Annotated in this window: 54 protein-coding genes and 1 tRNA gene (1 of these 55 cut by a window edge); 30 read left to right on the top strand and 25 right to left on the bottom strand. The window is 65.3% G+C overall.

Annotation, left to right across the window (positions count from 1 at the left end; translation table 11 throughout):
• The first annotated feature begins 132 nt into the window (after positions 1–132).
• From ACFQU0_RS17250 to ACFQU0_RS17270, 5 genes are read left to right on the top strand one after another with little or no spacing between them, the layout of a single operon-like run.
• Positions 133–1,098 (top strand): Bug family tripartite tricarboxylate transporter substrate binding protein, encoded by a 966-nt coding sequence (locus tag ACFQU0_RS17250; protein WP_382202954.1) that lies wholly within the window; start codon positions 133–135, stop codon positions 1,096–1,098.
• A gap of 6 nt (positions 1,099–1,104) precedes the next feature.
• A complete protein-coding gene (locus tag ACFQU0_RS17255) occupies positions 1,105–2,130 on the top strand; it encodes a 4-hydroxythreonine-4-phosphate dehydrogenase PdxA (RefSeq protein ID WP_382202956.1) in 1,026 nt (341 codons plus the stop codon).
• Positions 2,131–2,159: 29 nt separating this feature from the next.
• Entirely contained in the window at positions 2,160–3,332 is a 1,173-nt protein-coding gene (locus tag ACFQU0_RS17260) for an L-rhamnonate dehydratase (RefSeq protein ID WP_382202958.1), read from the top strand.
• An 8-nt stretch (positions 3,333–3,340) separates the two neighbouring features.
• On the top strand, positions 3,341–4,258 hold the full coding sequence (locus tag ACFQU0_RS17265) for a dihydrodipicolinate synthase family protein (protein WP_382202959.1): 918 nt from the start codon (positions 3,341–3,343) through the stop codon (positions 4,256–4,258).
• Positions 4,259–4,260: 2 nt separating this feature from the next.
• Positions 4,261–5,694: an aldehyde dehydrogenase family protein gene (locus ACFQU0_RS17270; RefSeq protein WP_382202961.1), complete on the top strand. Its 1,434-nt coding sequence runs from the start codon at positions 4,261–4,263 to the stop codon at positions 5,692–5,694.
• Between the two features lie 18 nt (positions 5,695–5,712).
• Here the strand turns inward: ACFQU0_RS17270 and ACFQU0_RS17275 are convergent, their stop codons facing one another.
• Positions 5,713–6,363: a GDSL-type esterase/lipase family protein gene (locus tag ACFQU0_RS17275; protein WP_382202963.1), complete on the bottom strand. Its 651-nt coding sequence runs from the start codon at positions 6,361–6,363 to the stop codon at positions 5,713–5,715.
• A 103-nt stretch (positions 6,364–6,466) separates the two neighbouring features.
• Between ACFQU0_RS17275 and ACFQU0_RS17280 the strand changes: the two genes are divergently transcribed.
• From ACFQU0_RS17280 to ACFQU0_RS17315, 8 genes are all read left to right on the top strand, one after another.
• Positions 6,467–7,024 (top strand): DUF3455 domain-containing protein, encoded by a 558-nt coding sequence (locus ACFQU0_RS17280; protein WP_382202965.1) that lies wholly within the window; start codon positions 6,467–6,469, stop codon positions 7,022–7,024.
• A gap of 43 nt (positions 7,025–7,067) precedes the next feature.
• Entirely contained in the window at positions 7,068–7,634 is a 567-nt protein-coding gene (locus ACFQU0_RS17285; protein WP_382202967.1) for a sigma-70 family RNA polymerase sigma factor, read from the top strand.
• Entirely contained in the window at positions 7,631–8,335 is a 705-nt protein-coding gene (locus ACFQU0_RS17290) for an anti-sigma factor (RefSeq protein ID WP_382202969.1), read from the top strand. The genes ACFQU0_RS17285 and ACFQU0_RS17290 overlap by 4 nt, the downstream gene beginning before the upstream one ends.
• A 45-nt stretch (positions 8,336–8,380) precedes the next feature.
• On the top strand, positions 8,381–9,550 hold the full coding sequence (gene dinB / locus ACFQU0_RS17295) for a DNA polymerase IV (RefSeq protein WP_382203041.1): 1,170 nt from the start codon (positions 8,381–8,383) through the stop codon (positions 9,548–9,550).
• Positions 9,551–9,593: 43 nt separating this feature from the next.
• Entirely contained in the window at positions 9,594–10,070 is a 477-nt protein-coding gene (locus ACFQU0_RS17300; RefSeq protein WP_382202971.1) for a putative metalloprotease CJM1_0395 family protein, read from the top strand.
• A 58-nt stretch (positions 10,071–10,128) separates the two neighbouring features.
• The gene (locus tag ACFQU0_RS17305) at positions 10,129–10,977 is read left to right on the top strand and encodes an enoyl-CoA hydratase-related protein (RefSeq protein WP_382202973.1); all 849 of its coding nucleotides are present in this window, start codon (positions 10,129–10,131) and stop codon (positions 10,975–10,977) included.
• A gap of 11 nt (positions 10,978–10,988) precedes the next feature.
• The gene (locus ACFQU0_RS17310; RefSeq protein ID WP_382202975.1) at positions 10,989–12,032 is read left to right on the top strand and encodes a histone deacetylase family protein; all 1,044 of its coding nucleotides are present in this window, start codon (positions 10,989–10,991) and stop codon (positions 12,030–12,032) included.
• Between the two features lie 94 nt (positions 12,033–12,126).
• On the top strand, positions 12,127–13,683 hold the full coding sequence (locus ACFQU0_RS17315; protein WP_382202976.1) for a methyl-accepting chemotaxis protein: 1,557 nt from the start codon (positions 12,127–12,129) through the stop codon (positions 13,681–13,683).
• Between the two features lie 4 nt (positions 13,684–13,687).
• On the opposite strand, the gene queF is transcribed toward ACFQU0_RS17315, so the two are convergent.
• From queF to ACFQU0_RS17345, 6 genes are all read right to left on the bottom strand, one after another.
• A complete protein-coding gene (gene queF, locus ACFQU0_RS17320; RefSeq protein WP_382202977.1) occupies positions 13,688–14,545 on the bottom strand; it encodes an NADPH-dependent 7-cyano-7-deazaguanine reductase QueF in 858 nt (285 codons plus the stop codon).
• Positions 14,542–15,399, bottom strand: coding sequence for a 2OG-Fe(II) oxygenase (locus ACFQU0_RS17325; protein ID WP_382202978.1), 858 nt, complete (start codon positions 15,397–15,399; stop codon positions 14,542–14,544). Before ACFQU0_RS17325 ends, queF begins: the two co-directional genes overlap by 4 nt.
• A gap of 36 nt (positions 15,400–15,435) precedes the next feature.
• Entirely contained in the window at positions 15,436–16,212 is a 777-nt protein-coding gene (gene yaaA, locus ACFQU0_RS17330) for a peroxide stress protein YaaA (RefSeq protein WP_382202979.1), read from the bottom strand.
• 61 nt (positions 16,213–16,273) lie between these two features.
• Positions 16,274–16,864, bottom strand: a complete 591-nt coding sequence (locus ACFQU0_RS17335) for a DUF3501 family protein (protein WP_382202980.1) — start codon at positions 16,862–16,864, stop codon at positions 16,274–16,276.
• A gap of 7 nt (positions 16,865–16,871) precedes the next feature.
• Positions 16,872–18,221, bottom strand: coding sequence for a (Fe-S)-binding protein (locus ACFQU0_RS17340; protein WP_382202981.1), 1,350 nt, complete (start codon positions 18,219–18,221; stop codon positions 16,872–16,874).
• A gap of 99 nt (positions 18,222–18,320) precedes the next feature.
• A complete protein-coding gene (locus ACFQU0_RS17345) occupies positions 18,321–18,743 on the bottom strand; it encodes a rubrerythrin family protein (RefSeq protein ID WP_382202982.1) in 423 nt (140 codons plus the stop codon).
• Positions 18,744–18,894: 151 nt separating this feature from the next.
• On the opposite strand from ACFQU0_RS17345, the gene ACFQU0_RS17350 reads away from it, so the two are divergent.
• The 3 genes from ACFQU0_RS17350 (at position 18,895) to ACFQU0_RS17360 (ending at position 23,849) form a co-directional block, all read left to right on the top strand.
• The gene (locus ACFQU0_RS17350; protein ID WP_382202983.1) at positions 18,895–20,616 is read left to right on the top strand and encodes an FAD-dependent monooxygenase; all 1,722 of its coding nucleotides are present in this window, start codon (positions 18,895–18,897) and stop codon (positions 20,614–20,616) included.
• Between the two features lie 8 nt (positions 20,617–20,624).
• Positions 20,625–20,858 carry a DUF2783 domain-containing protein gene (locus ACFQU0_RS17355; RefSeq protein WP_382202984.1) on the top strand — a complete coding sequence of 78 codons (234 nt, stop codon included), beginning with the start codon at positions 20,625–20,627 and terminating at the stop codon, positions 20,856–20,858.
• A gap of 63 nt (positions 20,859–20,921) precedes the next feature.
• Entirely contained in the window at positions 20,922–23,849 is a 2,928-nt protein-coding gene (locus tag ACFQU0_RS17360) for a valine--tRNA ligase (RefSeq protein WP_382203042.1), read from the top strand.
• Positions 23,850–23,909: 60 nt separating this feature from the next.
• Here ACFQU0_RS17360 and ACFQU0_RS17365 read toward each other — a convergent pair whose 3' ends face one another.
• From ACFQU0_RS17365 to cysM, 3 genes are read right to left on the bottom strand one after another with little or no spacing between them, the layout of a single operon-like run.
• A complete protein-coding gene (locus ACFQU0_RS17365) occupies positions 23,910–24,137 on the bottom strand; it encodes a sulfurtransferase TusA family protein (protein WP_382202985.1) in 228 nt (75 codons plus the stop codon).
• Between the two features lie 29 nt (positions 24,138–24,166).
• On the bottom strand, positions 24,167–24,718 hold the full coding sequence (locus tag ACFQU0_RS17370) for an NUDIX domain-containing protein (RefSeq protein WP_382202986.1): 552 nt from the start codon (positions 24,716–24,718) through the stop codon (positions 24,167–24,169).
• Positions 24,715–25,635, bottom strand: a complete 921-nt coding sequence (gene cysM, locus ACFQU0_RS17375) for a cysteine synthase CysM (protein ID WP_382202987.1) — start codon at positions 25,633–25,635, stop codon at positions 24,715–24,717. Before cysM ends, ACFQU0_RS17370 begins: the two co-directional genes overlap by 4 nt.
• A 79-nt stretch (positions 25,636–25,714) precedes the next feature.
• Between cysM and ACFQU0_RS17380 the strand changes: the two genes are divergently transcribed.
• Positions 25,715–25,799 (top strand) — tRNA-Leu (locus ACFQU0_RS17380).
• A gap of 114 nt (positions 25,800–25,913) precedes the next feature.
• On the opposite strand, the gene ACFQU0_RS17385 is transcribed toward ACFQU0_RS17380, so the two are convergent.
• The 5 genes from ACFQU0_RS17385 to ACFQU0_RS17405 form a co-directional block, all read right to left on the bottom strand.
• Positions 25,914–26,216, bottom strand: a complete 303-nt coding sequence (locus tag ACFQU0_RS17385; RefSeq protein WP_382202988.1) for a HigA family addiction module antitoxin — start codon at positions 26,214–26,216, stop codon at positions 25,914–25,916.
• Positions 26,217–26,226: 10 nt separating this feature from the next.
• Positions 26,227–26,505 carry a type II toxin-antitoxin system RelE/ParE family toxin gene (locus ACFQU0_RS17390; RefSeq protein WP_382202989.1) on the bottom strand — a complete coding sequence of 93 codons (279 nt, stop codon included), beginning with the start codon at positions 26,503–26,505 and terminating at the stop codon, positions 26,227–26,229.
• 224 nt (positions 26,506–26,729) lie between these two features.
• Entirely contained in the window at positions 26,730–27,044 is a 315-nt protein-coding gene (locus tag ACFQU0_RS17395) for a HigA family addiction module antitoxin (protein WP_382202990.1), read from the bottom strand.
• 39 nt (positions 27,045–27,083) lie between these two features.
• The gene (locus tag ACFQU0_RS17400) at positions 27,084–27,347 is read right to left on the bottom strand and encodes a Txe/YoeB family addiction module toxin (protein WP_382202991.1); all 264 of its coding nucleotides are present in this window, start codon (positions 27,345–27,347) and stop codon (positions 27,084–27,086) included.
• Positions 27,344–27,598, bottom strand: coding sequence for a type II toxin-antitoxin system Phd/YefM family antitoxin (locus ACFQU0_RS17405; RefSeq protein ID WP_382202992.1), 255 nt, complete (start codon positions 27,596–27,598; stop codon positions 27,344–27,346). Before ACFQU0_RS17405 ends, ACFQU0_RS17400 begins: the two co-directional genes overlap by 4 nt.
• A 104-nt stretch (positions 27,599–27,702) precedes the next feature.
• On the opposite strand from ACFQU0_RS17405, the gene ACFQU0_RS17410 reads away from it, so the two are divergent.
• Both ACFQU0_RS17410 and ACFQU0_RS17415 read left to right on the top strand, forming a co-directional pair.
• Positions 27,703–31,239: a class I SAM-dependent DNA methyltransferase gene (locus tag ACFQU0_RS17410; protein WP_382202993.1), complete on the top strand. Its 3,537-nt coding sequence runs from the start codon at positions 27,703–27,705 to the stop codon at positions 31,237–31,239.
• A gap of 16 nt (positions 31,240–31,255) precedes the next feature.
• The gene (locus ACFQU0_RS17415) at positions 31,256–31,654 is read left to right on the top strand and encodes a hypothetical protein (protein ID WP_382202994.1); all 399 of its coding nucleotides are present in this window, start codon (positions 31,256–31,258) and stop codon (positions 31,652–31,654) included.
• An 86-nt stretch (positions 31,655–31,740) separates the two neighbouring features.
• Here ACFQU0_RS17415 and ACFQU0_RS17420 read toward each other — a convergent pair whose 3' ends face one another.
• Together ACFQU0_RS17420 and ACFQU0_RS17425 are read right to left on the bottom strand one after the other, a co-directional pair.
• Complete coding sequence (locus ACFQU0_RS17420) at positions 31,741–32,934, bottom strand: C45 family autoproteolytic acyltransferase/hydolase (protein ID WP_382202995.1); 1,194 nt, start codon at positions 32,932–32,934, stop codon at positions 31,741–31,743.
• A gap of 4 nt (positions 32,935–32,938) precedes the next feature.
• Entirely contained in the window at positions 32,939–33,868 is a 930-nt protein-coding gene (locus ACFQU0_RS17425; protein ID WP_382202996.1) for an SDR family oxidoreductase, read from the bottom strand.
• A 95-nt stretch (positions 33,869–33,963) separates the two neighbouring features.
• Between ACFQU0_RS17425 and ACFQU0_RS17430 the strand changes: the two genes are divergently transcribed.
• Both ACFQU0_RS17430 and ACFQU0_RS17435 read left to right on the top strand, forming a co-directional pair.
• Positions 33,964–35,001, top strand: a complete 1,038-nt coding sequence (locus ACFQU0_RS17430) for a CDP-6-deoxy-delta-3,4-glucoseen reductase (protein WP_382202997.1) — start codon at positions 33,964–33,966, stop codon at positions 34,999–35,001.
• Positions 35,002–35,022: 21 nt separating this feature from the next.
• Entirely contained in the window at positions 35,023–35,988 is a 966-nt protein-coding gene (locus ACFQU0_RS17435) for a Bug family tripartite tricarboxylate transporter substrate binding protein (RefSeq protein ID WP_382202998.1), read from the top strand.
• Positions 35,989–36,003: 15 nt separating this feature from the next.
• Here ACFQU0_RS17435 and ACFQU0_RS17440 read toward each other — a convergent pair whose 3' ends face one another.
• From ACFQU0_RS17440 to ACFQU0_RS17460, 5 genes are all read right to left on the bottom strand, one after another.
• Positions 36,004–36,627, bottom strand: coding sequence for a YitT family protein (locus ACFQU0_RS17440; RefSeq protein ID WP_382202999.1), 624 nt, complete (start codon positions 36,625–36,627; stop codon positions 36,004–36,006).
• 45 nt (positions 36,628–36,672) lie between these two features.
• Positions 36,673–37,968: a benzoyl-CoA 2,3-epoxidase subunit BoxA gene (gene boxA, locus ACFQU0_RS17445; RefSeq protein ID WP_382203000.1), complete on the bottom strand. Its 1,296-nt coding sequence runs from the start codon at positions 37,966–37,968 to the stop codon at positions 36,673–36,675.
• 320 nt (positions 37,969–38,288) lie between these two features.
• A complete protein-coding gene (gene boxB, locus ACFQU0_RS17450) occupies positions 38,289–39,716 on the bottom strand; it encodes a benzoyl-CoA 2,3-epoxidase subunit BoxB (protein ID WP_382203001.1) in 1,428 nt (475 codons plus the stop codon).
• An 84-nt stretch (positions 39,717–39,800) separates the two neighbouring features.
• Positions 39,801–41,483 carry a 2,3-epoxybenzoyl-CoA dihydrolase gene (gene boxC, locus ACFQU0_RS17455; RefSeq protein ID WP_382203002.1) on the bottom strand — a complete coding sequence of 561 codons (1,683 nt, stop codon included), beginning with the start codon at positions 41,481–41,483 and terminating at the stop codon, positions 39,801–39,803.
• 126 nt (positions 41,484–41,609) lie between these two features.
• Positions 41,610–42,521 carry a helix-turn-helix transcriptional regulator gene (locus ACFQU0_RS17460; RefSeq protein WP_382203003.1) on the bottom strand — a complete coding sequence of 304 codons (912 nt, stop codon included), beginning with the start codon at positions 42,519–42,521 and terminating at the stop codon, positions 41,610–41,612.
• An 83-nt stretch (positions 42,522–42,604) separates the two neighbouring features.
• On the opposite strand from ACFQU0_RS17460, the gene ACFQU0_RS17465 reads away from it, so the two are divergent.
• The 9 genes from ACFQU0_RS17465 (at position 42,605) to ACFQU0_RS17505 (ending at position 52,061) form a co-directional block, all read left to right on the top strand.
• Positions 42,605–43,069: a DUF4863 family protein gene (locus ACFQU0_RS17465; protein ID WP_382203004.1), complete on the top strand. Its 465-nt coding sequence runs from the start codon at positions 42,605–42,607 to the stop codon at positions 43,067–43,069.
• Positions 43,070–43,223: 154 nt separating this feature from the next.
• Positions 43,224–44,798: a 3,4-dehydroadipyl-CoA semialdehyde dehydrogenase gene (locus ACFQU0_RS17470; protein ID WP_382203005.1), complete on the top strand. Its 1,575-nt coding sequence runs from the start codon at positions 43,224–43,226 to the stop codon at positions 44,796–44,798.
• A gap of 25 nt (positions 44,799–44,823) precedes the next feature.
• On the top strand, positions 44,824–46,407 hold the full coding sequence (locus ACFQU0_RS17475; RefSeq protein WP_382203006.1) for a benzoate-CoA ligase family protein: 1,584 nt from the start codon (positions 44,824–44,826) through the stop codon (positions 46,405–46,407).
• On the top strand, positions 46,404–47,228 hold the full coding sequence (locus ACFQU0_RS17480) for an alpha/beta fold hydrolase (protein ID WP_382203007.1): 825 nt from the start codon (positions 46,404–46,406) through the stop codon (positions 47,226–47,228). Before ACFQU0_RS17475 ends, ACFQU0_RS17480 begins: the two co-directional genes overlap by 4 nt.
• 115 nt (positions 47,229–47,343) lie before the next feature.
• Positions 47,344–48,531: an ABC transporter substrate-binding protein gene (locus ACFQU0_RS17485; RefSeq protein ID WP_382203008.1), complete on the top strand. Its 1,188-nt coding sequence runs from the start codon at positions 47,344–47,346 to the stop codon at positions 48,529–48,531.
• A gap of 153 nt (positions 48,532–48,684) precedes the next feature.
• Positions 48,685–49,548, top strand: a complete 864-nt coding sequence (locus tag ACFQU0_RS17490; protein WP_382203009.1) for a branched-chain amino acid ABC transporter permease — start codon at positions 48,685–48,687, stop codon at positions 49,546–49,548.
• Positions 49,549–49,561: 13 nt separating this feature from the next.
• Positions 49,562–50,551 (top strand): branched-chain amino acid ABC transporter permease, encoded by a 990-nt coding sequence (locus ACFQU0_RS17495; RefSeq protein WP_382203010.1) that lies wholly within the window; start codon positions 49,562–49,564, stop codon positions 50,549–50,551.
• Positions 50,548–51,339 carry an ABC transporter ATP-binding protein gene (locus tag ACFQU0_RS17500; protein WP_382203011.1) on the top strand — a complete coding sequence of 264 codons (792 nt, stop codon included), beginning with the start codon at positions 50,548–50,550 and terminating at the stop codon, positions 51,337–51,339. The genes ACFQU0_RS17495 and ACFQU0_RS17500 overlap by 4 nt, the downstream gene beginning before the upstream one ends.
• The gene (locus tag ACFQU0_RS17505) at positions 51,339–52,061 is read left to right on the top strand and encodes an ABC transporter ATP-binding protein (protein ID WP_382203012.1); all 723 of its coding nucleotides are present in this window, start codon (positions 51,339–51,341) and stop codon (positions 52,059–52,061) included. The genes ACFQU0_RS17500 and ACFQU0_RS17505 overlap by 1 nt, the downstream gene beginning before the upstream one ends.
• On the opposite strand, the gene ACFQU0_RS17510 is transcribed toward ACFQU0_RS17505, so the two are convergent.
• The 3 genes in view from ACFQU0_RS17510 to ACFQU0_RS17520 are tightly spaced (at most 5 nt apart) and all read right to left on the bottom strand, a layout consistent with a single transcriptional unit that may run on beyond the window.
• Complete coding sequence (locus ACFQU0_RS17510) at positions 52,058–52,639, bottom strand: SCO family protein (protein ID WP_382203043.1); 582 nt, start codon at positions 52,637–52,639, stop codon at positions 52,058–52,060. The genes ACFQU0_RS17505 and ACFQU0_RS17510 overlap by 4 nt on opposite strands.
• A gap of 5 nt (positions 52,640–52,644) precedes the next feature.
• Positions 52,645–53,556, bottom strand: coding sequence for a heme o synthase (gene cyoE / locus ACFQU0_RS17515; RefSeq protein WP_382203013.1), 912 nt, complete (start codon positions 53,554–53,556; stop codon positions 52,645–52,647).
• Positions 53,553–54,559 carry the 3' portion of a COX15/CtaA family protein gene (locus ACFQU0_RS17520; RefSeq protein ID WP_382203014.1) on the bottom strand. It continues 151 nt past the right edge of the window, so the window shows 1,007 of its 1,158 coding nt (coding positions 152–1,158); its start codon lies beyond the right edge, outside the window; the stop codon is at positions 53,553–53,555. Before ACFQU0_RS17520 ends, cyoE begins: the two co-directional genes overlap by 4 nt.

Here is a 54,559-nt window from a genome sequence, read left to right on the forward strand (position 1 = left end):
TCTCATGGCGGTATCTCCGTTCCCAAGATACCGCATTGGCATGCAGGATTAATGCCAGAAAATAACGGGACAGCACACTAGCATCCACTGGCCTTGATTCACAAACCGAGCCTTCCCAACGGAGACAAACCCATGAAGAACCTGAAGCGTTTTGCCCTCGCCTGCGGCCTGGCCGCCACCGCCCTGACCTCGGCCATCGCCCAGGAGTGGCCCCGCCAGCCCGTGAAGCTGCTGGTGGGCTCGGCCCCCGGCGGCGGCACCGATGCCATGGCCCGTGCCGTGGCCGACCGCCTGGGCCCGCTGCTGAAACACAGTGTGGTGGTGGAAAACCGCCCCGGCGCCTCCAACACCCTGGCGGTGGACATCACCGCCAAATCCACCGACGGCCACACCCTGGTGATGGGCGTGTCCACCGCCCACGCCATCGCGCCCCACCTGCTCAAGCTCAGCTACGACAACAACAAGGACCTGGTGCCCGTGGCCTTTGTGGGCGCCGTGCCCAACGTGTTGGTGACCAACCTCTCACTGGGGGTCAACAACGTGACCGATCTGGTCAAGCTGGCCAAGGGCAAACCCGGCCAGTTGAACTACGCCACCAGCGGCGCCGGCAGCACCCAACACATCGCGGCCGAGCTGTTCAAGGATGCCACCGGCACCTTCATCACCCACATCCCGTACCGGGGCAGCAGCCCGGCCCTGATCGACCTGATCGCCGGCCAGGTGCAGATGAGTTTCGACACCATGCCCTCGGTCATGGGCCACATCAAGAACGGCAAGATCAAACCGCTGGCCGTGGCCGCCGCCAAACGCAACCCGCAACTGCCCGACGTGCCCACCATGGAGGAAGCCGGCGTGAAGGGCGTGGAGATGAGTGCCTGGTACGGCGTCTACGCACCCGCCAACACGCCCAAGGCGGTGATCGACAAGCTCAACGCCGACATCAACAAGGTGATCGCCATGCCCGAGACGCAGGCCCGCCTGAGCGCCATCGGCGCCGACCTGACCCCCATGTCGCAAGCGCAGTTCCAGGCCTTTCACAACGCCGAGAACCAGCGCTATGGCGAGCTGATCCGCAAGAAGAACATCAAACTCGACTGACCGACCATGCAAGCACCCCTTCCCGTTGTCGCCCTGACCCTGGGCGACCCCGCCGGCATTGGCGCCGAACTGATCGCGCGGCTGCTGGCGCGGCCTGAGGCCACACAAGACGCCAACGTCGTGTTGATCGGTGACCCCTGGCTGTGGGCCTGGGGTCAGCAGGTGGCCGGCGTGGCCGTGGCCACCGAGCCCATCGCCTCGCTGGCCGAGGCGCGTGGCCGCAGCCACACCACCCGCCCGGCCTTCGTGGCGGTGGACAGCATCGCGCAGGCCGATGTGGCCGTGTGCCAGGTGGGCGCGGCCGGCGGGCGCAGCGTGTTGAAAGTGCTCGACACCTGCATGGACGCCACCCTGGCCGGCGCGGTGGACGCCATCTGTTTCGCGCCGCTGAACAAGCAGGCCATGAAGCTGGGTGGCCTCAAGCACGAGGACGAACTGCACCACTTTGCCGAGCACCTGGGCGTGACCAGCTACTTCTGCGAGTTCAACACCCTGGGCAGCTTGTGGACCTCGCGTGTGTCGTCCCACATCCCGCTGAAAGACGCAGCGAGTTACCTCAGCGTGGAGCGCATCCAGTCGGCCACGCGGCTCATCCACGCCTCGTTGCGCGCCGCTGGCGTTACGCGGCCGCGTGTGGCGGTGGCCGCCTTCAACCCCCATGGCGGCGACGGTGGGGTGTGTGGCCGCGAAGAGATCGACATCATCGCGCCCGCCGTGGCCGGCCTCAACGCCGAAGGCCTCGACATCGCCGGCCCCTTTCCCGCAGACACCATCTTTCTGAAGGCGCGCGATGGTCTCTTTGATGCCATCGTGACCATGTACCACGACCAGGGCCAGATCGCCATCAAGCTCATGGGCTTCAGCAAAGGCGTCACGGTGCAGGGTGGCCTGCCCATCCCCATCACCACGCCCGCCCACGGCACCGCTTACGACATCGCAGGCCTTGGCCGCGCCAACGTGGACGCCACCTGGCAAGCCTTTCAGATCGCCATCCGCATGGGCCGTTCGCTGCAGCAGCGGCGTGCCGCCTGATCCCTTTTCCAGACACCCCGAGATCCAACATGAAAATCACCGCCGTCCGCGCCCGCGTCTACGAATGGAAAGGCAAGACCGTTCCGCCCCAGGGCAACTTCTGCTCCAACGCCATGGACCTGGTTTATTCCAAGACCGAGACCATGAGCACCTTCCGCTTCCATTCCTGGACGGTGGTGGAAATCGAGACCGACAGCGGCATCATCGGCCTGGGCAACGTGGCCCTGGCACCCAAGATCGCCAAGGCCATCATCGACGAGTACCTGACCCCGCTGGTGCTGGGCCAGGACCCATGGGACTACGAGTACCTGTGGCAGCGCATGTACCGCGCCACCCACGCCTGGGGCCGCAAGGGCGTGACCATGGCCGCCATCTCGGCGGTCGATCTGGCCATCTGGGACATCCTGGGCAAAAGTGTCAACAAGCCGGTGTTCAAGCTGCTGGGCGGACGCACCAAAGAGAAGATCCCCTGCTACTACAGCAAGCTCTACCGCACCGACCTCAAGGCCATGCAGGACGAGGCACAGCAGTTCAAAGACCAGGGCTTCAAGGCTTTCAAGATGCGCTTCGGCTACGGCCCTGCCCACGGCCAGCAAGGTGTGGTGGAGAACCTCAAATCCGTCGAAGCGGTGCGCGAGGTCATCGGCTACGAGAACGACCTGATGCTGGAGTGCTACATGGGCTGGAACCTGGAGTACGCCAAACGCATCCTGCCCAAACTCGCCAAGTTCGAGCCGCGTTGGCTGGAGGAGCCGGTGATTGCCGACGACATCGACGGCTACGCCGAACTCAATGCCATGGGCCACATGCCCATCAGCGGCGGCGAGCACGAATTCAGCCTCTACGGCTTCAAGCAACTGCTCGACAAAAAGGCGGTCAGCGTGGTGCAGTACGACACCAACCGCGTGGGTGGCATCACCGCCGCGCACAAGATCAACGCGCTGTGTGAGGCCTACAGCGTGCCGGTCATTCCGCACGCCGGTCAGATGCACAACTACCACCTGACCATGAGCACCCTGGCCTCGCCCATGGCGGAGTACTTTCCCATCTTCGACGTTGAGGTGGGCAACGAACTGTTCTGGTACATCTTCGACGGCGAGCCCATTGCCGAGAACGGCTTCCTCGATCTGAAGGACGACGTGCCGGGCCTGGGCCTGACGCTCAAGACCGAGTACCTGGACCAGTTCCACATCGTCGAGTGAGGCCCGCCATGCAACGACGCTATACCGGCGTGTTCCCGGTGGTGCCCACCACCTTCTTTGATGACGGATCACTCGATCTGGAAAGCCAGAAGCGCTGCCTCGATTTCATGATCGATGCCGGCGCCAACGGCCTGTGTTTGCTGGCCAACTTCTCCGAGCAGTTCTCGCTGTCCGACGAAGAGCGCGAAGTCATCACCCGCACCTGCCTGGAACACGTGGCCGGACGCGTGCCGGTCATCGTCACCACCACCCACTACGGTACGGCAGTGTGTGCCGCGCGCAGCAAGCGCGCGCAGGACATGGGCGCGGCCATGGTGATGGTGATGCCGCCCTACCACGGCGCCACCTTCCGTGTGCCCGAAGCGCAGATCTTCGAGTTCTATGCGCGTGTGTCCGACGCCATCACCATCCCGATCATGGTGCAGGACGCGCCCGCCAGCGGCACGGTGTTGTCAGCGCCCTTCCTGGCGCGCATGGCCAAAGAGATTGAGCAGCTGAGCTACTTCAAGATCGAAACCGCCGGTGCCGCCAGCAAGCTGCGCGAGCTGATCCGCCTGGGCGGCGATGCCATTGAAGGCCCCTGGGACGGCGAAGAAGCCATCACCCTGCTGCCCGATCTGGACGCTGGCGCGACAGGCGCCATGACCGGCGGTGCCTTCCCCGACGGCATCCGCACCATCATCGACCCCTACCTGGCCGGTGACCGCGAAGCCGCCGTGGCCGCCTATGCCAAGTGGCTGCCGCTGATCAACCAGGAGAACCGCCAGGGCGGCATCCTGAGTGCCAAGGCCTTGATGAAGGCCGGTGGTGTGATCGCCTGCGAGGCCGGACGCCACCCCTTCCCGCCCATGTCGCCCGAGGTGCGCGCAGGCCTGCTGGACGCAGCCCGCCGCCTCGACCCGCTGGTGCTGCGCTGGGGGCGTTGAACATGAGCCATGCCCACTACATTGCCGGCGAATGGCTTGTCGGCAGCGCCAGCGCGCCCAACCTCAACCCCTCCAACCTGGCCGACGTGGTGGGCGAGTACGCCCTGGGCGACGCCACGCATGTGGACGCGGCCGTGACCGCCGCACGCGCAGCCTTTCCCGCCTGGTCCACCAGCGGCGTGCAGCTCCGTGCCGACGCGCTGGACAAGATCGGCAGCGAAATCCTGGCCCGCGGCGAAGAACTGGGCCGCCTGCTGGCGCGCGAGGAAGGCAAGACCCTGCCCGAAGCCATGGGCGAGGCGACCCGCGCCGGCCAGATCTTCAAGTTCTTTGCCGGTGAATGCCTGCGCCTGGCTGGTGAAACCCTGCCTTCGGTGCGCCCCGGCATTGGGGTGGACATCACCCGCGAGCCGCTGGGCGTCATTGGCCTCATCACACCCTGGAACTTTCCCATCGCCATCCCAGCCTGGAAGATCGCACCCGCTTTGGCATACGGCAACTGTGTGGTCATCAAGCCCGCCGATCTGGTGCCCGGCTGCGCGTGGGCGTTGGCAGAAATCATCAGCCGCAGTGGCATACCGCCCGGCGTGTTCAACCTCGTCATGGGCCAGGGCCGCAGCGTGGGCGAGGCGCTGGTGAACCACCCGGGGGTGGACGGCATCAGCTTCACCGGCTCGCAGGGCGTGGGCCAGCGCATCGCCGCCACCTGCGTGGCACAGCACAAAAAGGTGCAGCTGGAGATGGGTGGCAAAAACCCCCAGGTGGTGCTGGACGACGCCGACCTCAAGCAGGCAGTGGAGCTGTGTGCGCAGAGCGCGTTTTTCTCCACCGGACAGCGCTGCACGGCGTCGAGCCGCCTGATCGTGACGCAGGGCATCTACCCTGCGTTCATCGAGGCGCTGCAAGCCCGTGTGGCCGCGCTCAAGGTGGACAACGCGCTGATGGCAGGCACCGACATCGGCCCCGTGGTGAGCGAAGCCCAGTTGGCACAAGACTTGAGCTATGTTGCCATCGCGCAAAGTGAAGGTGGCACCTTGCTGTGTGGCGGCCAGCGCCTCCAACGCGAGACCGAAGGTTTCTACATGGCGCCCGCCCTCATCACCGACACCACGCCCGGCATGCGCATCAACCGCGAGGAGGTGTTTGGCCCGGTGGCCAGCGTGATCCGTGTGAAGGACTACGAAGAAGCGCTGGCGGTGGCCAACGACACGCCGTCTGGCCTCTCGGCCGGCATCGCCACCTCCAGCCTCAAACACGCCAGCCACTTCAAGCGCCACGCCCAGGTGGGCATGGTGATGGTGAACCTGCCCACGGCCGGCGTGGACTACCACGTGCCTTTTGGCGGCCGCAAGGGCAGCAGCTACGGCGCGCGTGAGCAGGGGCGCTACGCGGCGGAGTTTTTCACCACGGTGAAAACGGCGTACACGCTGGCGTGATGGGCATCAAGGCGGAGTTCAAGGCGAGATCCCCAGCGCCTTGAGCCGCTGGTGCAAACCCTGTGCCATCTCCCGGTAACCGGCGGCGTTGGGGTGAACGGGATCGGTGCGCAGGGCGGCGTCGCCCAGCACGCGGGAGAACACCTCGGGCACCAGCGCCACCTGTTCCTCTTCGGCCAGCTCGGCGTACAAAGGCGCATCGCTGGGGCGCCCTGCCACCGCAGCCATCAGCGACAGCGCCGGCACCGCCACCAGCACCACCTGGGCGCCGCTGACCTTGGCGGCCTGGATCAGGCCACGCACATCGGCCTTCACATCGGCGGCAGTGCGCCGCCGCAGGAAGTCGTTGCCACCGATTTCGATGATGACCAGCGCAGGCCGGTGCTGCGCCAGCAAGGCCGGCAAACGCGCCTGCGCCGCCTGCGCGGTGTCGCCCGGCACACCGGCGTTGATCACCTGCCAACCGGTGGCGGTGGCCAGCAGCGTGGGCCAGTCTTCGCCCGCAGACGCGCCGGTGCCATGGGTCACGCTGTCGCCAAAGGCGAGCACGGTCTGGCCGGTGGGTACGGCGTTGTGTCTGGCCGGTTCGCCGCAGCCCACAAGCACGGCCGGCAACAAACTCACAAATAAAAAAATGCGTCGCAGCATGAGCGCCATTGTCGCGCTCATAAAAATGTTTCTGCCTCCACTGCATCCAAATCCGCATCCGGCGTGTAGAGCCTGGTAGCAGCACCTTCGCTGCTTCATTTCCAACCTGATGGAGCTCAACACCATGCACACCAACCGTATTGCTGTTCTGGCCGCTTCCGCGTCTGCCCTGGCCTTGTTGACCGCCTGCGGCACCATGACCGCACCCTATGCCACCTTCTCCCAGTCCCACCTGCCCGACGCGGTCAAGGTGCCGGCCGGTCACAAGGTGGCCATGGAGACCGTGGGTGCGGGCGACATCACCTACGAATGCCGCGCCAAGAAGGACATGGCTGGCCAGTTCGAATGGGTGTTCGTTGGCCCGGACGCCAAGTTGATGGACCGCAGCGGCAAGACCGTGGGCAAGTACTACGGCCCGCCGGCCACGTGGGAGTCCAACGATGGCTCCAAGTTGACCGCAATCCAGCTGGCCGTGGCGCCCACCGGCAACGGCAACATCCCGCTGCAACTGGTCAAGGCCAACCCGGCCACAGGCGCGGGCGCCATGCAGGGCGTCACGCACATCCAGCGCGTGGCCACCCAAGGCGGTGTCGCGCCGGCCAGCACCTGCGGCCAAGCCAACCTGGGGGCCAAACAGATCGTGAAATACCAAGCCGACTACATCTTCTGGAAAATGGGCTGACCGGCTTGGGGCGGGCGCAGGCGGTGCTATCCTGCGCAGCGCCATGACCGCACCGCCCTCTGAGTTCGACTACGAAGCTGCTCTTGCTGCCTGCGCGGAAGGCGACGGCGCAGCGCTGCAACGCCTGTACCAGCAGGAAAGTCCGCGCCTGCTGGGCGTGGTGCAGCGCATCGTGCGCAACATGGCCCTGGCTGAAGACATCGTGCACGACGCCTTCGTCAACATATGGCGCCGCGCCCACAGCTTCGATGCCTCGCGGGGCGAGGCGCGGGGCTGGATCTACAGCATCGCCCGCCACTTGGCCCTGAACGCCGTGCGCGACGGCCAACGCGAGCTGACGGTGGACGAGGACACCGGGGAGGCGCTCGACATGGCGCAGTCACTCGCCGCCTGGCGCGACACGCAGGACAGCTTCGCGTGGCAAGACAGTGCCGCGCGCATCGCCCCCTGCCTGGAGCAACTGGAGCCGGTGCGCCGCAACTGCATACTTCACGCCTACGTGGACGGCCTCTCGCACAGCGAGATCGCCCAACGCACGGGCGCTCCCCTGGGCACGGTGAAGGCCTGGATCAAACGCAGCCTGGCTGCCTTGCGTGACTGCATCGGATGAAGCCACTCGACACACTATCGGCCGACGAACGCGATGCCCTCGCGGGCGAGTACGTGCTAGGGACACTGCCTGCACCGCTGCGCACTGCGGTGCAGGCAAAGCTGGCCACCGATGTGGACTTGGCGCTGGCCGTGGCTGCCTGGGAGCGCCGCCTGCAACCCCTGGCCGCGCTTGCCGAACCCGTGGTGCCACCGGCCCGCCTGTGGCAACGCATCGAAACCAGCCTCGATCTCGCCCCACGCCCACCTTGGTGGCGCCTGGGCTGGAACAGCCTGGCCCTGTGGCGGGGCCTGGCCGTGAGCGGCATGGCCGCCGCCGCGTTGATGGCCGCCGTGCTCGTCAACCAGCCACCTGCCGATGCCCCCCGCTTTCTGGTGGTGCTGGTGGCGCCGCAAGACAAAGCGCCAGGCTGGGTGGTGCAGGCCAGCGACACACGCAGCGTGAGTCTCATCCCCTTGGCCGCCATGGAGGTGCCAGCCGACAGGGCGCTGGAGTTCTGGACCAAGGCCGACGACTGGAATGCACCGGTGTCGCTCGGCTTGGTCAAGCCGGGCCAGCGCATCCAGGTGCCGCTGGACAAGCTGCCCGCGCTGCAACCCAACCAGCTGTTCGAGCTGACACTGGAGCCCGCCACCGGCTCGCCCACGGGTCGGCCCACGGGGCCCATTCAGTTCATCGGACGGGCCGTGCCCGTCACCTGAGCGGAGCGGACAGAGACGGTCGTGCGACGCATTGCCCACCTCGACATGGATGCCTTTTACGCGTCGGTGGAGCTGCTGCGCTACCCGCAGCTCAAGGGCCTGCCGGTGGTCATTGGCGGCGGCCGACGGCAAGAAGACGATGCGCTGGCGGCCGCGTACGGCAACGCGTTGGATCGCATCCCGGTGGACGCTTTCCCGCGCCTGAAAGGCTATGTGGGCCGGGGCGTGATCACCACCGCCACCTACGCGGCGCGCGCCTTCGGCGTGGGCTCGGCCATGGGCCTGATGAAAGCCGCCAAGCTGTGCCCCGACGCCTTGCTGTTGCCGGTGGACTTCGCCGAATACCGACGTTTTTCACGCCGCTTCAAAGAAGTCATCACCGAGATCGCTCCGTTGATGGAAGACCGGGGTGTAGACGAGGTCTACATCGACTTCACCGACGTGCCCGGCGGCCAACGCGAGGGCGGGCGCGTGCTGGCGCGGCTGATTCAGAAAAGCATCTTTGAGGCGACCGGTCTGACCTGCTCCATCGGCGTGGCGCCCAACAAACTGCTGGCAAAAATGGCCAGCGAGTTCAACAAGCCCCAGGGCATCTCCATCGTGTTTGAGGCCGATCTGCAGGCCAAGATATGGCCCCTGCCCTGCCGCAAGATCAATGGCATCGGCCCCAAGGCCGACGAAAAACTCCAAGGTCACGGCATCGTCACCATCGGCGACCTGGCCGCACGCGAGCGGCCCTGGCTGATCGAACATTTCGGCAAGGCTTACGGCGCCTGGCTCTTCGATGCTGCGCATGGCCGCGATGAACGCCCGGTGGTGACCGAAAGCGAACCCGTTTCCATGAGCCGCGAAACCACGTTTGACCGCGACCTGCACGCCGTGCGCGACAAGGCCGAGCTGGGTGCCGTGTTCACCCGCTTGTGCGAACAGGTGGCCGCCGACCTGCAGCGCAAAGGCTACGTGGGCAAAACGGTGGGCGTGAAGCTGCGCTTTGACGACTTCAAGATCGTGACGCGCGACCACAGCCTGCCCGCCCCCACCGCCGACGCCACCACCCTGCGTCGCGCGGCTGGCCTGGCGCTGAAACGTGCGCCGCTGCAGCGCCGCCTGCGTTTGCTGGGCGTGCGTGTGGGCGGCTTGAGCCGGGTCGATGCACCGCCCGAGTCGGTGCCGGCGCCCGAACCTGCCACCCTGCCCCTGTTTGGCGACGACTGACACTTGTCCGCTGCCAGCCCGACCGAGACAATCGGGCGACACCATGAACATTGGCAACGCCACCGCCACGCCCTACCCCGGCAACACGGTCGGGCAAGCACAGGCACGTGCGGCCCAGGCAGGCACCCAACAACTGACCGAGGCCGAACTCAAACGTGTGGCCGAACTCAAGGCCACCGACGCCAAGGTTCGCGCCCACGAAATGGCGCACATGGCGGCCGGTCAGGGCGTGGTCACCAGCGGGCCCAGCTACACCTATGCCTACGGGCCCGACGGCCGTGCCTATGCGGTGGGCGGCGAGGTCGGGGTGGACACCTCAGCCGAGCAGAGCCCGCAAGCCAACATCGACAAGGGCCGGCGCATACAGGCGGCGGCCTTGGCGCCCGCCGAACCCAGTGGGCAGGACTTGCGCGTGGCCGCCGCCGGCCGAGCGCTGCAAGCCGAAGGTGTGCGCGAACTGGCACGTCTGCAGCGGGACGCTGTCACGTCCGAGACGCCGCGGCTGTCGGTCTGGGCCTGATCATTTTTGCAGGCTGCCCGCCGCCGTGGTGGGCCCGTTTCATTTCACCACCTCCACCATGAACCTCCCCCCCCTGAGCTGCTTCACGCTGACCGAAACCGAGCACGTTGCCCACCTGGTGCTCAACCGCCCCGAGGCCATGAACACCATGCACCCCACCTTCTGGCGCGAGCTGGGCGAGGTGCTGACCGCGCTGCACCGCGCGGGCACGGCGCGCGCGCTGGTCATCAGCAGCACCGGCAAACATTTCAGCGCTGGCATGTCGCTGGAGACCTTTGCCGGCGCTATTCAAATGGACGACCAAAGCCCCGAAGGGCGCGCGGCCATCTTTGATCTGCTGACCGACATGCAAGCCACCTTCACCCAGTTGGAGAACCTGCGCGTGCCCATCATCGTGGCGCTTCAAGGCGGCTGCATCGGTGGTGCGGTGGACATGGTCACCGCCTGCTGTGTGCGCTACGCTACGGCCGATGCCTTCTTCTGCATCCAGGAAATCAACATCGGCATGGTGGCCGACGTGGGCACGCTGCAGCGCCTGCCCAAGCTGCTGCCCATGGCCCTGGTGAAAGAACTGGCCTACACCGGGCGGCGCCTGGGCGCACCGCAGGCGCGCGAGCTGGGCCTGGTCAACGCCGTGTTCGACAGCCACGAGGCCACCGTTGCCGCGGCCCTGCAGTGCGCGCGTGAGATTGCCGCCAAGCCGCCCGTGGCCATCTGGGGCACCAAACAGGCGCTGCACTACGCACGCGACCACTCGGTGGAGGACAGCCTGCGCCAGATGGGCTGGCTGCAAGGCGCCATCTGGAGCAACGCCCACGTGCGCGAGTCCATCACCGCCATGAAGGAAAAACGCGGGGGCGACTTCACGCCGCTGACACCGTTGAAACGATTCGCCGACCTGGGCTGACAATCGCGCCCATGAAAATTTTCCACAACCCCCTTCACGCCCAACACGCCGGCCGCCAAGAGATGTACCGTGGCCGTCTGGTGCCTTGCCACGAGGTGCCCGACCGCCTGGACCATGTGCTGAACGAGCTGCAGCGACGCCCCATGGGCGACTTGCTGACCCCCAACGCGGCACCGGAGCGCAGCCGTCTTGAGCGTGTGCACAGCGCGCGCTACCTCGACTTTCTGGCCAGTGCCTGGGACCAATGGGTGGCCGTGGACCCGGCCAACGCCGCGCTCGACGCCCTGCCTTCGGTGTGGCCGGTGCGGGGCTTTCGCGCCGATGTGGAGCCCGAGAATTTTGCCGCCCGCATGGGCCTGTACTCCTTCGATGCGGGCACGCCGCTGATGGCCGGCACCTGGGCCGCCGCGCAAATGGGAGCGGCCTGCGCGCTGGCGGCGGCTGACGCGGTGCTGGTCGGCGAACGCCGCGCCTTTGCGCTGACACGGCCACCGGGTCACCACGCCGGTCCCGACTTTTTTGGTGGCTACTGTTTTCTCAACAACGCCGCCTTGGCCGCCCAGGCCTTGCGCGACGGCGGCATCGAACGTGTGGCCGTGCTCGACGTGGACTACCACCACGGCAACGGCACACAAAGCATTTTTTACGAGCGTGCGGATGTGCTCACGGTTTCTATCCATGGCGACCCACGCACCGAATACCCCTTCTTCCTGGGTCACGCCGATGAGCTCGGCGCGGGCGATGGCGCCGGCTTCAACCTCAACCTGCCCCTGCCCCGTGGCACCGACTGGCCCACCTGGCGAGCGGCTTTGCACACGGCACTCGATGCGGTGCGCGGCTTCGGTGCCCAGGCTTTGGTGCTGGCTGCGGGCTTGGACACCTTCGAGGGCGATCCGATTTCGGGCTTTCACCTGCGCAGCGCCGACTACCTGCAAGTGGGCGCGGACATCGCGGCACTCGACCTGCCCACGGTGATCACGTTCGAGGGCGGTTACGCAGTGGCCGAGGTGGGTGTGAACGCGGTGAACCTGTTGCAAGACCTCGACGCCACTTGAGCACGGCAGCTGGGCTTGAGGTGCAGGGCTTGGGGGCTGTTGGACAACCGCCGGATGAATGACAATCAAGGTCAAATTTAACGACCCGGCCGACATGAGAACCAACCTGCCCGTCACGCAACAGGAATACGCCTACCCGGCGCACACCATGCTGGTGTCGTCCACCGACACCAAGGGCTACATCACCCACTGCAACCGTGCGTTTGTGGAGGTGAGCGGCTACACACACGAAGAGCTGATCGGCGAAAACCACAACCTGATCCGCCACCCCGACATGCCACCCGAGGCCTTCAAGGACCTGTGGCAAACCGTTGGCCGGGGCCGGCCCTGGACCGGCATCGTGAAGAACCGGCGCAAGAACGGCGACCACTACTGGGTGGAGGCCAACGTCACGCCCATCATGGAAAACGGCAAGCCGGTGGGCTACCTGTCGGTGCGCAAAGTGCCCACCCGCGAACAGGTGCGGGCCGCCGAGGCGCTTTACGCCCAGATTGCTGCAGAACGCGAGAGCGGTCGCCACACGTTCACGGTGAAGGGCGGGCACGTGCACCCACTGGGCTGGCGCGGCGCGCTGCGCAGCCTGAGCCACATCGGCTCCACCGCCCGCCTGGGCGCCGGCCTGCTGGGCCTGGTGCTGCTGTCGTTTTTGCCCGAACTGCTGGACCAAAGCGGCGCCATGGCCCTGGTGCTGCGGCTGGTGGCCATGGGCGCGGGTGTGGCTGGGCTGCTGTTCTGGTTCCACCGCCACTACGTGAGCGCGCTGGCCGAGGCCGACCGTTTTGCGGCCGACATCGCCAGCTGCAACCTGACCACATCGGTGCACGGCCAGTACCCCGACCCCATGGGCGCGCTGATCCGTAAACTGCTGCAGGTGCAGATCAACCTGCGGGCCGTGATTGGCGACGTGCGCAGCGAGATCGACGGCTTCAGCCAGTCGGCACGTGAGATTGCGGCCGGTGCCATGGACTTGTCGGCCCGCACCGAGGCGCAGGCCAGCAGCCTGGAAGAAACCGCCGCCTCCATGGAGGAACTGTCGAGCACAGTGAAACAAACGGCAGACACCGCCGACCAGGTGGCCCACCAGACACAGCGCAGCACCGATGTGGCGGGCAGCGGGCAGCAGGCCATCACGGCCGTGCGTGGTTCGATGCACGGGATCGAACAGTCCTCGCGCAAGGTGACCGAGATCATCCAGGTCATTGAGAGCATCGCCTTCCAGACCAACATCCTGGCGCTGAATGCGGCAGTGGAAGCCGCGCGCGCGGGCGAACAAGGCCGGGGCTTCGCGGTGGTGGCGGGCGAGGTGCGCGCGCTGGCGCAGCGCAGCGCAACGGCGGCCAAGGAAATCCGAGAACTGATCGGTCAGTCGGCCGAGCAGGTGACCCACGGCGTGCGCCAGATGGACGCGGCCGGTGGCACCATCGACCAGGTGGTGGCCGAGGTGCGCAAGGTGAGCGAACTGGTCAGCCAGATCAGCCACGCCACCAAAGAACAGTCCATCGGCATCTCGCAGGTGAACGAAGCCATCACCCAGCTCGACACGGTGACCCAGCAAAACGCAGCGCTGGTGGAGGAGTCGGCCGCTTCGGCCGACGTGCTCAGCGGCGGCACCGAGAGCCTGACACGTTCGGTGCAAATCTTCCGGATTTGAGTGGCTACTGCCGTGCCGTGCGCACGTTGCCCGGCAACGGCTGCGGGTGGCTGGTGCGTATGGGGTTGATGTCCAGCCCGCCCCGGCGGGTGTAGCGGGCGTACACGGTGAGCTTGGTGGGTTGGCAGCGCGTCCAGATGTCCATGTAGATGCGCTCCACACACTGCTCGTGGAATTCGTTGTGGTTGCGAAAACTCACCAGATACTGCAGCAGGCCTTCCTGGTCGATCTGGTGGCCGCTGTAGGCGATGCGCACACTCCCCCAGTCGGGCTGGCCCGTCACCAGGCAATTGCTTTTGAGCAGGTTGGAGGTGAGCACCTCGTTGACCGGCGCCTGGGTGGTGTCGGCCCGCAGCAAGTCGGGCGCGGGCGTGTAGCGTGAACATTCAATGTCGAGCCGATCCAGACTCAGACCATCGAGTTCATGCACGGCCTCGCGGTCAAACTGCTCGGGCGACAGCAGCTTCACGCCCACACTGCCCGGGGTGGCGCTGCCGCGCCACACGGCTTCGCTAATGTCGGCCCGCAAGCGGGCCAGCACCTCGGCGGCATCGGCAAAACGGCTGTTGTTGAAGCTGTTGAGGTAGAGCTTGAAGGACTTGCTCTCAACGATGTTGGGCGTCTCGCACGGGATGGTGACGTGCGCGAGCGCCACCTGGGGTTTGCCACGCAGGTTCAACCAACTCAGCTCGAAGGCGGTCCAGAGGTCGGCACCCAGAAAGGGGATGGCGCCGGGCAGGCCGATCTCGGTGCGTTTGGTCAGGCGCGGCAGCGGGAACAACAGCGACGCGTCGTACTGGTCGATGTAGGCGCTGGCCTTGCCCAGGGGAGAGTGTTCGGGCTGGGCGGAGGTGTCGCTCATTTGAATTCCTGTTCGCGCAGCCACTTGGTGGCCACCCATTTTTCGCCCGCAATCACCGGCGCGCCGCCATGCAGGGACTTGGTGGAAGGATGGGGTCGGTCGTAGGCAAAAAACACGGCGTTGCCACGCTTGGGGGCCACTTCCAGACCCACGTCGGGGAAGGTGGTGCCACCGCCTCGCTCGGGGTCGTTGAGGTACATCACCAGCGTGCCCACCCGCTGCCCGCCGCGCTGGAGGATTTTGGCCGTGCCCGGCTCGGCGGGGTTGAAATAGTCGTAGTGCGGCTTGTACTCGGCACCAGGCCGGTAATGCAGCACCTGCAGACCTTCGCCGTTTTCCAGCGGCCAGTTCAGCAGCTTGGCAATGCGGGCTTCGATGCGCTCCACCACCGGTGTTTCGCCGCGGCGGAAAAACATGCCGTCGCTGGTGCGTGCTTCGTTGAGCGCCTCGCCGCCGGTTTGGGTTTCGACGGTGAGCGATCGCTTGAGGCGTGGTTCGGCGTCGGCAATCAGCGCGTCACATTCTTCGTCGGACAACAAATTGCCAAAAACCACGACCCGGGGCGACTGCATGTTGATGACGATGTCCACCAGGCGGTCACCCGCGTCCACCTGCCGAGGGTGGCCGGTCATCTGTGGCTCGGGCAAGCGTTTGGGTTCTGCCGGGGCCTCGGGCGCGGTCGTGCGGGGCAATGCGGCAAGGTGTTCGCCCAGGGTCGCCTCCATCGCGGCAACGGCCACATCTTCACGCCACCCGGCCTGGGTCATGGCGCTGAGCACGGCCTCGGGTTTGCAGCCGGCACGGGCCTGTTCAACAATCCATTGCTGCAGTTCGGGGGTGGCCACTTGGCTCATGGTGGACTCCAAAAAAACGGTCTCAGGTGCGGGCGCTCAGCGTCCCTGGTCGCGGCGAAACACGAGGCGGTCGGGCTCCGACAGCTCGGCAATATACCGGTATCCCTCGGCGTCAAACCGTTTGAGCTGATCCACTGACACGGCGCGCTGCAACACCGCGTGGCGCACCATCAGGCCACGCGCGCGTTTGGCCATGAAGCTGATGACCTTGTACTGGTCGCCCTTGCGCTCTTCGAACACACAGGTGACCACACGCGGCTTGAGGGCCTTGCGGTCCACCACCTTGAAATACTCCTCGCTGGCGAGGTTGATGACCACGGGCGTGGCATCGGCGCTGGCGCGCTGGTTGAGGTAGTCGGCCACCTGAGTGCCCCAAAACTGGTAGAGGTTTTTGCCCTTGGGCGTGGCCAGGCGCGTGCCCATTTCCAGCCGGTAAGGCTGCATCAGGTCCAGCGGGCGCAGGACACCGTACAGGCCGCTCAGGATGCACAGGTGTTGCTGCGCCCAGCCCAGGTCGGCTTCGTTCAGGGTCTTGGCGTCCAGCCCGCCGTACACGTCGCCGTCAAAAGCCAGCACGGCCTGCTTGGCGTTTTGGGTGCTGAACTTGGGGCGCCAGGCCTGGTAGCGCGCCACGTTCAGGCCCGAGAGCTGGTCGCTCAGGTCCATCAGCTCGGCAATTTGCTGCGGCGACTTGTCGCGCAGCACGGCGATCAGCTCGCTGGCCTGGGGCACAAACAGCGGCTGGGTGTGGGTGGCGGTGGTCGGCGGCGTCTCGTAATCGAGCGCCTTGGCGGGGGAAATCAAAAACAGCATGGGGTGGTGCAAAAAAAAGGCTTCCCTCGGGGAAGCCCTGGATTATCCCGAAGACGCAGGCCTATTTCAGATCGCCCGCCAGGCTGGCCAGCGTCTCAGCGGGAATTTGCACGTGGGCGGGGTAATGGGTGTGGTCGCAGCCCAGCTTGACGGCGGCACCTGCCTTGATCGCCGCGCACATGGCGGGCGTGAACTCGAAGCGCACGAAGTGCACGGCTGATGTTTTTTCCTCGTTCTCGCGGTCCAGGTCTTCGTCGGCAATGGCGTAAACACGCGCCGCGCCTTCCACCTCCACAAACAGCCGGTCCTCAACGCCGATGAGTTTGGCCAACTCGCGTCGGCGTTCGTGGATGTCGGGGTACTCCAGCAGCACGGTCGCCTTCCAGTTGCTGCCGTCGGGCACCAACGGCGCATAGGCATCGATCTCGTCCTGAATGCCCTCTTCCTCGAAGATTTTTTCGATGCGCAGCATCTCCTGGATCTGGTAGCGGATGGTGGTCTCGCTCTCGAACTGCAGGTGCAGGTGCTCGCCCAGCACCACGCTGCGCAGCTTGCGGTGAGCCATGACATCGGGCTTGTGGACCTTGCGCCACTTGGTGTAGGCCTCCAGGGTCATGAGGCTTTCGGGGGTGATGTTGCCGGTCAGTTGCATGGTGGTCTCACTTCAACGCGTAGGCCTTGCGCACCAGGGTGAGCGGGTGGTTCAGCTCGGGGGTACCCAGGCCGTTGACTTCAAAACCTTGGGCAATGTGGTGCCCACCGAGCGGGCAGTCGGAGCTGATGAAGTCAGGCTTGCTGCCATCCTTCATGGTGGCCATGGCCTTGAACACCGGCTTGCCAATTTTCATGGCCTGCTGGTGGTAAGCCTTCTTGACGCCAAAGGTGCCGGCGTGGCCCGAACAGCGTTCGATGGTGTTGAGCTCGGTGCCCGGTATCCACTTGAGCACCTCTTCGGTCTTGCGGCCGATGTTTTGCACCCGGCCGTGGCAGGGAATCTGGTAGCTGATCTTGCCCAACGGCTGCGGAAACTCCGTCTTGAGCAAGCCATCGCGCTTGCGTGCGCTGAGGTATTCGAAGGGGTCCCACATCGCTTCTTTCACGCGCTGCACGTCGGCATCGTCGGGGAACATCAGCGGGATTTCCTGCTTGAACATCAGGGTGCAGCTGGGCACGGCGCTCAGGATGGCAAAACCGTCCTTGGCGTACTTGGCCAGCACCGGGATATTGGCGTTTTTGCTCTTCTCCACCGACGCCAGGTCGCCCAGTTCCAGCTTGGGCATACCGCAGCATTTTTCCTTTTCCACCAGCACGTAGGGGATGTGGTTGTGGTCGAGGATCTTGAGCAGGTCGTGGCCGATGCCCGGCTCGTTGTAGTTGACGTAGCAGGTGGCGAAGATGGCCACCTTGCCCGGCGTTTTTTCACCGTCCTTGACGTCGGTACTGCGTGCCTCGGGCGCGCTGGAGCGGAACTTGCGCGTGGCCAGTTCAGGCAACCAGGCATTCTTGTCGACGCCCAGCAGGTTCTCCATCACGCCACGGGCGGCTTGGGTCTTGTTCACCGCGTTGGCCACCTGCACCACGATGGGAATGCCGGCGAACGAGCCGTGCACGTCGGTGGAGGCCAGGAATTTTTCGGAGGCCTTGACCTCGCCCTTCTTGAACTTGATGGCCTTGGCCCGGAGCATGGTGTGCGGGAAGTCCAGGTTCCACTCATGCGGCGGTGTGTACGGGCACTTGGTCATGTAGCACAGGTCGCACATGTAGCACTGGTCCACCACCTTCCAGTAGTCGGCCTTGGCCACACCGTCCACCTCCAGGGTGCTGCTCTCGTCCACCAGATCGAACAGCGTCGGGAAGGCCCCACACAGGCTCACGCAGCGGCGGCAACCATGGCAGATGTCGAAGATGCGCTCCAGTTCAGTGAAACACTTTTCTTCGTCGTAGAAGTCCGGATTTTTCCAGTCGAGTGCGTGCCGGGTGGGGGCTTCCAGGTTGCCTTCTCGGGCCATCAGATCACCTTTTGTCTCGTTGTTCTTGCAAACGCTCGCGGAGCGCTTGCAGCAACAGCGGGCGCCCCGGTGCGCTCAAGGCACGACGGGGCTGCAACATCAATCCACCAGTTCGTTCAAGGCCTTCTGGTAGCGGTTGGCGTGCGAACGTTCGGCCTTGGCCAGGGTCTCGAACCAGTCGGCAATTTCGTCAAAACCTTCCTCGCGGGCGGTCTTGGCCATGCCGGGGTACATGTCGGTGTACTCGTGGGTTTCACCGGCCACGGCGGAGGCCAGGTTTTGGCGGGTGTTACCGATGGGCAAACCGGTGGCCGGGTCGCCCGACTGCTCTAGGAATTCGAGGTGACCGTGGGCGTGACCCGTCTCACCCTCGGCGGTGGAGCGGAACAGGGCTGCGACGTCGTTCTGGCCTTCCACGTCGGCCTTGTTCGCGAAATAGAGGTAGCGGCGGTTGGCCTGGGATTCACCCGCAAACGCATCCTTAAGGCACTGTTCCGTTTTGGAACCCCTGAGTGCAGCCATGTTCATCTCCTGTGTTGGGTTGATACGCCGCAGGACCACGCCCTGTGGACCACACAACCATAGCGGCTCGCATCGACAGGGTCTAATTGTTCGATCCAATCCAGCGAATTGAATTTGGCTATCCGCTCCATGGCAATTGATAATGATTTCCATGCACACCCCATCACCCGCTTCAGGCCAGGTCGGCATCACAGGCGGCAGCTACCGGCTGCCCGAGTACCCCTTTGTGCCACCGCCTGAGCTGACGGCCCGTGGCATGGTTCGCCACCCCATCGTCATCGTGGGCGGTGGCCTCAGTGGCCTCACGCTGGCGGCCTGCCTGGCGCAACTGGGCCAGCCTGCCGTGCTGCTGGACGAAGACAACACGGTGGGCGTCAAGGGCGCGGCCTCACGTGGCATCTGCTACACGCAGAAATCGCTGGAGATCTTTCAACGCCTCGGTGTGTTCGAACGCATCGCGGCCAAAGGCGTGCAGTGGAGCGTGGGCCGCACCTTTGCCGGGCACGACGAGGTCTACCACTTCGATTTGCGCCAGCAACAGAACTTCAACCTCTCGCAGCAGCCGCCCTTCATCAACCTGCAGCAGTTTTACGTGGAAGCCTTCCTCGTCGATCGCATCGTCGAGCTGGGTCAGGTGGACCTGCGCTGGCGCAACCGCGTGGTGGGCTTTGAACAAAACGCCGACTTCGCCACGCTGACAGTGTCCACACCGGCAGGCGACTACCGGACCGAGGCCGAGCACGTGATCGACGCCACGGGCGCGCACAGCCCCTTGCGCGAGTGGTTACAAGTGCCTTTCACCGGCGCGCGCGGCGACGACCGCTGGTGCATTGCCGACGTGCGCTTTGCCACGCCCGCGCCGGCCGAACGCCACACCTGGATAGAGGCCCCCTTCAACGACCACCGCGCCGTGTGGCAACACCCCATGGCCGACGGCGTGTGGCGCATCGACTACCAGATGCCCCCCGACAGCGACCCGGCCGAGATCAGCCGCGAGGAGGTGGTGCGCGAGCGCCTGGCCCGCCACTTTGGGCCCGACGTGCCGCTGGACATCGTTTGGGTGGGCCCCTACGCCTACCGCAACGAATGTGTGAATCACCTGCGCGCCGGTCGGGTGTTTTTCATGGGCGACGCCGCCAAGGTGGTCAGCCCCTTCGGCGCGCGCGGTGGCAACAGCGGCATTGCCGACGCCGACAACCTGGCCTGGAAACTGGCCGCCGTGCTGCGCGGGCAGGCAACCCCCAAGCTGCTGGACAGCTACCACGCCGAACGCCACCAGGCCGCCACCGAAAACGTGCGCGTGACACGGCGCACCAACCGCTTTCTGCGCCCCGGCAGCGCCACCGAGCGCTTGTTCCGCCACGCCGCCATCACGCTGGCGCGGCAGCAACCGTTTGCCCGGGCACTGGTCAACACCGGCCGCATGGCCGTGGCCAACACCTACCGCCGCTCCCCGGTGTGCGCCAAAAACACGCCACACGCCGGGACTTCGGTGCCCAACGCCGGTTTGCTCTGGGCCGACCACACGCCGGGCACCCTCAACGACTTGCTGCGCTGGGCCAACGGCCGCCTGCTGTTGCTGGTGTTTGGCCAGCTCTCACCCGCCGCCTGCGAACGCCTGGCCTTGCTGTCGTGTTGTGCGCCGCTGTGCAGCGTGCAGGTGCTGGACGCCGAGGCCACGCCCCAGGTGCGGGAGCACGTGCGCGATGCCCACCCGCAGGGCGCGGGCCACCTGCAGGCCGCCTGCCACGTGTTCGGCCACGCCTGGGCCCTGGTGCGCCCCGACGCCTACCTGGCCGCCACCGGCGAATCGGTGGACGCCGGCCTGGTGCACGCCATCGAAAACGCGCTGTCCGTACCCACCTTTTTGTGAGCCAAACCATGACCACCGGTTTCCAGACCACCGCCCGCTTCCAGGACGCCGACGGCTTTTACGAGCAGTTGCTCGACGCCCACCTGGGCCTCACGCGCGAACAATCCGAACTGCTCAACGCCCGCCTCGTCCTCACCCTGGCCAACCAGATTGGCGACGCGCAGGTGCTGGCCCAGTGCCTGGCGCTGGCCCGCGACCTGCCGGGTGAATGGCCGGACGAACCACCCACGCCCGCCCGGTAAAATCAACACCTTCTGCCACCCATGAACAACGGCAACCTTCGGGCTGCCGTTTTTGCTTCGCCCATGACCACCGACACCACCCCGCAGCAGCCCGGCCTGAACAGCCTGTCTAAGTCGTTTGAACCCGCCGCCCTGGAAGCGCACTGGGGCCCCGAATGGGAGAAGCGCGGCTATGGCGTGGCAGGGGTGCGCGGCACGGGCCAGCCCAATGCCGAGGCACCCTCCTTCTGCATCCAGCTGCCCCCACCCAACGTGACCGGCACGCTGCACATGGGCCACGCCTTCAACCAGACCATCATGGACAGCCTGACCCGCTACCACCGCATGATGGGCTTCAACACAACCTGGGTGCCGGGCACCGACCACGCCGGCATCGCCACCCAGATCGTGGTGGAGCGCCAGTTGCAGGAACAAGGCGTGAGCCGCCACGACCTGGGGCGCGAGGCCTTCACCGCCAAGGTGTGGGAATGGAAGGAAAAAAGCGGCAACACCATCACCACCCAGATGCGCCGCATGGGCGACAGCGTGGACTGGAGCCGCGAGTACTTCACCATGGACGACAAGCTGTCCGCCGTGGTGACCGACACCTTCGTCAAGCTCTACCAGCAAGGCCTGATCTACCGTGGCAAGCGCCTGGTCAACTGGGACCCGGTGCTGATGTCGGCGGTGTCCGACCTGGAAGTGGAAAGCGAAGAGGAAGACGGCTTCCTGTGGCACATCGCCTACCCGCTGGTGAACGGCTCGGGCCACCTCACGGTGGCCACCACCCGGCCTGAGACCCTGCTGGGCGACGTGGCCGTGATGGTGCACCCGGAAGACGAACGCTATGCCCACCTCATCGGCCAGTACGTCAAACTGCCGCTGTGCGACCGCGAGATCCCGGTGATTGCCGACGCCTACGTGGACCGTGCCTTCGGGACCGGCGTGGTCAAGGTCACGCCGGCTCACGACGCCAACGACTACGCGGTTGGCCAGCGCCACCAGTTGCCCATCATCGGCGTGCTGGCGCTCAACGCCACCATCAATGACAACGCGCCCGAAAAGTACCGGGGCCTGGACCGCTTTGTGGCCCGCAAGGCCGTGGTGGCTGATCTGGAGGCAGCCGGCCTGCTGGTGGAGACCAAGAAGCACAAGCTCATGGTGCCGCGCTGCGCCCGCACGGGCCAGGTGATCGAGCCCATGCTGACCGACCAGTGGTTCGTCGCCATGCAGTCCACAGGCAACGAGCACAACACCAGTGGCACCTCCATTGCACACAAGGCCATAGCCGCCGTGGCCTCGGGCCAGGTGAAGTTTGTGCCCGAGAACTGGGTCAACACCTACAACCAGTGGATGAACAACATCCAGGACTGGTGCATCAGCCGCCAGCTGTGGTGGGGCCACCAGATCCCGGCCTGGTACGACGAGCAGGGCCAGGTGTACGTGGCGCGCAACCTGGAAGAAGCCCAAGCCCAGGCGGGTGCAGGCAAGACGCTCACGCGCGACCCGGACGTGCTCGACACCTGGTACTCCAGCGCCCTGGTGCCCTTCAGCACCATGGGCTGGCCCAACCAGACCGACGCCGCCACCGACGACTACAACCTCTACCTGCCCAGCACCACCCTGGTCACGGGCTACGACATCATCTTCTTCTGGGTCGCCCGGATGATCATGATGACCACCCACTTCACGGGCCGGGTGCCGTTCAAGCACGTCTACATCCATGGCCTGGTGCGCGACGCGCAGGGCAAGAAGATGAGCAAGTCCGAAGGCAACGTGCTCGACCCCGTGGACCTGATCGACGGCATCGCGCTCGAACCCCTGCTGGACAAGCGCACCACCGGCCTGCGCAAGCCCGAGACCGCGCCCACCGTGCGCAAGAACACGCAGAAAGAATTCCCCGAAGGCATCCCGGCCTACGGCGCCGACGCGCTGCGCTTCACCTTCGCGGCGCTGGCCTCGCTGGGCCGCAGCATCAACTTCGACAGCAAACGCTGCGAGGGCTACCGCAACTTCTGCAACAAGCTCTGGAACGCCACGCGCTTCACGCTGATGAACTGCGAAGGCTTCGATTGCGGCCTGCGCGAGCACACCAAGGCGGAGTGCGCACCGCCCATCACCGACGGTGATGGGCGCCTCGTGAGTCCTGCCGGCCCAGCCCACGGCTACCTCAACTTCAGCCAGGCCGACCGCTGGATCGTCTCGCTGCTGCAAAAGGTGGAAGCCGAGGTGGCCCAGGGCTTTGCCGGCTACCGCCTCGACAACGTGGCGAACACGATTTACGACTTTGTCTGGAACGAGTTCTGCGACTGGTACCTTGAAATCGCGAAGGTGCAGATTCAGACGGGTGACGACGCGCAGCAACGCGCCACCCGCCGCACGCTGATCCGCACACTGGAAGCCATCCTGCGCCTGGCCCACCCCATCATCCCTTTCATCACCGAAGAGCTGTGGCAAAAGGTGGCCCCCGTGGCGGGCCGCGCGGGTGCGTCGGTCAGCGTGGCCGCCTACCCCGTGAGCCAGCCCGAGCGCATCGACGAAGCGTCCATCGCCTTTGTGGCCAAGCTCAAGGGCCTGGTGGACGCCTGCCGCAACCTGCGCGGCGAGATGGGCGTGTCACCGGCGCAGCGCCTGCCGCTGTACGTGCTGGGCGACACCACCTTCATGGAGGGTGCGGCCCCGGTGCTCAAGGCCCTGGCCAAGCTCAGCGAAGTGAAGGTGTTTGCCGACGAGGCCGCCTGGAGCGCCGCCGCGCAAGCCGCGCCGGTGTCCGTGGTGGGTGATGCGCGCCTGTGCCTGTTCGTGGAGGTGGACGTGGCCGCCGAAAAAGCCCGCCTGAGCAAAGAAGCCGCCCGCCTGGAAGGCGAAATCGCCAAGGCCAAAGGCAAGCTCTCCAACGAGGCGTTTGTGGCCAAAGCGCCACCAGCTGTGATCGAGCAAGAGAACAAACGCGTGGCCGAATTCAGCGCCACGCTGGAGAAGCTGCGCACGCAGCTGGCGCGTCTGGGCTGAAGCCCTTTTGGCCTGGAAGCGGTGTTCGCCGCCGCTCCCAGCGCCTCACGGCGCCGAGGGTCAGCGGCGCTTCAGCACCGAGATGAAGTCGGTACCCACCGTGTCCTGGGCCACCAGTTCGTTGCCGGTTTGTTTGGCAAACGCCTGGAAATCACGCACCGACCCAACGTCGGTGGCAATCACCTTGAGCGTCTGACCACTGGTCATGTCGGCCAGGGCCTTCTTGGCCTTGAGGATGGGCAGCGGGCAATTCAGCCCGCGGGCGTCGAGTTCTTTGTCAGCGATCATGGCGTGGGGGTTCCTGTTGCGCGCCGATTTTACGTCGCTGTGTTTGCCGGCGGCTGACGCGGGATATCCACAAACTCTGGCTCGATGCCACGGCCGCGCAACCAGTCGGCCAGCGCCAGCCCCGTGCCGGCTCGCCAGCACTTGATGTCTTCGGGCGCAAACAGCTTGTACTCGGCCAACTCGGGCGAAAGTTTCACCTCGCCGTGGCAACGCGCGTGGTAGGTGATGATGACCTGGTTCATGCGCAGGAACTCGTGCACACCCACCAGCGACAGGTCGTCGGCCACCAGGTTGGTCTCCTCGGCGATTTCGCGCGCGATACCTTCCTCAGGGCTTTCGCCGGCCTCCATGAAGCCGGTGATGAGCGCAAACATGCGGTGCGTCCAGGCCGCATTGCGCGCCAGCAGCACCTTGCCGTCCACCTCCACAATGGCCGCCAGCACCGGCGTGGGGTTGTTCCAGTGCGTCCAGTTGCACGCCGGGCAGCGCAGGCGCGACTTCAGGCCGCCATCCTCGTGTTCCACGCGCTCGGCCAGCGCCGTGGCGCACTGCGGGCAGTAGCGAAAATGTGCGCCGCTCATGCCGGGAACACCCCGGTGGACAGGTAGCGGTCGCCGCGGTCGCACACCACAAAAGCGATGGTCGCGTTCTCCACCTGTTGCGCGATCTGCAGCGCCACCCAGCACGCACCCGCCGCCGAAATGCCAGCGAAGATGCCCTCCTCGCGCGCCAGGCGCCGGCACATGTCCTCGGCATCGGTCTGGCTCACGTAGACCAGCTCGTCCACCGCGCTGGGGTCGTAAATTTTGGGCAGGTATTCCTGTGGCCACTTGCGTATGCCCGGAATGCGCGAGCCCTCGCTGGGCTGGGCGCCAATCACACGCACCGCCGGGTTTTGAGACTTGAGAAAACGCGACACACCCGTGATGGTGCCCGTGGTGCCCATGGCGCTCACAAAATGGGTGATGCGTCCGCCGGTCTGCCGCCACAGCTCGGGGCCAGTGGTCTCGAAGTGGATGCGCGGGTTGTCGGCGTTGGCAAACTGGTCCAGCACACGGCCCTTGCCGTCCTTCACCATCTTGTCGGCCAGATCGCGCGCGTACTCCATGCCACCGCTTTTGGGCGTTAGGATGAGTTCGGCGCCAAAGGCCTTCATGGTCTGGGCGCGCTCGATGGACAAGTCCTCCGGCATGATGAGCACCATGCGGTAGCCCTTGATGGCCGCCGCCATGGCCAGCGCGATGCCGGTGTTGCCCGAGGTGGCCTCGATCAAGGTGTCGCCCGGCTTGATCTCGCCACGCTCCTCCGCGCGGCGGATCATGGACAAAGCGGGCCTGTCCTTCACCGAACCCGCCGGGTTGTTGCCTTCGAGCTTGCCGAGGATGACATTGCCACGCGTGCGGCACACATCGGCGCCAATGCGCTGCAAAGCCACCAGCGGTGTGTTGCCAACGGCATCTTCAATGGTGGGGTAAACGGGCGCTGAGGCTGCGGTCATGGTTGAAATGCGGTGAATGTGCCCCTGCGGGCGAAAAGCTCGTCCGACACTGTGCCATAATTTCGTTTTCCAGATACCCGCCCGGGTGGTGAAATTGGTAGACGCGCCGGATTCAAAATCCGGTTCCGAAAGGAGTGTCGGTTCGAGTCCGACCCTGGGCACCAGCAGTCAAATCAACAACTTACGTTGATTCTCAAGCCAGCCGCAGTGCTGGCTTTTTGGTTTCTGGCGTCCGTGTGGCCACGATGTAAGGTGGACTCAGGTGACGTGGGCGGCACTCACACCGCAACGTTGCCATGGCGCGCAATACGGGCCAGCACATCCGCCATCGACTCGCGTGCCAGTTCGGTGTCGTAGTGGTCTTGCAGGTTCAGCCAGCTTTGGGCATCGGTGCCAAAGTACGCGGCCAAGCGCAAAGCCGTATCGACCGTGATGCCGCGCAACCCCTTGACGATTTCATTGATGCGGCGGGGTGGTACGTCAATGGCTTTGGCCAAGGCGTACTGGCTCAGGCCCAAGGGCTGGAGCCAATCCTCCTGCAGGATGACACCAGGGTGAATGAGTGGTACTTCGCGCTTCATGGTATGCCCTTCAGTGGTAATCCACCATTTCAACGTCCTGCGCGTGCCCGTCACGCCAAGCAAAACACAACCGCCACTGATCATTGATGCGGATGCTGTGCTGGCCCTGCCTGTCACCGGACAACGCCTCCAGTCGGTTGCCTGGTGGCACGCGCAAGAACTCCAAAGCTGTCGCGGCATGCAACTGTTGCAGTTTGCGCAGAGCCACGGCCTCAAAGTTGACGAACCGGGCTACGCGCTTGCCGTTGAACAGGGATTCGGTGTCGCTGCAGCGAAAGCTCTGGATCATGACAAATAGTAACGACCTTCGTTATTAACGTCAATCGCTATTAATGACTCGCAGCACTGGGCGCAGCTTGCAGATCGGACCAAAAAGTCTGTCGGTTCGAGTCCGAGCCTGGCACCAAATCAAGGTCCGCAGCGGTTCACAGCCGTCCGGACCTTTTCTTTTTTTTCTGACCACGCTGGCAGGGAAACGCGATTTCCGGTTCGCGGGCCTGCCCCGGTTTTTTTTTATGCAGCGAGCAACGGGGCAGGCTTCACACGCAGCGGTTTTTTCTTGAACTTCAAGGTGGTTTGCCACATGTCGTAGGCAGCTTGCTGCCCCAGCCACAAACGCGCATCGCCGCCCCTGTCCTTGCCCAGCCACGCCTCCAAGCGCAGCGCCATTTCTGGGGACACGGCAGCATGGCCGTTCAACACACGGGACAAGGTGACGCGGGCCACGCCCAACTGTTCGGCAGCTTCGGTAACGCTCAAACCAAGCGCAGGCAACACATCATCGCGCAGCGCCAAGCCCGGGTGGGAGGGGTTGAACATCTCGGTCATCGTCGGTTGCTCCGTTCGGTCAGTGATCGTCCTCGCAAGCTATTGGTAGTGATGCCGGCAGGCGATCACCGTCAAGTCGGCATCGTCCACCGCGTACACCAGGCGGTGGGTGTCATCGATGCGGCGCGACCAAAACCCACTGAGGTTGCCCACCAGGGGTTCGGGCTTGCCTATGCCTTGGAAAGGCTCGCGCCGGGCCGCGTCGATCAGCGCATTGATGCGTTTGAGGGTCTTTTTGTCCTGCCCTTGCCAGTATTCGTAGTCGCCCCATGCCGCAGGGGTGAAGGCCACGCCCCGGCTCACGCGTCCACCAGCTCGCGCCGCTTGGCCTTGCCAGACTTGAACTGGGCAATGGATTCGGCCAGGTGGGCGGCGTTGGCCGGGCTGGACAACAGGTGCAGGGTTTCGGCCATGCTTTGGTACTGCGCCAGAGACATGACCACGGCGTCACCCCCATCACGGCGGGTGATGATGGTGATATCGGCATCGCTCTCCACGGTGTCGAGCACCGTTTTGAGGGCGTTGCGGGCATCGGTGTAGCTGACAATTCGCATGATGCTTTCCCTTGACCTGTTCAATTTTCTGCACAGGTATTGTAGCGCGCCGTTCACTTTCGGCCCCCCACTACACTCACGCCATCCAAAAATTGATCGTTCTGATGGCTGACAAGACGACCACCGCCGCTTTCATCAACCGTTGGCAAGGCGTTTCTGCCAGCGAACTCGCCACCGCACAGTCCTTCGTCATTGAACTGTGTGAGCTGCTGGGCGTGGACAAGCCCCACCCCACCAACGACCAGGCCTACATGTTCGAGCGCCCGGTCACCTTCAGCCATGGCGACGGCAGCACCAGCGCCGGCCGCATCGACTGCTACAAACGCGGCCACTTTGTGCTGGAGGCCAAGAAGGTGAAGGCCGGCGCCCACACCAAGGGTTTTGACGACGCCCTCTTGCGCGCCCGCGCGCAAGGCGAAGGCTATGCCCGCGCCCTGCCCGCCGCCGAGGGCCGCCCGCCCTTTGTGCTGGTGGTGGACGTGGGCCACGTCATCGAGGTCTACGCCGAGTTCAGCCGCTCCGGCGGCACCTACACCCCCTACCCCGACCCGCGCAGCCACCGCATTCAACTGCAGCAACTGGCCGAGCCCGGCACCATCGAACGCCTGCGCGCCATCTGGACAGACCCGCTCTCGCTCGACCCCTCGCGCATCAGCGCCAAAGTCACGCGCCGCGTGGCCGCCGAACTGGCCGACCTCGCCAAATCGCTCGAAGCCAGCGGCCACCCGGCCGAACAGGTGGCCGGCTTCCTCACACGCGCACTGTTCTCCATGTTTGCCGAAGACGTGGGCCTGCTGCCCGCCGCGCCCGACGGCACCGGCAGCTTTGTGCAACTGCTGCGCCAGTACCGCGAACAACCCGCCACCCTGGCGCAAATGCTGCGCGTGTTCTGGGCCAGCATGGACGTGGGCGGCTTCAACGCCGCCATCGCCCGCGACGTGCTGCGCTTCAACGGCAAACTGTTCAAAGGCGCCAGCGCCGACGGCTACGTGCTGCCTCTCAACAGCGCCCAGATCGACGGCCTGCTGCGCGCCGCCCAGGCCAACTGGCAAGAGGTGGAGCCCGCCATCTTTGGCACGCTGCTGGAGCGCGCCCTCGACCCCACCGAACGCCACGCCCTGGGCGCCCACTACACCCCGCGCGCCTACGTGGAACGCCTGGTGCTGCCCACCGTGGTGGAGCCCCTGCGCGCCGACTGGGCCAACGCCCAGGCAGCGGCCCTGGTGCTGGCCCACGAAGCCGCCGAGCTAGACGGCAAAAAACGCGAGGCCAAGCTGGAGGAAGCCCGCGCCGAAGTGCGCCGTTTTCACCACCAGCTTTGCACCACCCGCGTGCTCGACCCGGCATGCGGCAGTGCCAACTTTTTGTACGTCACGCTCGAACACCTCAAGCGCCTGGAGGGCGAGGTCATCAACCAGCTGGAGGCGCTGGGCGAAACGCAGGGCAAGCTGGGCTTGGAAGGCGAAACCGTGACGCTGCAGCAGCTGCGCGGCATCGAGCTGAACGAACGCGCCGCCGCCCTGGCCGAACTGGTGCTGTGGATTGGCTGGCTGCAGTGGCATGTGCGCACACGCGGCCTGGCCAGCGTGGCCGAACCGGTGGTGCACGACTACGGCAACATCGAACACCGCGACGCCGTGCTGGCCTATGAGCGCGCCGAAATCGCCACCGACGAAACCGGCCGCCCCATCACACGGTGGGACGGGGTGACGTTCAAAAAGCACCCCGTCACCGGCGAAGACGTGCCCGACGAAGCCGCGCAGGTGCCGCAGTGGCGCTACATCCACCCGCGCCCGGCCGCGTGGCCGCAGGCGGATTTCATTGTGGGGAATCCGCCGTTTATTGGAAACAAGCGGATGCGTGATGCATTGGGTGACGGCTACGCTACGGCACTACGCGGAGCGTGGGCCGATATGCCCGAAACAGCGGACTTCGTCATGTACTGGTGGCACCACGCGGCAGTCGCCTTGAAGCGTGGCGACGTGCGCCGCTTTGGCTTCATCACCACCAACAGCATCACGCAGATATTCAACCGGCGTGTGATTGAAGATGCGGGTGTGACCCTCGCGTTCGCCATACCCGACCATCCTTGGGTGGACAGTGCAGACGGTGCTGCGGTGCGCGTGGCCATGACCGTGGGCGCGCGCGAACTACAAGGAGATGGCGCTCTGGTTCGCGTCACCAGCGAGGCGCCAGGTGAAGACGACACTCCAGTCATCGAACTCCAGACCGTCACCGGCCTGATACACCCCAACCTATCGGTGGGCGCCAACGTGAACAGTGCCAGCCGCCTGCACGCCAACCTGGGGCTGTCGTTCATGGGCATGATCCCGCTCGGCGCGGGCTTCTGGATTGACGAGGCAACCGCCGACCGCTTGGGGCGAGGTAGCGTGCCGGGTTTGGACGCACACATCCGCCGCTACCGCAACGGGAAAGACCTCACGGACCGCGCCCGTGGCCTGTTCGCGCTGGATTTTTACGGCATCTCGGAAGAAGAACTGCGTGCGCGCTTTCCAGCGGCATACCAGTGGTTGCTCGACCGCGTGAAACCGCAGCGCGACCAGGACAAACGCGACAGCCGGCGCCGCAACTGGTGGTTGTTTGCCGAATCAGTTCCCAAATTTCGTGTGGCGGTGCACGGATTGCGTCGCTACATTGGCACCACCGAAACGGCCAAGCATCGCCTGTTCAGTTTTCTGGATGCCGACATCTTGCCGGACCAAAAGATTCGCAGCGTGGTATCAGATGACGCACTGGTTCTCGGAGTTCTGAGTAGTGCGGTACATGTGCAATGGACACTTCGAACGGGTGGCACCTTGGAAGATCGACCGGTCTACAACAACTCCCGCTGTTTCGAACCCTTCCCCTTCCCCCACGACGACACCGGCCTCACCCCCGCCCTGGCCGAACGCATCCGCCAACTGGCCGAGCAACTCGACGCCCACCGCAAAGCCCGCCAGGCCGCACACGCGGGCGTGACGCTGACCGGCATGTACAACGTGCTGGACAAACTGCGCCGGGGCGAGCCACTGAACGCCAAAGACAAGCTGGTGCACGAGCAAGCCCTGGTGAGCGTGCTGCAAAGCCTGCACGACGAACTGGACGCCGCCGTGCTGGCCGCCTACGGCTGGAGCGACCTGGGCCCCGTGCCGTGGGCCGATGAAGCGGCCCGCACCGCGTGGACCGAAACCCTGCTGGAGCGCCTGGTGGCCCTCAACGCCCAGCGCGCCGCCGAAGAAGCCGCCGGCACCGTGCGCTGGCTGCGCCCCGAGTTCCAAGACCCGGCACGGCGCGCGGCCATCGCCACCGCCGCCCCCGCGCCACAACAAGCCGGCATTGAGGGCGTGGAAACACAAGCCGAGGCCCAGGCCAACGCCGAGCTCGACACGCCAGAGGACACCGCTGCCACCGCCGCCGTGGCGCCCACCTTGACCGCACAACCCTGGCCCCCCGCCCTGCCCGACCAGGTGCGCGCCGTGGCGCAGGTGCTGGCCGGCAGCCCCAGCCCGCTGGCCGTACCCGCCATCGAAAGCCACTTCAAAGGCAAGGGGCCGTGGAAAAAAGGCTTGCCACGCATCCTCGAAACGCTGGAAGCGCTGGGGCGGGCGCGGCGCGCAGATGGCGAGCGCTGGGCGGCGTGAGCGCGCCGCAAACAAGATGAAAAGAACAACCGCAGCCCGCTCATCACTGGCCCTTGCCGCGCTGCTCTGCCTGAGCCCACACGCAGTGGCACAACAGCCGGTGTACCGCTGCAACGGCACCTACACCGACCAACCCTGCGCAGGTGGGCACGAGGTGGACATCCGCCCAACCGAGGGCGCTCACTCCCTGTCTGGCCAGAAGAAGCAGAGCCTGGAAGCCCAACTGCGCGACGCCACCCGGTCTGCAGACCAAGGTGTCAACAAAGGTGTGCAGCAGGCCCACACAGCCATGAAGTGCCAGCAGCTGCAAAAAGAACGCATGCGCCTGGACCAGACCAGCACCGGCACTGAACTGGCGGGGCGCCGGCTTGAGGTTAGACAGCAGCAGTTCAAACTGGGATGCCGCCGCAACTGAGTCGCCAGCTCAGTCGGTGGCATTTAGAACGCCAGGCGTGTCACGAACCCGTCGCGGAGGTAGGTCAGCGAAGCCTGTCTGTGGGGTCAAACGGCTTGAAACGCCACGGTGTCGGGCACCCCTGGTGCCACCCACATCTGGCGCGCGGTGGCGTCGATCATCACGCCCACCACACTTTCCACACACGCCTCGGGCGGCAAGGCCGGATCGGGGTGGCGGCACACCGCGAGGTAGCCGCCGCTGGTGTCGCGCAGAAAGGCCTCCAGTCTGGCCCGGTCCACGTGGGCGGCCTCGCCATGTCGGCAGGACGTCTCCAGCCGCGACTGGGTGGACAGCGCCGCCGCCATGGGCGCCTGCACCGCTTGCAAAGCCGGGCTCAGGTAGTGGTTGCTGTGGCTCACGCGGCCACGCGCGGCGGGCCATTCGGCCCAGGCTGCCGGGGCCAGTTCAAAACAGGCGATGTCGCCGCTGGCGTCCACGCAGGCGATGTTGGAGCCGGCACCAAAACCCAAGCGCGCCGCGCGGTCCAGCTCGCTTCTGGCCTGGGCCAGGCTGCCGCAATCGAGCAAGTGCCGCAACAACACATGCACCGGCACACCGGGCCGCGCGCCATCGTCCACCGAACGCAGGATGTTCAAGCCCAACCCGAACCCGGCCTCGTGCAAGCCGATCTTGGCCAACATGCCGGCCTCGGTGAGGGTGGTGATGGTGTGGCCCTCAGGGCCCGGCGTTTTAAGCAACACCAGCGCGGCGCGCTGGCGGCCCAGCCAGTCCCAGTTCTGCGCCAGCCAGGTGTGGCCATCGGCGGTGGCTGGCGGCGCCACACACAGGGTGGTGCATTCGCCTTCTTCGTGGGCTCGGGTGGCCGCCGCCGACAAGGCCTCGGCTTGTGCATCGGAACCCCAATCGGACAGGCCCAGGGCGGTGTTGGCGGTCAACGCCGCATGCACCAAGGCCGGGTCGGGCGCCTCGGCATACAAGCCGGGCGGCAGGATTTCGGTGCGGCAGTTCAGCGCCAGAATGGCCGCGAGCGGCTGACCGCTGCCTTCGGCAATGCCTTGAATTTCAGCGAGCCAGCGCGGGCTCAGCGCCGCGATCACCTCTGCATAGGCCTGCGCCCGTTCGCAGGCCTGCGCCCAGCCAATGCCACAGCCCGCGAACATGCGGGCGTAGGTGGACACGCTGTGCGCGACCTGGGCACGCGCGCCCTGGCCGTGGATGAGGCCACGCGCGTGGTCGGTGGGGGCGGCTCTCAAATCCAGCGTGGGAAACATGCTCATTCCTTCATCGTGATGCGGCCAGCCCCTGCGCCACCGTGGGGTAGCGCAGCACCAGCCGCAGTTCGCGCTTCATGCGCTGGTTGCTCAAGCGACGCGACTCGCCCATGAAGCTCAGCAGGCTCAGGGGCAACTGCTGCTGGGCGCTCTCGCGCGACACACGGGGCGGACGCGGCAGGCCATACAGGTCGGCGGCCAGGTCGAAGTAGTCGCCCATCTTCAGTTCTGTGTCGTCGCTCACGTTGACCACGCGCTGCGGCTTGGGCGCCATGAGGGCGCGCACACAGGCGCGGGCCAGGTCGTCGGCATGGATGTGGTTGGTGAACACGTCGTCCTCGGGGCGCAGCACCGGCGTGCCGCGTTGCAGGCGGGCATGCGGCGTGCCACCGTCGCGGTCGGGCGCGTAGATGCCGGGGATGCGCAACACGTTCACCGGCACGCCCAAAGCGCGGCCCCAGGCGCGCACCGAGGCTTCGGCGTCCACACGGCGCATGGCCCGGGGTGTTTGGGGTGTGGGCGCACGCGTTTCTGCGACCCAGGCGCCGCCACAGTCGCCATACACCCCGCTGGTGGAGCCATACACCAGCGCCCAGGGCGGCGCACGGCGCGCCAGCACCTGCAGCAGGCCACGGGTGCGGGGGTCTTGGCGCCAGTCGGCCAGGTCTTGTGAAGGCGGCGGCGCCAGGTGCAGCACACGCTGGCCCAGGCCCGCCAGGCGGCGCAGGCTGTCGGGTTGGTCGAGGTTGCCCAGCAGCGGCGTGATGCCTTGGCCACGCAAAGCGGCCACACGTTCCGGCGAGGACGTCAGGGCCAACACCCGCACCCGGCCTTGGGCCGCGCCCAATTCGCGCGCGGCACGCTGGCCCACGTCACCACAGCCCACCACCAACACGCGCAGGCGCCGAAAGCGCGCCGGCCGAGCGCCGATCAAATTCATTCGAAACCGTCCATTCGGTCAAATTTGAGACAATCGCACGCATCGTGGCGGCGCCTGTCGGCGCCGCTTTCCATTGCGATTCATTGATTCCGAGTATGACATTCACCATCACCGTTCAGCCCAGCGGCCGCGCCTTCACCGCCGACGCTGGCGAGTCCATGCTGGCCGCCGGCATCCGCCAGGGCATTGGCCTGCCCTATGGCTGCAAGGACGGCGCCTGTGGTTCGTGCAAGTGCAAGAAGCTCGAAGGTGTCGTTGCCCACGGCCCGCACCAGGCCAAGGCCTTGAGCGCCGAGGAAGAAGCGGCTGGTTACGTGCTGACCTGCTGCGGCGTGCCCCAGACCGACGTGGTGCTCGAATCCCGCCAGGTGACCGAAGCCGGGGCCTTCCCCATCAAAAAAATGCCGGTACGTGTGAGTGCACTCGAACGCGTGTCCAGCGACGTGGTGGTGCTGCGCCTGCAGCTGCCCGCCACCGACCAGTTCCAGTACCACGCCGGCCAGTACGTGGAATTTTTGTTGCGCGACGGCGACCGCCGCAGCTACTCCATGGCCAACGCGCCCCACACCCAAGCCGACAAACCCGGGCTGGAACTGCACCTGCGCCACATGCCCGGCGGCAAGTTCACCGACCACGTGTTCGGCGCGATGAAGGAAAAAGACATCCTTCGCATCGAAGGGCCTTACGGCAGCTTCTTTCTGCGCGAGGACAGCACCAAGCCCATCGTCATGCTGGCCTCGGGCACCGGTTTTGCGCCCATCAAGGCGCTGATCGAGCACATGGTCGCCAAGGGCATCACCCGCCCCACCACGGTGTACTGGGGCGGCCGCCGCCCGGCCGACCTGTACCAGCACGACTGGCTGGCCGCACAGGCCGCCGCCCTGCCCTGGCTCAGCTATGTGCCCGTGGTTTCGGACGCATTGCCTGAGGATGGCTGGACCGGTCGCACCGGCTTTGTGCACCGCGCCGTGCTGCAGGACTTTGCCGACCTCTCCGGCCACCAGGTGTACGCTTGTGGCGCGCCCATCGTGGTCGATTCGGCGCGCGCCGACTACACCACCCAAGCCGGCCTGCCTGAAGACGAATTTTTTGCCGATTCATTCACCAGCGCGGCCGACAAAGCTGCTGCCTAAGCCCCCACACAAGGAGACACCATGCAACGCCGCACGCTGATCACCGCCGCCGCCCTGGCCCCCTTTGTGCCTGCGTCGGCACTGGCTCAAGCCCGCACCACACGCATCATCGTGCCCTTCGCGGCCGGTGGCCCCATCGACGTGACGGCGCGCATCCTGGCCGAACGCGTGAAGGATTCGCTGGGCACGGTGATCATCGAGAACCGCCCCGGTGGCGGCGGCAACATCGGCGTGGACGCGGTGGCCAAAGCCGCACCCGACGGCCTGACCCTGGGCATTGCCACCACCGCCTCACACGGCATCAACCCCTGGCTCTTCAGCAAGCTGCCTTTTGACCCGGCCAAGGACTTTGCGCCGGTCACGCAGATGCTGCGTGTGCCCAACGTGCTGGTCATCAACGCCGAGACCGCGCAGCGCCTGAACATCCACAGCTTGGCCGACCTGGTGAAGTACGCCAAGGCCAACCCCGCCAAGCTCAACTACGGCTCGGGTGGCAACGGCAGCGCCGGCCACCTCGCGGGCGAAATGTTCAAGAACCAGGCCGACATCTTCGCACTGCACATCCCCTACAACGGTGGCAACCCCGCGCAGTTGGCGCTGCTGTCGGGCCAGGTGGATTTCAACTTCGACAACCTGGCCACGGCCGCGCCCAACATCCGCTCGGGCAAGCTCAAGGCCCTGGCCGTGACCACGCTGGAGCGCTCGGCCGTGATGCCCGACGTGCCCACCGTGGCCGAGACCTACAAGGGTTTTGCCATCGACACCTGGTGGGGCCTGATCGCCCCCGCCGGCACGCCGCGCGACGTGGTGCAAAAGCTCAACACCGCGTTTGTGGATGCGCTCAAATCGCCCGAGGTGAAAACCCGGTTTGGCAACCTGATGGCCGAGCCCGCGCCCAGCACGCCGGAACAGTTCGACGAGTTCATGAAACGCGAACGCGCCAAGTACGAGCGTGTGGTGAAAATCAGCGGCGCCAAGGTGGATTGACGGCGCTGCGGCGGTTCAGACGCCGAAGTAGCGGTCGGTGCGGTGGTTGACGGCAATCACAAAGTTAAGTGCCACCGCACCCAGCACCGAGAGCAGTAATTGCAGCGGCGGCAGCACCGCCAGGCCCAGCGCCAAAATCAGCACGTCAGCCCCCATTTGGATGGCGCCCGCGCGCCAGCCGCGCGTTTTTTGCAGGTAGATGGCCAGCACGCCGATGCCGCCCAGGCTGGCGCCGTGCCGGATGAGGATGAGGATGCCGGTGCCGGCCAGCAGCCCGCCCATGACGGCCGCAAACGCTGGGTCCAGATGCGCAAACCCCACAAGGTGGGGCAACACCTCGACATACAACGACATGAGGCCCACGGCAGCAAACGACTTGAGCGTGAACACCGGCCCCAGCGCCAGCCAGGCGAACACGTAAAACGGCAAATTGACGACAAACAGCCAGGCACCCAGCGGCCACTGGCTGACATAGTGCAGCACGAAGGCCAGGCCGGTGGTACCGCCGGTGAGCAGTTGCCCCTGCCGGAACATCAGCACCGCCAGCGCCACAAACAGGCAACCGGTCAGCAGGCCTTGCAGGTCTTCGAGTGTGTTGTGGGGGGCGGCCGCAGGGACGGGCGTGCGCTGGGTATCCATGCGGGGGATTGTGTCCCCCGCCTCCCAGCGGACCTTTGACCTGGGTCAGTAGGTTTCCAGATGCAGGCGCCCGTCGCGTTTGAGCGCCGCGCCCACGGTATCCCAATCGAGGCCGGCCTGGGTGGCGATGTCTTTGAGCGCCAACACCACGCCCTCTTCCATGGCCTTGAGGCCACAGACGTAGAAGCAGGCGTTCGGGTCGGTCAGCAAAGCGGCGAGGTCGGGCGCACGTTCACGCATCGCGTCTTGCACGTAACGCTTGGATTTGCCGGTCTCGCGCGAAAAGGCGAACTCGATGTCGATGAAATCCTTGGGCAGGTTGTTCAACGGACCAAAGTAAGGCAGTTCTGCAGGGGTGCGGGCGCCAAAGAACAACATCAGCTTGCCGCCCTCGAACTTGCCGCTCGCCCGCAGGCGGCGGCGCCATTCGGTCATGGCACGCATGGGCGCCGAGCCGGTGCCGGTGCAGATCATGACGATGCTGGAGCGCGGGTGGTTGGGCATCAGGAAACTGCTGCCAAACGGGCCGATGACCTGCACCTTGTCGCCCACCTTGAGGTCGCACATGTAATTGCTGGCCACGCCACGCACGGGCTGGCCCTGGTGGTCTTCGAGCACACGTTTGATGGTCAGCGACAGGTTGTTGTAGCCGGGGCGTTCGCCGTTGCGCGGGCTGGCGATGCTGTACTGGCGCGCGTGGTGGGGGCGGCCCTTGTCGTCCGTGCCCGGTGGGACGATGCCAATGCTCTGGCCTTCGAGCACGGGGAAGGGCATGGTGCCGAAGTCCAGCACGATGTGGTGGGTGTCGTAGTCGCCGCCGGCGGTTTTTCCCACTTCGGTGACACGCACGTTGCCACTCACCGTGGCTTCAATGGTTTTCTGTGCGGCTTTGGGGCCGTAGAGGTTGGTGTAGGCGTGGGCGGCCGACCATGGGGGCAATGTGGCGCCGTACTGGGCGCTGTTGAAGACGGGTGCGCCGGCTTCGGCCAGGGCACTCGGAACGGGTTCGGGCGCCACGACCGGTTCGGCTTCGGCAACCGCGCCATCGGCCACCAGCTCGGCGGCGCTCAGCTCGGCGGGCAACACATCCCAGCTCAGTTGCTCGGCCAGGCTGTAGGCCTTGACCTTGAGCACCTTGCGGTAGTTGTCGATGCTGCCGGTGGGGCATGGCGAGATGCAGTCGTTGCACCAGTTGCAGATGTCGATGTCCACCACGTAGTTGCGCGAGTCGTGACTGATGGCGCCCACCGGGCAGATGGATTCGCAGGTGTTGCAGCGGATGCAGATCTCGGGGTCGATCAGGTGCTGCTTGACGATGGCGGCTTCAGCGGGCGCGTTCATGGGAATCTCCGTGTGTTTTTTGGGCAGTGTATGTCTGGGTTCGCTGGACCGCACTGCGTTGGCCTTGCTGTGGGGCCGCATGGGCTGGGGTGACTGGCTTCGTTCGTGTCCCCCGGGCGCTGCGCGCCCTCCTCCTTTACCTCACTGCGCCAGTCACCCCAACCCATGCTCAGTCGCAAGAGAAAGAGTGATGGCGGCCCATCTTGTCCGGCGCTATCCGGCGCGCGTGCCTGATCCGGGGATGCCGCGGGTCCGGCTCTGCCGGCCCGCAGGCATCGCCCCCTGGGGGGTGACGCGCCCTTAGGCGCGGCGCGGGGGGGTCAATTAAACCTGACGTACTCGAAATCGACCGGCTGGCGGTTGATGCCCATGACCGGAGGCGCGATCCAGTTGGCGAACTTGCCGGGCTCGACCACACGGCCCATCAGGCTGGCCACAAAGGCGCGGTCGGCTTCGCTGGGCAGCCAGTTGTCGCGGTTGGCGTTCCATTCGGATTCGGAAATCACGCGGCCATCCGGGGCCACCTTCACGCCCTTGAGCAGGCCGATGTTGCGGTGGAAGGCCTTGTGCGGCACCGACAGGCGCACGGGGATGCCGGCCTTCTCGATGACCTTGTTCCAGCGCTCCACGCCACCCACGCTGTCCTTGATGTAGTCGTCGCGCAGCACTTCGTTCAGCGCGTTGAGCATGGGCACTTCTTTTTCCACCAGCTGGCCGTTCTGCACGTTCAGCACTTTGTAGAACTGGCCACGCAGCTGGTGGTCATCGGTGCGCTTGCCTTCTTCGTAACGGCCTTTCAAGCCGGTGCTGTAGAAGGTGGCGGCGTTGCTCGACTCGTCGGCACCGAAGAGGTCGATGGTCACCGAGAAGTGGAAGTTCAGGTAGCGCTGGATGGTGGGCAGGTCGATCACACCGGCGGCGCGCAGCTTGGCCGGGTCGTCGGTCTTGAGCTCGTTCATCACCTGGCAGGTGCGGTTGATGACGCGGCTCACACCCGATTCGCCCACAAACATGTGGTGGGCCTCTTCGGTCAGCATGAACTTGGTGGTGCGGGCCAGCGGGTCGAAGCTGCTTTCTGCCAAGGCGCAGAGCTGGAACTTGCCGTCGCGGTCGGTGAAGTAGGTGAACATGAAGAAGGACAGCCAGTCGGGCGTCTCTTCGTTGAAGGCTTCCAGGATGCGCGGGTTGTCTTTGTTGCCGCTGTTGCGCTCCAGCAGGGCCTCGCCTTCTTCGCGGCCGTCCTTGCCGAAGTACTTGTGCAGCAGGTAGACCATGGCCCACAGGTGGCGGCCTTCTTCGACGTTCACTTGAAAGAGGTTGCGCAGGTCGTACTGGCTGGGGCAGGTCAGGCCCAGGTGGCGTTGCTGCTCGACCGATGCCGGCTCGGTGTCGCCCTGCGTGACGATGATGCGGCGCAGGTTGGCGCGGTATTCGCCAGGCACGTCTTGCCAGGCGGCTTCGCCCTTGTGGTCACCGAAGTGGATCTTGCGGTCTTGTTCGGCCGGGTTGAGGAAGATGCCCCAGCGATAGTCGGGCATCTTCACATGGCCAAACTGCGCCCAGCCCTGCGGGTCCACGCTGACGGCGGTACGCAGGTAAACATCGAAGTTCTGCGAGCCGTCCGGGCCCATGTCGTTCCACCAGTTCAGGTAGTTGGGCTGCCACTGTTCGAGCGCGCGCTTGAGCGTGCGGTCTTCGGCCAGGTTCACGTTGTTGGGAATCTTCTCGCTGTAGTCGATGCTGGACATGGGGAGTCTCCTGGGATTTCAACGGTGGAAGGGGTTCGGTTGCGGCGCGCCACCCGGTCCGCGCCGCACAACGAAAACGGTGGTTTAGACGCGGTTCCAGTCGAAAGCGGCCTTGTCGCCTTTGCCGTAGACCTTGAGCGCGCCCTTTTCGCCCACGGCGTTGGGGCGCTGGAAGATCCAGTTCTGCCAGGCGGTGAGGCGGCCGAACACGCGGGTGAACATGTTCTCGGGACCGTTGAAACGCAGGTTGGCTTCCATGCCCGTCAGCGCGTCAGGCGACATGGCCACACGCTCTTCGATGGCGATGCGAATTTCGTCGGCCCAGTCGATGTCGTCGGGGTTGCTGGTGACCAGGCCCACGGCGAAGGCGGCATCTGCGTCCAGCGATTTGCCCAAGGTGGCGCGCACAGCCTCCAGGGCGGGGGCTTCGTCGTAGAAGCGGCGGCCCAGGCGGGTCTGCCCCGTCACCATGGGGTAGAGGCTGAAGTTGGCTTCGCTCACAGCAATCTTGGGCGCGGCAGCTTCGTCGTCGGGCAGGGCCAGCATGTAGCTGCGGTCGCACGCCAGGGCCAGCTCCAGCAGGGTGCCGGCGAAGCAGGTGCCGCTGTCGACGAGGGCAAACAGGCTGCGCGAGGACACATCCAGGCGGCTGAAGGTGCGGCGCAGCAGGCCGATGGTCTCGCGCACCAACCAGTGGTTCTTGTTCGCCAGCAGCACGGCGTCCATGGCCAACACGGCAGCGGCGTCACCCGAGGTCTTGATCAGCCAGGTGCCGATGTCCAGCTCGTTGGTGCGCATGTGCAGGATGGCGTCTTCCAGTTCGCGACCCATTTGCAGCGGGTACCAGGCGGCACCTGCGGCTTCGATGCCGGCCACGTCGCTCGGCTGCGCGCCGGTGGGGGCCTTGACCGTGAAGGTGGCGGTGCGCTTGGCGCGGTCGATCTCGACCGTGACGTTGGCGTAGCTCAGCGTGTCACCGGCGATGGTGCGCTGCACCAGCGGCAGCTCGACGCCCTTGGCGTCGGCAGGCCGGTCGCTCAGAGCAGCCAGCTCGAGGGCACGCTCTTGCACCTTGGCGGCAAACTGGGCGGGCTTGGCGATGTGGTCCACCAGGCGCCAGTCTTTGGCTTTCTGACCACGCACACCTTCCACGCTGGTGCAGAAGATGTCGGCCAGGTCGTGACGGACTTTCTTCTTGTCGGTCACGCGGGTCAGGCCACCGGTGCCGGGCAACACGCCCAGCAGGGGCACCTCGGGCAAGCTGACGGCGCTGCTGCGGTCGTCCACCAGAAGGATTTCGTCGCACGCCAGGGCCAGCTCGTAACCACCACCGGCGCAAGCGCCGTTCACGGCGGCCAGGAACTTCAGGCCGCTGTGTTGCGACGAGTCTTCCAGGCCGTTGCGGGTCTCGTTGGTGAACTTGCAGAAGTTCACCTTCCAGGCGTGGCTGCTCACGCCCAGCATGAAGATGTTGGCGCCCGAGCAGAACACCTTCTCCTTGGCGCTGGTGACGACCACGGTGCGCACTTCGGGGTGCTCAAAGCGAATGCGGTTGATGGCATCGTTCAACTCAACGTCCACACCCAGGTCGTAGCTGTTGAGTTTGAGCTTGTAGCCTGGGCGCAAGCCGGCGTTTTCGTCGAAATCGGCCGCCAGGGTGGCCACCGGGCCGTTGAAGCTCAGCTTCCAGTGGCGGTACTGGCTGGGGTGGGTGCGGTAGTCCACGGGTTCGGCGAGCTGGACCTGGATGGGGGCGGGTGCGTTCATGGGCTGTCTCCTGGTGGTGAGATGCAGCATGTTGCATCTCGTTGACGTGCATCATAGTGCATGTTCCAAAACGACGTCAAGCACTTTTCTGCATGTTTTCAAAACATCAGCTCAGCGCGCAGGCGCTCACACGGGCAGACCCAAGGCCTCACGCACCGTGGCACGCAGCACCACAAAGGTTTCATCCAGCGGTTGCTCGCTGGTGTTCACGCGGTATTGCGCCTTGGCGTAAAAAGCCGACCGCCCTTTGAGGATGTTCTTCAGGTCGTCCATGGCCTCGGCGCTGGCGGCCATGGGCCGCAAATCGCCCTGCGCGCGCACACGGCCCATGTGGTCCTCGGGGTCGGCCTGCAGCCACACGGTGGTGCAGTGACCCAGAAGGAGGTTGAAGGTGGCCGCATCGGACACCAGCCCGCCCGGCGTGGCGAGCACCGCCTCGGGGTAGATCTGAATCGCCTCTTCCACCGCCCTTCTCTCGTAGCGGCGGTAAGCGTTTTGCCCGTACAGGGCCTGGATTTCCGACACACTGCAACCGGCAAACTTCTCGATTTCGCGGCTCAGTTCCACAAAGGGGTAGCCCAGGTCATCGGCCAGCATCTGCCCCAGCGTGGACTTGCCCGCACCGCGCAAACCGATCAATGCCACACAACAGCTTTGCCCTCGCTGTTTGGACGCCGTGCCCAGCATTTCAGCCAAAGCGATACGGGCACGGCGCAGCGTGGCCTCGTCCTGGTTGGTCAACAACTCGCGGATCAGCAGCCACTCCGACGATTGGGTGGTGACGTCGCCCAACAGTTCGGCCGCCGACGCCTGCAAGGCACTCGCCACCTGCATCAGGAGCAGGATGGACACATTGCCCTCGCCGTACTCCAGGTTGGCCAAGTGGCGCTCGGACACGTCCGCCGCCAACGCCAGGGCCTTGCGCGTCATGCCCCGGCGCGCACGTGTGGAACGCACCCGCTCCCCCAGTTGGACCAGGAAAGGATGGCGCTGGTCGGCGGCGGCCCCGCCCGAAACATGCAATATATTGCTTGACATTCAATCTTTTTTGGATAACCTTCGCTACCTGCACGATATTTCATATTGCCGCGCGACGCAAGCGGAAGAATGAGGAGATGAACATGAACCCAGATGCATTCAAGGCGCTGTTGCAGCAGATCACACGCGCCATCGGCAACCGCCCGCTGGACCAGGAACTGCACACCTGGCTCAACACCGAACACGGTGCCACCTCCCCCCTGTACCAGCAGCTCAAGTCCGCCTGCGAAGTGGGCGTGGCAGCCGGCTGGTTGTGCCAGCGCGAGGGCGGCGGCATCAAGTACGGCCGCATCTTCAAGCCCAGCGATGAACTGCACGGCTTTTCGGTGGACGTGGTGGACATGGACACGGTTGCCGGCCCCCACCACACCCACCCGCTGGGCGAGATCGACCTCATCATGCCCCAGGACAACACGGCCACTTTTGACGGCCACGGTGCCGGCTGGCTGGTGTACGGCCCCGGCAGCGCCCACCCACCCACCGTGGCCAACGGACGTGCGTTGGTGCTCTATTTGCTGCCCGAAGGCCGCATCGAATTCACGCGCTGAGATGGGGCTCCCCCCGCGCCGCCTTCGGCGTCACCCCCCAAGGGGCGATGCCAGCCGTCCGGCGAAGCCGGCCCGGCGGCATCCCCGGCTGGGTTGCCTCATACGCTGTGGCGCTATCGATAACTGAAGTTCATCTCTCCCAAAGGATCTCACCTTGACCACCTCATCCCCCCTGCTGCCCAACTTCGTGGGCGGCCAATGGATCCACGGCACCGGCGCCGGCACCCCGCTGTTTGACCCCGTGCTTGGCACCGAACTGGCCCGCGTGGATTCGACCGGGCTGGACCTGCCCGAGGCCTTTCGTTTCGCACGCGAAGTCGGTGGTCAGGCGCTGCGCGCTCTCACCTACCACCAGCGTGCGGCCCTGCTCGCCCAGGTGGCCCAGGTGCTGCAGGCCAACCGCGCCGACTACGAAGCGATCTCAGTGGCCAACAGCGGCACCGTCAAGGCCGACACGGCGGTGGACGTGGACGGTGGCATCTACACCGTGGGCGTCTACGCCAAGCTGGGCGATGGCCTGGGCGACGTGTTCCACCTCACCGAAGGCGACGCTGTTCGGCTGGGCAAAGACCCGCTGTTCCAGTCGCAACACGTGGCCGTGCCCACACGCGGCGTGGCCCTGTTCATCAACGCCTTCAACTTCCCCAGCTGGGGCCTGTGGGAAAAGGCAGCGCCCGCCCTGCTCTCGGGTGTGCCGGTCATCGTCAAACCTGCTACCGCCACCGCCTGGCTCACGCAGCGCATGGTGCAGGACGTGGTGAACGCGGGCATCCTGCCCGCGGGTGCACTGTCCGTCATTTGTGGCAGCGCCAATGGGCTCATGGACCAGTTGCAGGCCTTTGACGTGGTGTCTTTCACCGGCTCGGCCGACACCGCCGCAGTCATCCGTTCCCACCCGGCGGTGGTGCAACGTTCGGTGCGCGTCAACATCGAGGCGGACAGCGTGAACTCGGCCCTGCTCGCGCCCGGCGAAGCCAATGCCGAAGCGCTCGACCTGCTGGTCAAAGAGGTGGTGCGCGAGATGACGGTGAAGTCGGGCCAGAAGTGCACCGCCATCCGCCGCATCTTCGTGCCCGAGGCCTTGTTCGACAGCGCCGCCAGCGCCATCGCGGCACGCCTGGCCGGCACCACCGTGGGCAACCCGCGCAATGAAGCCGTGCGCATGGGCGCGGTGGTGAGCCGGGCCCAGTTCAATGCCGTGCAAGCAGGCCTGCAAGCGCTCAAAGCCCACACCGAGGTCTTGTTTGACGGCAATACCCTGCCACTGGTGGACGCCGACCCGGCGCAGGCCTGCTGCGTCGGCCCCACGCTGCTGGGCGCGCGCAACCCCGACAACAACCCCGTGGTGCACGATGTGGAGGTGTTTGGCCCGGTGGCCACCCTCATGCCCTACCGCGACGAGGCGCACGCGCTGGCGCTGGTGCGCCGAGGCCAGGGTTCGCTGGTGGCTTCGGTGTACGGCACACAAGCCGACGACCTGGCCCGCATCGCACTGGCCCTGGCCGACAGCCATGGCCGTGTGCATGTGATCAGCCCAGACGTGAAGGCCGCACACACCGGCCACGGCAATGTGATGCCACAGTCGCAACACGGTGGCCCGGGCCGTGCCGGTGGGGGCGAAGAGCTGGGTGGCCTGCGCGCCTTGCGCTTCTACCATCAACGTTGCGCCATCCAGGCCAGCACGGCGGTGCTGAGGGCGGGCGTGGCCCCGGCAGCCGCCCAAGCCTGAAACCCCAGAACAAGAGGAGACACCCATGGACACCCCCACCCCTGACGTGCCCGCACCGGGCAGCAGCTTCAACTTCGCGCAGCACCTCATCGGGTGCAACGCAGCGCGCCTGGACAAGACCGCGTTCATCGACGACCAAGGCAGCCTGACCTACGGCGCGCTGTTCGAGCGCGTGCGCCGCGTGGCCAGCGGCCTGCTGGCCCTGGGCCTGCGCCGCGAAGAACGCGTGCTGCTGCTCATGCACGACAACAACGATTGGCCGGTGGCCTTTCTGGGCGCGCTGTACGCGGGCGTGGTGCCGGTGGCCGTGAACACCCTGCTCACCGCCGACGACTACGCCTACATGCTGGAGCATTCGCGCGCGCAGGCCGCGCTGGTGTCGGGGGCACTGCTGCCCGCGCTCACCTCGGCCATGGTCAAGAGCGACCACGAGGTGAAGAAGGTCATCGTTTCGCACCCGGCCGCACCGCTGCACCCGGCCGAGATGGACATGGAAGCCTTCGTCGCCGCCCACACCCCCGCCGCCAAGCCCGCGCCCACCTCCCCTGATGACCCCGGCTTCTGGCTCTACTCGTCGGGCTCCACCGGCCGGCCCAAGGGGACGGTGCATTCGCACGGCAACCCCTACTGGACCGGCGAGCTGTACGGCAAGCGGGTGCTTCAGCTCACTGAAAACGACGTCTGTTTTTCGGCTGCCAAGCTCTTCTTTGCCTACGGCCTGGGCAATGCCCTGACCTTCCCCATGGCGGTGGGCGCCACCACCTTGCTGATGGCCGAACGCCCCACACCCGACGCCACCTTCAAGCGTTGGACCGGTGCCGTGGGCGGTGTGAAACCCACGGTTTTCTACGGCGCCCCCACCGGCTTTGCCGGCATGCTGGCCCACGCCCAACTGCCCGCCGCGAGCGACGTGGCATTGCGCCTGGTGTCCTCTGCGGGTGAAGCCTTGCCGGCCGAGTTGGGCGAACGCTTCAAACGGCATTTCGGCATCGACATCGTGGACGGCATCGGCTCCACCGAGATGCTGCACATCTTCCTCTCCAACCGACCCGACCGCGTGCGATACGGCACCACAGGCTGGCCGGTGCCGGGCTATGAGATCGAGCTGCGCGGCGACGACGGTGCGCCGGTGCCCGATGGCGAACCGGGCGACCTCTATATCCACGGCCCGTCGGCGGCCATGATGTACTGGGGCAACCGCGAAAAAACCCGCGAAACCTTCCAGGGCGGCTGGACCAAAAGCGGCGACAAATACGTGCGCAACAGCGACGGCAGCTACACCTACGGCGGGCGCAGCGACGACATGCTCAAGGTCAGTGGCATCTACGTCTCACCCTTCGAAGTGGAAGCGACCTTGGTGCAGCACCCCGCCGTGCTGGAGGCGGCCGTCATTGGTGTGAACGATGCCGACGGCCTGGTCAAGACCAAGGCCTTTGTGGTGTTGACGGGCAAACAGGATGTGACCGAGGACGAGCTCAAGGCCTTCGTCAAGGACAAGCTGGCGCCCTACAAGTACCCCCGGCAGATTGAGTTCGTGAGCGATCTGCCCAAGACGGCCACCGGCAAGATCCAGCGCTTCAAGCTGCGCGAGCGCGAGAGATCGGCATGACCGCAACCGGCCCCCAGCTCTGTTCGATAGCCTGGGCGGGCCGCCCGGTTGAGATCGAACACCAATGGATTGAAACCGGGCCGAGTGACGGCCCGCTGCTGGTGTTTCTGCACGAAGGCCTGGGGTCGGTGTCGATGTGGCGGGACTTTCCCGCTCGCCTGTGCGAGCGCCTGGGCTGGCAGGGCCTGGTGTATTCGCGGCCAGGCTACGGCCAATCCACACCCCGCCCGCTCGACCAATCCCTGACACCCGACTTTCTGGAGCGCCAGGCGGTGGAGGTGTTGCCCGCCTTGCTGTTGGCCTTGGGCGTGGATGGACACCAGCGGCCACTCTGGCTGCTGGGCCACAGCGACGGGGGCTCCATCGGGCTCATCCACGCAGCCCGGTTCGCAGACAACGTGGCCGGTCTGGTGGTGCTGGCCCCACACATCATGGTGGAAGACATCTCGGTGACCAGTATCGCCCGCGCCCGCGAGGCCTACCTGAACACCGACCTGCGCGAGCGCCTGGCCCGGCACCACTGCGACCCGGATGCCGCCTTCTGGGGCTGGAACGACGTGTGGCTGTCCCCCGCGTTTCGCGACTGGTCCATCGAGACGATGCTGCCGGCCATCACCTGCCCGGTGCTGGCGGTACAAGGCCAAGACGACGAATACGGCACACTGCAACAGGTGTTCGGCATCGCGGCAGCCGCACCACAAACAGCCGTGGAGGTGTTTGCAAGCTGCGGCCATTCGCCCCACAAGGACCAAACCGAGCGCTTGCTGGATCTGGTGGCCACCTTCACGGGCGAAAGGTCAACAAACCATGCGAACATTTGACGGTGTTCAAGGGTTATCCCTGCTGACCCTGGGTACAAGCTGCACTATATTGCACAACGCGAGATGAATTAAACCGCATGTTATTTGCCACCCGGCACCACAACAGGAGACAACCATGGCCAACCGCCGACTCGTTCTGACCCGCAGCGCCGCCATCATCGGCGCCGCCTCCTCCAGCCTGCTGCTGCCCGAAATCGTCCGTGCCCAGTCGGGCAAGGTGCGCGTGGGTTTCATGCTGCCCTACACCGGCACCTTCGCCCAGCTGGGTGTGGCCATCGAAAACGGCTTCCGCATGGCGCTCAACGAGCAAGGCGGCAAGCTGGGCGGCCGTGAGGTGGAGTTCTTCAAGGTGGACGACGAGTCCAACCCCGCCAAAGGGATTGAAAACGCCAGCCGCCTGGTGGAACGCGACAAGGTGGACGTGCTGGTGGGCACCGTGCACTCGGGCGTTCAGATGGGCATCCACAAGGTGGCGCGCGACACCGGCGTGCTCAACCTCATTCCCAACGCGGGGGTGCACATCGCCACCCGCGCACAGTGCGCGCCCAACGTGTTCCGCACCTCGTTCAGCAACTCGCAGCCCACGCTGGCGCTGGGCAAGGCCATGGTCGAGCGCGGCCACAAAAAAGCGGTCTGGATCACCTGGAACTACGCCGCTGGTGACGAGGCCTTTGAAGGTTTCGAGAAGAGCTACACCGAGGCCGGTGGCACCATCATCAAGAAGCTGGGCCTGCCCTTCCCCAACGTGGAGTTCCAGGCGCTGCTGACCGAAATCGCCTCGCTCAAGCCCGACGCTGTGGCCTGCTTCTTTGCGGGCGGCGGTGCGGCCAAGTTCCTGCGCGACTTTGCCGCCGCCGGCCTGAACAAGAACATCCAGCTCTACGGCTCGGGTTTCCTCACCGAAGGTGTGCTGGAGGCCGCCGGTGACGCCGCCAACGGCGTGTTGACCACCATGCACTACAGCGATTCGCTGGACACCCCGGCCAACAAGAAATTCCGCCTGGACTACGCCAAAACCTTCAAGCTGCAGCCCGATGTGTACGCGGTGCAGGGCTACGACACCGGTCTGCTGCTGATCAAGGGTGCCAACGCGGTCAAGGGCGACCTGGCCAACAAGAAGGCGTTGTACGCCGCCATGGAAGGCGCCACCATCGACAGCCCGCGCGGCAAGTGGACCATGAGCAAGGCGCACAACCCAGTGCAGGACATGTACCTGCGCAAGGTCGAGAACAAGGAAAACAAGGTCATTGGCATCGCACAGAAAGCCGTGGCCGACCCCGCCACCGGCTGCAGAATGGGTTAACCCCCGCGCCGCCCGCAGGCGTCACCCCCAAAGGGGGCGATGCCTGCGGGCCGGGAAACCCGGACCCGCGGCATCCTGGGTTGCACACACTGCGCCACCGCCCCACCCCGTGCCCACCAACGGCGGTTGATCCCGCCGTTTTTTTTGAGCGCCATGGACCTCGCCAACTTCCTCATCCAACTGCTCAACGGCCTGCAATACGGCCTGTTGCTCTTCATGCTGGCCGCTGGCCTGACGCTGATCTTCGGCATCATGGGCGTGGTCAACCTGGCCCACGGCAGCTTCTACATGATCGGAGCCTACATGGCCTGGTCCATGTCAGCGCTGTTCGGCAACCTGTTCGTGGCCATCGTGGTCGGCGCGGTGTTGTCGGTGGCGCTGGGCTGGGCGCTGGAGTGGGTGCTGTTCCGGCACTTCTACCACCGCGACCACCTTGACCAGGTGCTGCTGACCTTTGGCCTGATCTACATCTTCGAGGAGCTGCGCTCGCTCTTGTGGGGCGACGATGTGCACGCCGTGCAAATGCCGGCCTCGCTCGACTGGGCCATCCCGCTGACCGACAACCTGTCCTACCCGGTCTACCGGCTGGTGATGTCGGGCATTTGTGTGCTGCTGGCCCTGGCCCTGTACCTGCTGATCTCCAAAACCCGCCTAGGCATGAAGATCCGCGCTGGCGCCTTCAACCACGACATGACCGAAGCCCTGGGCATCAACATCCGCCTGATCCACGGCATCGTGTTCGCCATCGGCGTGGGCCTGGCCTCGGTGGCCGGCATGATCGCCGCGCCCATCTCCAGCGTCTACCCCAACATGGGCAGCACCGTGCTCATCATGTGTTTTGTGGTGGTGGTGATTGGTGGCATCGGCTCGGTGCGCGGGGCGCTGGTGGCCTCGCTGCTGGTGGGGCTGGTGGACACTTTCGGCAAGGTGCTGCTGCCGCAGGTGGCCGGCATGCTGGTCTACATGGTGATGGCCGCAGTGCTGCTCTACAAGCCCGAAGGCTTGTTCAAACATTGAGCTCGGGGACAACATGAGTGCATCTTCCAAAGCCCCGCTGGAGCGCCTGCCGCGCGCCCTCCACATCGCCCTGATGCTGGGTGGTCTGGCCCTGGCCGCCTTCCCACTCGTGCCCATGGAAGGGCGCGATTTCTACCTGCAAATGCTCACGCAGATGATGATCCTGGCCATCTTCGCGATGAGCCTGGACCTGCTTCAAGGCGTCTCCGGTCTGGTGTCGCTGGGCCATGCGGCCTACTTTGGTCTGGCCGGCTACGCGCTGGCCTTCCTCACGCCGGCCGACACGCCCATCAGCCTGTGGTGGTCGCTGCCGGTGGCAGCACTCGGTGCCGCACTCGCTGCGCTGGTGATCGGCTTTTTTGTGGTGCGCACCCACGGCATCTACTTCATCATGGTCACCATGGCCTTTGCCCAGATGGTGTTCTTCCTGTTCTTTGACAACAAGGCGCTGGGCGGATCCGACGGCATCTACGTCAACTTCAAACCGCACGCGTCCATCGCGGGCTGGGACGGCATCGACCTGGAGAACAAGGCCACCTTCTTCTACCTGACGTTGCTGGTGCTGGTGGGCGTCTACCTGTTCCTGCGCCGGCTGCTGTTTTCGCCCTTTGGCCGTGCGCTGGCCGGCATTCGCGCCAACGAACACCGCATGCGCGCCGTGGGCTATGGCACGTATGGCTACAAGCTCACCGCCTTCACTCTGGCCGGTGGCCTGGCGGGCATTGCGGGCTATTTGTGGGCCGCACAAACCGGCTACGTCAACCCCGAGCTGATGGGTTTCCACATGAGCGCACACGCCATCATGATGGTCATCCTGGGCGGCATGGGCAACTTTGCCGGCGCCATCGTAGGCGCCTTTGCATTCGAATACACCCTGCACCTGTTCAAGGACATCACCAAACATTGGCAACTGCTGATGGGCAGCTTCATCGTGCTGGTGGTGGTGTTTGCGCCACGCGGCCTGCTGGGCCTGCTGGTGCGCCAGAAGGAGGACGCGAAATGAGCGCCACCCTGACCACACCATCCGGCACGCCCGAAGTGCTGCTGAGCGCGCGCGAGCTGACCAAACGTTTTGGCGGGCTGGCCGCCGTCAACGGTGTCAACCTCGACCTCTGGCGCGATCGCATCCACGCCGTCATCGGTCCCAACGGCGCGGGCAAATCCACACTGACCAACCTGCTCTCGGGCGACATCCTGCCCACCGCCGGCACCGTCACGCTGGGCGGCATCGACACCACCCGACACAGCCCCGAAGCCAAGTCGCAGCGCGGTCTGGGCCGCAGCTACCAGAAGACCAACATCTTCAGCAGCTTCACGGTGTGGGACAACGTGCGCCTGGCCGCGCAGTCGCGCCGCCGGTACGCGCCGTGGAACCCGGCGCAGTGGCTCACCCGCGCCGATGCGCAAGCCACCACCAACGCGAGTTGCGAGCGCGCCATCGAACTCGCTGGCCTGACATCGCGCACGAACACCATCGCGGCCACCATCAGCCACGGCGAACAACGCCAGCTTGAAATCGCCATGACGTTGGCGACCGAGCCCCAGGTGCTGCTGCTGGACGAGCCGCTGGCCGGTATGGGCCAGGCCGAGGCCGAGCGCATGGTGGAGCTGCTGCTCAAGCTCAAGAAGGGCCACGCCATGTGCCTGGTCGAACACGACATGGACGCGGTGTTTGCGTTGGCCGACCGTTTGACGGTGATGGTCAACGGCCAGGTGATCGCCAGCGGCACGCCGGCCGAAGTGCGCGCCGACACCGCCGTGCAGGCCGCCTACCTGGGCGAGGAACACTGATGAGCAAAATCACAACAACGCTGGTCCATGCGACCGGCCTGAACACCCATTACGGTCAGAGCCACATCCTGCGTGGCATCGATTTTGAGGTCTTGCCCGGCCAGACCATTGGCCTGATGGGCCGCAACGGCATGGGCAAAAGCACGCTGCTCAAAAGCCTCATGGGCCTGGTCAAACCCAGCAGCGGTCAGGTCCACATCAAAGGGCAGGACATGACCGGTGCGGCGCCGTTTGAGGTGGCCCGCAAAGGCATTGCCTACGTGCCCGAAGGCCGTGGCATCTTCGGCAACCTGAGCGTGAAAGAAAACCTGCAGATGGCGGCGCGTGCTGGCACGCAGGGACAGCGTGAATGGACCTACGAACGAGTGCTGGAGACGTTTCCTCGCCTCAAAGAGAGGCTGGGCCACGGCGGACAACAACTCTCCGGCGGCGAGCAGCAGATGCTGACCATCGGCCGCGCGCTGATGACCAACCCCGACCTGCTCATCCTCGACGAGGCCACCGAGGGCCTGGCGCCACTCATTGCGCGCGAGATCTGGCGCATCTGCGCGCTGATCCGCGAGAGCGGCATCAGCAGCATCATCGTGGACAAGAACTGGAAACACGTGACCCAGATCACCGACAAGAACGTGATTCTGGTCAAGGGCGAGGTGGTGTACGAGGGCGACTCGCCCACCCTCGTGTCGCAACCCCGGTTGCTGGAGCAGTACCTGGGGGTTTAACCCTTCAGCAGCGCGCGCACATCGCTCACCAGCCCCTCGGTGGGGCTGCCGTAGCGGTGGTACAGGCGCACGCGGCCGCTGCCGTCGTACACATAGCTGCCGGCCGAATGGTCCATGGTGTAGCTGGTGGGCGTCTTGCCCTCCACCTTTTTGTAGTAAATCTTGTAGGCCTTGGCCAGGTCGGGCAACTGCGCCAGCGTGGGCACCAAGGCCAGGAAGCTGGGATCGAAGTTGGTCATGTAGGCCTTGAGCAACTCGCCCGTGTCGCGCTCCGGGTCCACCGTGATGAAGATGCCCTGCAGCTTGTCGCCATCGGCGCCCAGCTGCTGCTTCACCTGCGCCAGCTCTGCCATCGAGGTCGGGCACACATCCGGGCACTGGGTGAAGCCAAAAAACACCACCACCACCTTGCCTTTGAAGTCGGCGAGGGTACGGCGTTGGCCGTTGTGGTCGGGCAGATCAAAACCTTGTGCGTAGTCGGCACCGGTGATGTCGATGCCAGAGAACGAAGGCTGGTCGGGCGAACAGGCGGCCAGCGCGGCGGCGCTCAACAACAGGCCACGGCGGGTGAGCATCATGGGGTTCATACGAGGTAGTGATCGACCAGCAGTGCCGCAAACAACAGCGACAGGTGGATGAGCGAAAAACGGAAGGTCTTGCGCGCCAGAGCGTCGGAATAGTTGCGCCACAGCGCCCAGGCGTAGGCACAGAAGCCGATGCTCAGCGCGATGGCCACCACTAGGTACAGCCAGCCACTCATGCGCATCACAAAGGGCAGCAGACAGGCGGCGAACAGAATGAAGGTGTAGAGCAGGATGTTCAGCCGCGTGAACTCCGAGCCGTGGGTGACCGGCAACATGGGCAGGCCGGACTTGCGGTAGTCCTCCACCCGGTACAAGGCCAGCGCCCAGAAGTGCGGCGGCGTCCAGAGGAAGATGATGAGGAACAGGATCAGTGCTTCGGGCGCCACCATGTTGGTCATGGCGGTCCAGCCCAACACGGGCGGCATGGCACCCGATGCACCACCGATGACGATGTTTTGTGGCGTCAGCGGCTTGAGAATGACGGTGTAGATGACCGCGTAACCCACAAAGGTGGCGAAAGTCAGCCACATGGTCAGCGGGTTGACCCACACGTACAAAATGGCGGAACCGATGGCACACAACACTGCCGAAAACGTGAGCGTTTGGGTGTTGCTGAGCTGCCCTTTGGCCGTGGGGCGCCAGGCCGTGCGTTTCATCTTGGCGTCGATGTGCTGTTCGACCACGCAGTTGAACGCGGCGGCAGCACCGGCCACCAGCCAGATACCGAAACAGGCCACAGCCATCAGCCCGAGCTGGCCCAGGTTGGGCAGGCCGGGCACGGCCAACACCATGCCGATGAGGGCACAAAAAACAATGAGCTGGATGACGCGTGGCTTGGTCAACGCGTTGAACTGGCGCCAGGTGGACGGCAGGGGCATCACCGGCGCGGCAGAGGTGTCGGGCGTGGTCATGCAGGCCGTCCTGTCGTTGAAGAAATGGAAGGGTGGTGTTGAACCTGTGTCTGGCCACGCACCGAGAGCAGCGCACCGGTGAGCACCACAACCAGCGCAGCCGCGCCCCCTGTGTGGGCCACAGCGGCCAACAAGGGCCAGTCCAACACCACGTTGCTCAGGCCGGAGCCCAGCTGCCAGGCTGCACCCAAAGCCAGCCAGCGCGCCTGGGGGCGAAGGGTGGCATCGGCACGCCACAAGCGCCAAGCGGCCCAGCACAACGCCGCGATCACCAGCACGGCAAAGGCACGGTGCGCCATGTGGATGGCGGTGAGGGCCGCAAAGGGAATGGCTGCGCCGCTGCGGTCCATGCCGAGTTCACGCCACCACTGGAAGCCGGTGGCGAAGTCCATGGGCGGCCACCAGCGGCCTTGGCACATCGGGAATTCGGTACAGGCCAACACGGCGTAGTTGGTGCTGACCCAGCCGCCCAGGGCGATCTGCAGCCACAACAACACAAACACCAGCCACAACATCCACACGCTGTTGCGCTGCATGGGCACCACCGGCCAGGCCTGGTCGGCGCGCGCGTATTGCACGGCCTGGGCACGCAACAAGGCCAGCAGGCCGAGCCCAAACAGCAGGTGCAGCGTGACGATGGCCGGAAACAGTTTCATGGTGACGGTGAGCGCGCCGAACGCGCCCTGCACACACACCCACACCAGCGTCAACAGTGGCCACAGCGGCGAGACCGGCACCTGGCGGCGTTGGCGCCAAGTCTGGACCGCCAGGACGATGATCAGCACGCCCACACCGGTGGCGAGGTAGCGGTGGATCATTTCGATCCAGGCTTTGGGGAACGTGACCGGTCCGCTGGGCATGGCCGCTTGCGCAGCGCTGATGTCGGCGTGGGCGCCGATGGGGCTGGCGGCGCCGTAACAGCCGGGCCAATCCGGGCAACCCAGGCCGGAGTCGGTGAGGCGGGTGAAGGCGCCGAACAACACCAGATCGAAGGTCAGGAACA

It is taken from the genome of Hydrogenophaga defluvii (assembly GCF_042665235.1).
In the GTDB taxonomy this organism is placed as follows: domain Bacteria; phylum Pseudomonadota; class Gammaproteobacteria; order Burkholderiales; family Burkholderiaceae_C; genus Hydrogenophaga; species Hydrogenophaga defluvii_A.

Bases quoted from the DNA above. Each gene is read 5' to 3' on its own strand.
- ACFQU0_RS17250 (WP_382202954.1), top strand. From the start codon at position 133: ATGAAGAACCTGAAGCGTTTTGCCCTCGCCTGCGGCCTGGCCGCCACC.
- ACFQU0_RS17255 (WP_382202956.1), top strand. From the start codon at position 1,105: ATGCAAGCACCCCTTCCCGTTGTCGCCCTGACCCTGGGCGACCCCGCC.
- ACFQU0_RS17260 (WP_382202958.1), top strand. From the start codon at position 2,160: ATGAAAATCACCGCCGTCCGCGCCCGCGTCTACGAATGGAAAGGCAAG.
- ACFQU0_RS17265 (WP_382202959.1), top strand. From the start codon at position 3,341: ATGCAACGACGCTATACCGGCGTGTTCCCGGTGGTGCCCACCACCTTC.
- ACFQU0_RS17270 (WP_382202961.1), top strand. From the start codon at position 4,261: ATGAGCCATGCCCACTACATTGCCGGCGAATGGCTTGTCGGCAGCGCC.
- ACFQU0_RS17275 (WP_382202963.1), bottom strand. From the start codon at position 6,363: ATGAGCGCGACAATGGCGCTCATGCTGCGACGCATTTTTTTATTTGTG.
- ACFQU0_RS17280 (WP_382202965.1), top strand. From the start codon at position 6,467: ATGCACACCAACCGTATTGCTGTTCTGGCCGCTTCCGCGTCTGCCCTG.
- ACFQU0_RS17285 (WP_382202967.1), top strand. From the start codon at position 7,068: ATGACCGCACCGCCCTCTGAGTTCGACTACGAAGCTGCTCTTGCTGCC.
- ACFQU0_RS17290 (WP_382202969.1), top strand. From the start codon at position 7,631: ATGAAGCCACTCGACACACTATCGGCCGACGAACGCGATGCCCTCGCG.
- dinB (WP_382203041.1), top strand. From the start codon at position 8,381: ATGGATGCCTTTTACGCGTCGGTGGAGCTGCTGCGCTACCCGCAGCTC.
- ACFQU0_RS17300 (WP_382202971.1), top strand. From the start codon at position 9,594: ATGAACATTGGCAACGCCACCGCCACGCCCTACCCCGGCAACACGGTC.
- ACFQU0_RS17305 (WP_382202973.1), top strand. From the start codon at position 10,129: ATGAACCTCCCCCCCCTGAGCTGCTTCACGCTGACCGAAACCGAGCAC.
- ACFQU0_RS17310 (WP_382202975.1), top strand. From the start codon at position 10,989: ATGAAAATTTTCCACAACCCCCTTCACGCCCAACACGCCGGCCGCCAA.
- ACFQU0_RS17315 (WP_382202976.1), top strand. From the start codon at position 12,127: ATGAGAACCAACCTGCCCGTCACGCAACAGGAATACGCCTACCCGGCG.
- queF (WP_382202977.1), bottom strand. From the start codon at position 14,545: ATGAGCGACACCTCCGCCCAGCCCGAACACTCTCCCCTGGGCAAGGCC.
- ACFQU0_RS17325 (WP_382202978.1), bottom strand. From the start codon at position 15,399: ATGAGCCAAGTGGCCACCCCCGAACTGCAGCAATGGATTGTTGAACAG.
- yaaA (WP_382202979.1), bottom strand. From the start codon at position 16,212: ATGCTGTTTTTGATTTCCCCCGCCAAGGCGCTCGATTACGAGACGCCG.
- ACFQU0_RS17335 (WP_382202980.1), bottom strand. From the start codon at position 16,864: ATGCAACTGACCGGCAACATCACCCCCGAAAGCCTCATGACCCTGGAG.
- ACFQU0_RS17340 (WP_382202981.1), bottom strand. From the start codon at position 18,221: ATGGCCCGAGAAGGCAACCTGGAAGCCCCCACCCGGCACGCACTCGAC.
- ACFQU0_RS17345 (WP_382202982.1), bottom strand. From the start codon at position 18,743: ATGGCTGCACTCAGGGGTTCCAAAACGGAACAGTGCCTTAAGGATGCG.
- ACFQU0_RS17350 (WP_382202983.1), top strand. From the start codon at position 18,895: ATGCACACCCCATCACCCGCTTCAGGCCAGGTCGGCATCACAGGCGGC.
- ACFQU0_RS17355 (WP_382202984.1), top strand. From the start codon at position 20,625: ATGACCACCGGTTTCCAGACCACCGCCCGCTTCCAGGACGCCGACGGC.
- ACFQU0_RS17360 (WP_382203042.1), top strand. From the start codon at position 20,922: ATGACCACCGACACCACCCCGCAGCAGCCCGGCCTGAACAGCCTGTCT.
- ACFQU0_RS17365 (WP_382202985.1), bottom strand. From the start codon at position 24,137: ATGATCGCTGACAAAGAACTCGACGCCCGCGGGCTGAATTGCCCGCTG.
- ACFQU0_RS17370 (WP_382202986.1), bottom strand. From the start codon at position 24,718: ATGAGCGGCGCACATTTTCGCTACTGCCCGCAGTGCGCCACGGCGCTG.
- cysM (WP_382202987.1), bottom strand. From the start codon at position 25,635: ATGACCGCAGCCTCAGCGCCCGTTTACCCCACCATTGAAGATGCCGTT.
- ACFQU0_RS17385 (WP_382202988.1), bottom strand. From the start codon at position 26,216: ATGAAGCGCGAAGTACCACTCATTCACCCTGGTGTCATCCTGCAGGAG.
- ACFQU0_RS17390 (WP_382202989.1), bottom strand. From the start codon at position 26,505: ATGATCCAGAGCTTTCGCTGCAGCGACACCGAATCCCTGTTCAACGGC.
- ACFQU0_RS17395 (WP_382202990.1), bottom strand. From the start codon at position 27,044: ATGACCGAGATGTTCAACCCCTCCCACCCGGGCTTGGCGCTGCGCGAT.
- ACFQU0_RS17405 (WP_382202992.1), bottom strand. From the start codon at position 27,598: ATGCGAATTGTCAGCTACACCGATGCCCGCAACGCCCTCAAAACGGTG.
- ACFQU0_RS17410 (WP_382202993.1), top strand. From the start codon at position 27,703: ATGGCTGACAAGACGACCACCGCCGCTTTCATCAACCGTTGGCAAGGC.
- ACFQU0_RS17415 (WP_382202994.1), top strand. From the start codon at position 31,256: ATGAAAAGAACAACCGCAGCCCGCTCATCACTGGCCCTTGCCGCGCTG.
- ACFQU0_RS17420 (WP_382202995.1), bottom strand. From the start codon at position 32,934: ATGAGCATGTTTCCCACGCTGGATTTGAGAGCCGCCCCCACCGACCAC.
- ACFQU0_RS17425 (WP_382202996.1), bottom strand. From the start codon at position 33,868: ATGAATTTGATCGGCGCTCGGCCGGCGCGCTTTCGGCGCCTGCGCGTG.
- ACFQU0_RS17430 (WP_382202997.1), top strand. From the start codon at position 33,964: ATGACATTCACCATCACCGTTCAGCCCAGCGGCCGCGCCTTCACCGCC.
- ACFQU0_RS17435 (WP_382202998.1), top strand. From the start codon at position 35,023: ATGCAACGCCGCACGCTGATCACCGCCGCCGCCCTGGCCCCCTTTGTG.
- ACFQU0_RS17440 (WP_382202999.1), bottom strand. From the start codon at position 36,627: ATGGATACCCAGCGCACGCCCGTCCCTGCGGCCGCCCCCCACAACACA.
- boxA (WP_382203000.1), bottom strand. From the start codon at position 37,968: ATGAACGCGCCCGCTGAAGCCGCCATCGTCAAGCAGCACCTGATCGAC.
- boxB (WP_382203001.1), bottom strand. From the start codon at position 39,716: ATGTCCAGCATCGACTACAGCGAGAAGATTCCCAACAACGTGAACCTG.
- boxC (WP_382203002.1), bottom strand. From the start codon at position 41,483: ATGAACGCACCCGCCCCCATCCAGGTCCAGCTCGCCGAACCCGTGGAC.
- ACFQU0_RS17460 (WP_382203003.1), bottom strand. From the start codon at position 42,521: ATGTCAAGCAATATATTGCATGTTTCGGGCGGGGCCGCCGCCGACCAG.
- ACFQU0_RS17465 (WP_382203004.1), top strand. From the start codon at position 42,605: ATGAACCCAGATGCATTCAAGGCGCTGTTGCAGCAGATCACACGCGCC.
- ACFQU0_RS17475 (WP_382203006.1), top strand. From the start codon at position 44,824: ATGGACACCCCCACCCCTGACGTGCCCGCACCGGGCAGCAGCTTCAAC.
- ACFQU0_RS17480 (WP_382203007.1), top strand. From the start codon at position 46,404: ATGACCGCAACCGGCCCCCAGCTCTGTTCGATAGCCTGGGCGGGCCGC.
- ACFQU0_RS17485 (WP_382203008.1), top strand. From the start codon at position 47,344: ATGGCCAACCGCCGACTCGTTCTGACCCGCAGCGCCGCCATCATCGGC.
- ACFQU0_RS17490 (WP_382203009.1), top strand. From the start codon at position 48,685: ATGGACCTCGCCAACTTCCTCATCCAACTGCTCAACGGCCTGCAATAC.
- ACFQU0_RS17495 (WP_382203010.1), top strand. From the start codon at position 49,562: ATGAGTGCATCTTCCAAAGCCCCGCTGGAGCGCCTGCCGCGCGCCCTC.
- ACFQU0_RS17500 (WP_382203011.1), top strand. From the start codon at position 50,548: ATGAGCGCCACCCTGACCACACCATCCGGCACGCCCGAAGTGCTGCTG.
- ACFQU0_RS17505 (WP_382203012.1), top strand. From the start codon at position 51,339: ATGAGCAAAATCACAACAACGCTGGTCCATGCGACCGGCCTGAACACC.
- ACFQU0_RS17510 (WP_382203043.1), bottom strand. From the start codon at position 52,639: ATGATGCTCACCCGCCGTGGCCTGTTGTTGAGCGCCGCCGCGCTGGCC.
- cyoE (WP_382203013.1), bottom strand. From the start codon at position 53,556: ATGACCACGCCCGACACCTCTGCCGCGCCGGTGATGCCCCTGCCGTCC.